Origin of the sequence: Nocardia sp. NPDC005746, from assembly GCF_040630785.1 — a bacterium.
In the GTDB taxonomy this organism is placed as follows: Bacteria; Actinomycetota; Actinomycetes; order Mycobacteriales; family Mycobacteriaceae; genus Nocardia.
On the sequence record NZ_JBEXYE010000004.1, the window covers coordinates 287,527 to 343,423 of the forward strand.

57 protein-coding genes (2 of these 57 running past the window's edge) are annotated in these 55,897 nt (G+C 68.8%); 26 read left to right on the plus strand and 31 right to left on the minus strand.

Annotation, left to right across the window (positions count from 1 at the left end):
• Positions 1-576: the 5' end (the start) of an acyl-CoA dehydrogenase family protein gene (locus ABZ412_RS10110; RefSeq protein WP_357278670.1), read on the minus strand. 591 nt of this gene lie to the left of the window's left edge; the window shows 576 of its 1,167 coding nt (coding positions 1-576); the start codon lies at positions 574-576; its stop codon lies off the left edge, out of view.
• A gap of 120 nt (positions 577-696) precedes the next feature.
• Here ABZ412_RS10110 and ABZ412_RS10115 point away from each other — a divergent pair, with 120 nt between their 5' ends.
• Entirely contained in the window at positions 697-1,644 is a 948-nt protein-coding gene (locus ABZ412_RS10115; RefSeq protein WP_357278672.1) for a patatin family protein, read from the plus strand.
• Positions 1,641-2,225: a QsdR family transcriptional regulator gene (locus ABZ412_RS10120; RefSeq protein WP_357278673.1), complete on the plus strand. Its 585-nt coding sequence runs from the start codon at positions 1,641-1,643 to the stop codon at positions 2,223-2,225. Before ABZ412_RS10115 ends, ABZ412_RS10120 begins: the two co-directional genes overlap by 4 nt.
• Before the next feature lies 1 nt (position 2,226).
• Here ABZ412_RS10120 and ABZ412_RS10125 read toward each other — a convergent pair whose 3' ends face one another.
• From ABZ412_RS10125 to ABZ412_RS10140, 4 genes are all read right to left on the minus strand, one after another.
• The gene (locus ABZ412_RS10125) at positions 2,227-3,381 is read right to left on the minus strand and encodes a nucleotide pyrophosphatase/phosphodiesterase family protein (RefSeq protein WP_357278675.1); all 1,155 of its coding nucleotides are present in this window, start codon (positions 3,379-3,381) and stop codon (positions 2,227-2,229) included.
• Between the two features lie 68 nt (positions 3,382-3,449).
• Entirely contained in the window at positions 3,450-3,911 is a 462-nt protein-coding gene (locus tag ABZ412_RS10130) for a hypothetical protein (RefSeq protein WP_357278677.1), read from the minus strand.
• Between the two features lie 82 nt (positions 3,912-3,993).
• A complete protein-coding gene (locus tag ABZ412_RS10135; RefSeq protein ID WP_357086311.1) occupies positions 3,994-4,305 on the minus strand; it encodes a hypothetical protein in 312 nt (103 codons plus the stop codon).
• A gap of 89 nt (positions 4,306-4,394) precedes the next feature.
• Positions 4,395-5,036 (minus strand): helix-turn-helix domain-containing protein, encoded by a 642-nt coding sequence (locus tag ABZ412_RS10140; RefSeq protein ID WP_357278679.1) that lies wholly within the window; start codon positions 5,034-5,036, stop codon positions 4,395-4,397.
• A gap of 109 nt (positions 5,037-5,145) precedes the next feature.
• On the opposite strand from ABZ412_RS10140, the gene ABZ412_RS10145 reads away from it, so the two are divergent.
• Positions 5,146-5,862, plus strand: coding sequence for an SDR family oxidoreductase (locus tag ABZ412_RS10145; protein WP_357278681.1), 717 nt, complete (start codon positions 5,146-5,148; stop codon positions 5,860-5,862).
• Between the two features lie 18 nt (positions 5,863-5,880).
• Here the strand turns inward: ABZ412_RS10145 and ABZ412_RS10150 are convergent, their stop codons facing one another.
• The 5 genes from ABZ412_RS10150 to ABZ412_RS10170 all read right to left on the minus strand — a co-directional run bounded on the left by ABZ412_RS10150 (position 5,881) and on the right by ABZ412_RS10170 (position 12,849).
• On the minus strand, positions 5,881-7,167 hold the full coding sequence (locus ABZ412_RS10150) for a serine hydrolase (RefSeq protein WP_357278683.1): 1,287 nt from the start codon (positions 7,165-7,167) through the stop codon (positions 5,881-5,883).
• Between the two features lie 147 nt (positions 7,168-7,314).
• A complete protein-coding gene (locus ABZ412_RS10155) occupies positions 7,315-8,814 on the minus strand; it encodes a hypothetical protein (protein WP_357278685.1) in 1,500 nt (499 codons plus the stop codon).
• The gene (locus tag ABZ412_RS10160; protein WP_357278687.1) at positions 8,811-10,325 is read right to left on the minus strand and encodes a tetratricopeptide repeat protein; all 1,515 of its coding nucleotides are present in this window, start codon (positions 10,323-10,325) and stop codon (positions 8,811-8,813) included. Before ABZ412_RS10160 ends, ABZ412_RS10155 begins: the two co-directional genes overlap by 4 nt.
• 2 nt (positions 10,326-10,327) lie before the next feature.
• The gene (locus tag ABZ412_RS10165; RefSeq protein ID WP_357278689.1) at positions 10,328-11,425 is read right to left on the minus strand and encodes a hypothetical protein; all 1,098 of its coding nucleotides are present in this window, start codon (positions 11,423-11,425) and stop codon (positions 10,328-10,330) included.
• Positions 11,422-12,849 (minus strand): hypothetical protein, encoded by a 1,428-nt coding sequence (locus ABZ412_RS10170; RefSeq protein ID WP_357279032.1) that lies wholly within the window; start codon positions 12,847-12,849, stop codon positions 11,422-11,424. The genes ABZ412_RS10165 and ABZ412_RS10170 overlap by 4 nt, the downstream gene beginning before the upstream one ends.
• Positions 12,850-12,997: 148 nt before the next feature.
• Between ABZ412_RS10170 and ABZ412_RS10175 the strand changes: the two genes are divergently transcribed.
• Positions 12,998-13,540, plus strand: coding sequence for a lipoprotein LpqH (locus ABZ412_RS10175; RefSeq protein ID WP_357278691.1), 543 nt, complete (start codon positions 12,998-13,000; stop codon positions 13,538-13,540).
• A 92-nt stretch (positions 13,541-13,632) separates the two neighbouring features.
• A complete protein-coding gene (locus ABZ412_RS10180) occupies positions 13,633-14,421 on the plus strand; it encodes a hypothetical protein (RefSeq protein WP_357278693.1) in 789 nt (262 codons plus the stop codon).
• Positions 14,422-14,483: 62 nt separating this feature from the next.
• On the opposite strand, the gene ABZ412_RS10185 is transcribed toward ABZ412_RS10180, so the two are convergent.
• The 3 genes from ABZ412_RS10185 to ABZ412_RS10195 all read right to left on the minus strand — a co-directional run bounded on the left by ABZ412_RS10185 (position 14,484) and on the right by ABZ412_RS10195 (position 17,219).
• Positions 14,484-15,050, minus strand: coding sequence for a YbhB/YbcL family Raf kinase inhibitor-like protein (locus tag ABZ412_RS10185; RefSeq protein WP_357278695.1), 567 nt, complete (start codon positions 15,048-15,050; stop codon positions 14,484-14,486).
• A 309-nt stretch (positions 15,051-15,359) separates the two neighbouring features.
• On the minus strand, positions 15,360-16,205 hold the full coding sequence (locus ABZ412_RS10190; protein ID WP_357278697.1) for an AraC family transcriptional regulator: 846 nt from the start codon (positions 16,203-16,205) through the stop codon (positions 15,360-15,362).
• A 30-nt stretch (positions 16,206-16,235) separates the two neighbouring features.
• On the minus strand, positions 16,236-17,219 hold the full coding sequence (locus ABZ412_RS10195; RefSeq protein WP_357278699.1) for a cyclase family protein: 984 nt from the start codon (positions 17,217-17,219) through the stop codon (positions 16,236-16,238).
• 94 nt (positions 17,220-17,313) lie between these two features.
• Here ABZ412_RS10195 and ABZ412_RS10200 point away from each other — a divergent pair, with 94 nt between their 5' ends.
• Positions 17,314-17,751, plus strand: coding sequence for a T6SS immunity protein Tdi1 domain-containing protein (locus ABZ412_RS10200; RefSeq protein ID WP_357278701.1), 438 nt, complete (start codon positions 17,314-17,316; stop codon positions 17,749-17,751).
• Between the two features lie 13 nt (positions 17,752-17,764).
• On the opposite strand, the gene hutI is transcribed toward ABZ412_RS10200, so the two are convergent.
• The 4 genes from hutI to hutH are packed head-to-tail and all read right to left on the minus strand — an operon-like array spanning position 17,765 to position 23,424.
• Positions 17,765-18,946 (minus strand): imidazolonepropionase, encoded by a 1,182-nt coding sequence (hutI, locus tag ABZ412_RS10205; protein WP_357278703.1) that lies wholly within the window; start codon positions 18,944-18,946, stop codon positions 17,765-17,767.
• Complete coding sequence (locus tag ABZ412_RS10210) at positions 18,937-20,232, minus strand: formimidoylglutamate deiminase (RefSeq protein WP_357278705.1); 1,296 nt, start codon at positions 20,230-20,232, stop codon at positions 18,937-18,939. The genes hutI and ABZ412_RS10210 overlap by 10 nt, the downstream gene beginning before the upstream one ends.
• Before the next feature lies 1 nt (position 20,233).
• The gene (gene hutU, locus ABZ412_RS10215) at positions 20,234-21,883 is read right to left on the minus strand and encodes a urocanate hydratase (RefSeq protein WP_357278707.1); all 1,650 of its coding nucleotides are present in this window, start codon (positions 21,881-21,883) and stop codon (positions 20,234-20,236) included.
• A complete protein-coding gene (hutH, locus tag ABZ412_RS10220; RefSeq protein ID WP_357278709.1) occupies positions 21,880-23,424 on the minus strand; it encodes a histidine ammonia-lyase in 1,545 nt (514 codons plus the stop codon). The genes hutU and hutH overlap by 4 nt, the downstream gene beginning before the upstream one ends.
• Positions 23,425-23,519: 95 nt before the next feature.
• Between hutH and ABZ412_RS10225 the strand changes: the two genes are divergently transcribed.
• Together ABZ412_RS10225 and ABZ412_RS10230 are read left to right on the plus strand one after the other, a co-directional pair.
• Entirely contained in the window at positions 23,520-24,311 is a 792-nt protein-coding gene (locus tag ABZ412_RS10225; protein WP_357278711.1) for an SAM-dependent methyltransferase, read from the plus strand.
• 39 nt (positions 24,312-24,350) lie between these two features.
• Entirely contained in the window at positions 24,351-25,364 is a 1,014-nt protein-coding gene (locus ABZ412_RS10230) for an alpha/beta hydrolase (RefSeq protein WP_357278713.1), read from the plus strand.
• A 28-nt stretch (positions 25,365-25,392) separates the two neighbouring features.
• Here the strand turns inward: ABZ412_RS10230 and ABZ412_RS10235 are convergent, their stop codons facing one another.
• Positions 25,393-26,433 carry a hypothetical protein gene (locus ABZ412_RS10235; RefSeq protein ID WP_357278715.1) on the minus strand — a complete coding sequence of 347 codons (1,041 nt, stop codon included), beginning with the start codon at positions 26,431-26,433 and terminating at the stop codon, positions 25,393-25,395.
• A gap of 57 nt (positions 26,434-26,490) precedes the next feature.
• Here ABZ412_RS10235 and ABZ412_RS10240 point away from each other — a divergent pair, with 57 nt between their 5' ends.
• The 4 genes from ABZ412_RS10240 to ABZ412_RS10255 all read left to right on the plus strand — a co-directional run bounded on the left by ABZ412_RS10240 (position 26,491) and on the right by ABZ412_RS10255 (position 31,982).
• Positions 26,491-26,658 (plus strand): hypothetical protein, encoded by a 168-nt coding sequence (locus tag ABZ412_RS10240; RefSeq protein WP_357278717.1) that lies wholly within the window; start codon positions 26,491-26,493, stop codon positions 26,656-26,658.
• 60 nt (positions 26,659-26,718) lie between these two features.
• Entirely contained in the window at positions 26,719-30,411 is a 3,693-nt protein-coding gene (locus tag ABZ412_RS10245; RefSeq protein WP_357278719.1) for an arabinosyltransferase domain-containing protein, read from the plus strand.
• 33 nt (positions 30,412-30,444) lie between these two features.
• On the plus strand, positions 30,445-31,302 hold the full coding sequence (locus ABZ412_RS10250; protein ID WP_357278721.1) for an aldo/keto reductase: 858 nt from the start codon (positions 30,445-30,447) through the stop codon (positions 31,300-31,302).
• Between the two features lie 278 nt (positions 31,303-31,580).
• Positions 31,581-31,982, plus strand: coding sequence for an esterase-like activity of phytase family protein (locus ABZ412_RS10255; RefSeq protein ID WP_357279033.1), 402 nt, complete (start codon positions 31,581-31,583; stop codon positions 31,980-31,982).
• 55 nt (positions 31,983-32,037) lie between these two features.
• Here ABZ412_RS10255 and ABZ412_RS10260 read toward each other — a convergent pair whose 3' ends face one another.
• The 5 genes from ABZ412_RS10260 to ABZ412_RS10280 form a co-directional block, all read right to left on the minus strand.
• Positions 32,038-33,162 (minus strand): alpha/beta hydrolase family protein, encoded by a 1,125-nt coding sequence (locus ABZ412_RS10260; protein WP_357278723.1) that lies wholly within the window; start codon positions 33,160-33,162, stop codon positions 32,038-32,040.
• 124 nt (positions 33,163-33,286) lie between these two features.
• On the minus strand, positions 33,287-34,066 hold the full coding sequence (locus ABZ412_RS10265; RefSeq protein WP_357278725.1) for an MBL fold metallo-hydrolase: 780 nt from the start codon (positions 34,064-34,066) through the stop codon (positions 33,287-33,289).
• 159 nt (positions 34,067-34,225) lie between these two features.
• Positions 34,226-34,582 carry a hypothetical protein gene (locus tag ABZ412_RS10270; protein WP_357278727.1) on the minus strand — a complete coding sequence of 119 codons (357 nt, stop codon included), beginning with the start codon at positions 34,580-34,582 and terminating at the stop codon, positions 34,226-34,228.
• 9 nt (positions 34,583-34,591) lie between these two features.
• Positions 34,592-34,939, minus strand: coding sequence for a hypothetical protein (locus tag ABZ412_RS10275; protein ID WP_357278729.1), 348 nt, complete (start codon positions 34,937-34,939; stop codon positions 34,592-34,594).
• Between the two features lie 83 nt (positions 34,940-35,022).
• The gene (locus ABZ412_RS10280) at positions 35,023-35,637 is read right to left on the minus strand and encodes a TetR/AcrR family transcriptional regulator (protein ID WP_357278731.1); all 615 of its coding nucleotides are present in this window, start codon (positions 35,635-35,637) and stop codon (positions 35,023-35,025) included.
• Between the two features lie 173 nt (positions 35,638-35,810).
• On the opposite strand from ABZ412_RS10280, the gene ABZ412_RS10285 reads away from it, so the two are divergent.
• The 5 genes from ABZ412_RS10285 (at position 35,811) to ABZ412_RS10305 (ending at position 41,512) form a co-directional block, all read left to right on the plus strand.
• Positions 35,811-36,746 carry a metal-dependent hydrolase gene (locus ABZ412_RS10285; RefSeq protein WP_357278733.1) on the plus strand — a complete coding sequence of 312 codons (936 nt, stop codon included), beginning with the start codon at positions 35,811-35,813 and terminating at the stop codon, positions 36,744-36,746.
• On the plus strand, positions 36,746-37,888 hold the full coding sequence (locus ABZ412_RS10290; protein ID WP_357278735.1) for a hypothetical protein: 1,143 nt from the start codon (positions 36,746-36,748) through the stop codon (positions 37,886-37,888). The genes ABZ412_RS10285 and ABZ412_RS10290 overlap by 1 nt, the downstream gene beginning before the upstream one ends.
• Before the next feature lie 55 nt (positions 37,889-37,943).
• Positions 37,944-38,786 (plus strand): acyl-CoA thioesterase domain-containing protein, encoded by an 843-nt coding sequence (locus tag ABZ412_RS10295; RefSeq protein ID WP_357278737.1) that lies wholly within the window; start codon positions 37,944-37,946, stop codon positions 38,784-38,786.
• Positions 38,787-38,966: 180 nt separating this feature from the next.
• Positions 38,967-40,379 (plus strand): serine hydrolase domain-containing protein, encoded by a 1,413-nt coding sequence (locus ABZ412_RS10300; protein ID WP_357278739.1) that lies wholly within the window; start codon positions 38,967-38,969, stop codon positions 40,377-40,379.
• A gap of 113 nt (positions 40,380-40,492) precedes the next feature.
• Positions 40,493-41,512 (plus strand): AraC family transcriptional regulator, encoded by a 1,020-nt coding sequence (locus tag ABZ412_RS10305; RefSeq protein WP_357278741.1) that lies wholly within the window; start codon positions 40,493-40,495, stop codon positions 41,510-41,512.
• Positions 41,513-41,668: 156 nt separating this feature from the next.
• Here ABZ412_RS10305 and ABZ412_RS10310 read toward each other — a convergent pair whose 3' ends face one another.
• Entirely contained in the window at positions 41,669-43,039 is a 1,371-nt protein-coding gene (locus ABZ412_RS10310) for an NAD(P)/FAD-dependent oxidoreductase (protein ID WP_357278743.1), read from the minus strand.
• 187 nt (positions 43,040-43,226) lie between these two features.
• On the opposite strand from ABZ412_RS10310, the gene ABZ412_RS10315 reads away from it, so the two are divergent.
• A complete protein-coding gene (locus tag ABZ412_RS10315; protein WP_357278745.1) occupies positions 43,227-43,715 on the plus strand; it encodes a DUF420 domain-containing protein in 489 nt (162 codons plus the stop codon).
• An 11-nt stretch (positions 43,716-43,726) separates the two neighbouring features.
• On the opposite strand, the gene ABZ412_RS10320 is transcribed toward ABZ412_RS10315, so the two are convergent.
• Entirely contained in the window at positions 43,727-44,536 is an 810-nt protein-coding gene (locus ABZ412_RS10320; RefSeq protein WP_357278747.1) for an SAM-dependent methyltransferase, read from the minus strand.
• 274 nt (positions 44,537-44,810) lie between these two features.
• Between ABZ412_RS10320 and ABZ412_RS10325 the strand changes: the two genes are divergently transcribed.
• Both ABZ412_RS10325 and ABZ412_RS10330 read left to right on the plus strand, forming a co-directional pair.
• A complete protein-coding gene (locus tag ABZ412_RS10325) occupies positions 44,811-45,617 on the plus strand; it encodes an LLM class flavin-dependent oxidoreductase (RefSeq protein WP_357278749.1) in 807 nt (268 codons plus the stop codon).
• Positions 45,618-45,775: 158 nt separating this feature from the next.
• Positions 45,776-46,258, plus strand: a complete 483-nt coding sequence (locus ABZ412_RS10330; protein ID WP_357278750.1) for a hypothetical protein — start codon at positions 45,776-45,778, stop codon at positions 46,256-46,258.
• A gap of 137 nt (positions 46,259-46,395) precedes the next feature.
• On the opposite strand, the gene ABZ412_RS10335 is transcribed toward ABZ412_RS10330, so the two are convergent.
• A complete protein-coding gene (locus ABZ412_RS10335) occupies positions 46,396-46,932 on the minus strand; it encodes a pyridoxamine 5'-phosphate oxidase family protein (protein WP_357278752.1) in 537 nt (178 codons plus the stop codon).
• Positions 46,933-47,185: 253 nt separating this feature from the next.
• Here ABZ412_RS10335 and ABZ412_RS10340 point away from each other — a divergent pair, with 253 nt between their 5' ends.
• The gene (locus tag ABZ412_RS10340) at positions 47,186-48,433 is read left to right on the plus strand and encodes an FAD-dependent monooxygenase (protein WP_357278754.1); all 1,248 of its coding nucleotides are present in this window, start codon (positions 47,186-47,188) and stop codon (positions 48,431-48,433) included.
• Positions 48,434-48,499: 66 nt separating this feature from the next.
• On the opposite strand, the gene ABZ412_RS10345 is transcribed toward ABZ412_RS10340, so the two are convergent.
• Together ABZ412_RS10345 and ABZ412_RS10350 are read right to left on the minus strand one after the other, a co-directional pair.
• The gene (locus tag ABZ412_RS10345; protein ID WP_357278756.1) at positions 48,500-49,885 is read right to left on the minus strand and encodes a cytochrome P450; all 1,386 of its coding nucleotides are present in this window, start codon (positions 49,883-49,885) and stop codon (positions 48,500-48,502) included.
• Between the two features lie 100 nt (positions 49,886-49,985).
• On the minus strand, positions 49,986-50,624 hold the full coding sequence (locus tag ABZ412_RS10350) for a hypothetical protein (RefSeq protein WP_357278758.1): 639 nt from the start codon (positions 50,622-50,624) through the stop codon (positions 49,986-49,988).
• Positions 50,625-50,800: 176 nt separating this feature from the next.
• On the opposite strand from ABZ412_RS10350, the gene ABZ412_RS10355 reads away from it, so the two are divergent.
• On the plus strand, positions 50,801-51,082 hold the full coding sequence (locus ABZ412_RS10355) for a hypothetical protein (protein ID WP_357278760.1): 282 nt from the start codon (positions 50,801-50,803) through the stop codon (positions 51,080-51,082).
• A gap of 1 nt (position 51,083) precedes the next feature.
• Here ABZ412_RS10355 and ABZ412_RS10360 read toward each other — a convergent pair whose 3' ends face one another.
• The 3 genes from ABZ412_RS10360 to ABZ412_RS10370 form a co-directional block, all read right to left on the minus strand.
• On the minus strand, positions 51,084-52,340 hold the full coding sequence (locus ABZ412_RS10360) for a haloacid dehalogenase-like hydrolase (protein WP_357278762.1): 1,257 nt from the start codon (positions 52,338-52,340) through the stop codon (positions 51,084-51,086).
• 269 nt (positions 52,341-52,609) lie between these two features.
• Complete coding sequence (locus ABZ412_RS10365; RefSeq protein WP_357278764.1) at positions 52,610-53,053, minus strand: PIN domain-containing protein; 444 nt, start codon at positions 53,051-53,053, stop codon at positions 52,610-52,612.
• Positions 53,050-53,280, minus strand: a complete 231-nt coding sequence (locus tag ABZ412_RS10370; RefSeq protein ID WP_357278766.1) for a ribbon-helix-helix domain-containing protein — start codon at positions 53,278-53,280, stop codon at positions 53,050-53,052. The genes ABZ412_RS10365 and ABZ412_RS10370 overlap by 4 nt, the downstream gene beginning before the upstream one ends.
• A gap of 422 nt (positions 53,281-53,702) precedes the next feature.
• On the opposite strand from ABZ412_RS10370, the gene ABZ412_RS10375 reads away from it, so the two are divergent.
• The 4 genes from ABZ412_RS10375 to ABZ412_RS10390 form a co-directional block, all read left to right on the plus strand.
• On the plus strand, positions 53,703-54,374 hold the full coding sequence (locus ABZ412_RS10375; RefSeq protein WP_357278768.1) for a hypothetical protein: 672 nt from the start codon (positions 53,703-53,705) through the stop codon (positions 54,372-54,374).
• A gap of 130 nt (positions 54,375-54,504) precedes the next feature.
• Complete coding sequence (locus ABZ412_RS10380) at positions 54,505-54,918, plus strand: hypothetical protein (protein ID WP_357278770.1); 414 nt, start codon at positions 54,505-54,507, stop codon at positions 54,916-54,918.
• 433 nt (positions 54,919-55,351) lie between these two features.
• Entirely contained in the window at positions 55,352-55,792 is a 441-nt protein-coding gene (locus tag ABZ412_RS10385; RefSeq protein ID WP_357278772.1) for a prevent-host-death protein, read from the plus strand.
• A gap of 59 nt (positions 55,793-55,851) precedes the next feature.
• Positions 55,852-55,897, plus strand: partial view of a cytotoxic translational repressor of toxin-antitoxin stability system gene (locus ABZ412_RS10390; RefSeq protein WP_357278774.1) — the start only. It continues 326 nt past the right edge of the window; 46 of the gene's 372 nt are visible here — the first part of the coding sequence; the start codon lies at positions 55,852-55,854; its stop codon lies off the right edge, out of view.

Sequence of the window (55,897 nt, forward strand, 5' to 3'; positions counted from 1 at the left end):
CGGGAACAGGAACATGGAGATGCCCGCCTGCTTCTTGGGGGCGTCGGGATCGGTGCGGGCCAGGCAGAAGATCCAGTCGGCGAACTGCGCGCTGGTGGTCCAGGTCTTCTGGCCGTTGATCACATAGCTGTCGCCGTCGCGGACGGCGACGGTGCGCAGGGAGGCGAGGTCGGAACCGGCTTCGGGTTCGGAAAAGCCCTGGCACCACCAGATATCGAGGTTGGCGGTGGCGGGCAGGAATCGCGCCTTGAGTTCCTCGGAGCCGAAGTGCGCGATGACCGGCCCGATCATATTGGTGTTGAAGGTGAGCGGTTCCGGCACCGAGGCGAGCTGCATCTCCTCATGCCACAGGTGCCGCTGGATCGGGGTCCAGTCCTTGCCGCCCCAGGCCACCGGCCAGTTCGGGGTGGCGAGCCCGTGCGCGTTGAGGATGCGCTGGGTGGTGACCAGGTCGTCCTTGGACAGTTCCTGTCCGTGCCGATGCCGGTTGCGGATGTCGGCCGGGATTTCGCTCCGAAAGAACGCGCGCAGCTCGTCGCGGAAGGCGAGCTCGTCGTCGGTGAGCGCTAATTGCATGCGTTGACCTCCAGTTTCGTGGTTACCCACGCCATCGGCAGAAATGATACACAGACTTATCTGTGTCTCAAATAGGGTCGTATACTCGACGGTCGACCGGCCCCCTCGAAAGGAGCACCCTTGTCCGACCACGACCTCGGTGTCGGCGAACTCATCGCGCGCCGGCACCGCGAGGACAGCGCCCCCGGTCGCCGCACGGATCGCCATCGTCTCGCCCTCGTCATCGAGGGCGGCTCCTCGCGTGGGGCCTACTCGCACGGAATGGCCATGGCCATCGAGGAATTGGGTGTGCTGTCCTGCTTCGACGCGGTGTACGGGGCTTCGGCGGGCGCGTTGAACGCGGCCTGGCTCCTGTGCGGGCGGGCGGTGGATTCGCGGCGGGCCTGGAATCCCGAGGTGATCAACCGCGTCATCAGTCCGGCGCGAGCGCTGCGCGGCGGCAAGGTGGTGGACACCGACTACCTGGTGCACACCGTGTACGAGCGGATCGTGCCCATGGATTTCCCGGCGATCCTGGCCAATGCCATCACCTTCCACCCGATCGCCACCGACGCCGATACCGGCGCGGCCGTCGACCTGCACCCGGAGCTGAGCGATGTGCGCTCGGTCCAGACGGCGCTGCGGGCCTCGACCTGCCTGCCGATCCTGGCGGGGCGGCCGGTGCGGATCGGGGCGCGGCGGTTCGTGGACGCGGGGCTGTCGGAATCCGTGCCGGTGCGAACGGCGTTGGCGCAGGGCGCTACCCGGGTGCTGGTGCTGCGCACGCGCCGGGACGACGAGGCCGTGCGGCCCCCGTCGACGGTGGAGTCTCGGGTGGTGGCGCGCTTCCTGTCACGGCACGCGCCCGGGACCGTCGGGCCCTGGCTCACGCGGGTCGAGCGACATCACAGCGACGAGCGCGATTTCGCCTCCGACCCGGCCGTGCTGCAGATCCGCCCGCCGCGCGACGCACCCGACATCGGCCGCATCGATCGTGACCCCGAGGTGCTGCGGACGGCCCTCATCCTGGGACGCGCGGCGACCGCGCGCACGCTGTCGGAGTTCCTGGCTCCTAAGCTGTCCGCGTGACACGAGCGGAGGGAACGAGAGCGCCGGGCCGACCGGCGTCGGCGAGTCGGGACGATGTGCTCGAGGCGTCCATCGCCGTGTTCCTGGAGGGAAAGCGGCTGGACGTCAATGCCATTGCCGCGCAGCTCGGGGTGGGGCGGGCGAGCATCTACCGCTGGTTCGGCTCCCGCGACGGCCTGCTCGGCGCGGCCGTGGCGCGGCAGCTGGAGAAGGTGGTGGCCCTGGCCGACCGCCGCACCCGCGGCACCGGCGGGAAGCGGCTCGCGGCGGTGCTGGACCGGACCATCGATCTGCTGGTCGCCAATGACGCGCTGCGCGCCTACTTCGACAACGAGTCCACCGCCGCCCTGCGCCTGATCACGCGCGGTGACGGGACCGTGCACCAGACGGCGGTGAGCATCGTCGAGCGGCACATCGAACGCGCGCAATCGGAGGGCTACCAGCCGCCGATCGAACCGGACACCCTCGCCTACGCCCTGGTCCGGCTGTGGGAGGCGTTCCTCTACAACGATGCCGTGGCCGGTTTTCGCGGTGACGTGGACCGCCTGCGCAAGGTCCAGAACGCGCTGCTGCGAACCTGATTCAGCGGTTCGTGATCAGCGGGACGAGCTGTTCGGCCGAGGTGCGGGCACCGTGGTGGCCCAGCAGTGCGGATTCCAGGGGTTCGAGAGCGGGGCGGATCAGTGCGGTCCGGTTCTCGGCCACCGCGATGAGATCGCCGATGCGGTGGGCGATCACGGGGGTCGGCGGGGTCGGCCCGAACCAGTGCTCGTCGAGGGCTTGTTCGCGGGAGACGACGGTGGCGTGCGGCGCTAGTTCCCCGGTCCAGGCCGCGCGGACATCGGCGAGGGCGGCGGGGTGTTCGAGATAGACGTGACGCACCCGCGCCTCGCCGCCGATCAGGCGGACGCCCCGGTGCAGGACGGGTAGCGCGTCGAGGTCGATGGCATTGTCCACGTGGATCATTCCGTGGTCGCCGGTGATCAGCAGTGTGCAGCTGGACGGCAGGTCCGCGAGCAGGTCGGCCACCGCGGCGTCGATCTCGGCGAGCACCGCCAGCCATTGCGGAGACTCGGGGCCGTACAGGTGCCCGTTGGCGTCGAGGTCGGCGAAATAGGCGTACGCGAACCGCGACGCCGTCCCGGAATGCTGTGCGACAGCGAGGATTCCGGCACGCAGATCGTCGAGGTTCGAGGCCGGATGCAGGGTGCCCGGGGCGCGGAAGGCGGCGCGGGTCAGCCCCGAGGCGCGCTGGTAGCCAGGGATCACGTAGTGCGGTTCGATCCCGTGGGCGGCCAGGTCCTCGAGGCGACTGGCCTGCGGCTGCACCGATTCCGGCGGGTAGGCCTCGACGGCGGTGTCGCCGGTGGCGCTGTCGAGGGTCCAGCGCAGCGAGTTCAGCAGCCGCACCCCGTCGCCGTCTGGCAGTGCGAAGCTGTAGCCGATGATGCCGTGGGTGGCGCAGGGCGCGCCGAGCGCGAGGCTGGTCAGGCTGGTCGATGTGGTGGCCGGAAAGCCCGCGGTGAGCGTGGTGCGGACGTGGGCGGCGAGGGTGGGCGCGAGGTCGCGGTGGCGGCCCAGCAGTTCCGCGCCGAGGCCGTCGATGAGCAGGACCACGACGTCCCGATTGGGCGCGATGGCCAGGGGATTGGGCTGACCGAGTCCGAAGGAGGCGGCGACGGAGGGCAGGATGTCGGCGAGCGTGTGCGGACTGGACCCCGCGGGTGTACCGGGCATGGACCGACTCTATTGATTGGGCGGCCACCGTTCGGGTCGCTCGCCCGGAAAGCACGAAAGCCGCGTGTTCAGAATCCCGGCGGCGGGGGCAGGCGGCGTTCGCGCGGGACGAGCAGGAGCAGCAGCGACAGCAGCAGTCCCCCGGCGACGAGGTAGAGCCCCCAGGTGCCGGAGAGCAGGTGCCGGTAGTCGGTGCGGAGTTCGTGGTCGAAGCGCTGATCGAGCCGCCAGCCCAGGACGCCGAGTCCGGCCAGTCCGGCCAGCACGCCGAGCCAGCCCACGATGCGGGACCCGGTCAGCGCGGCCACCAGCACGACCGCCGCGGCCCCGAGTAGCCCGATGGCCAGTGAGGTGACGAAGCTCCCCGACTGCGCCCCGATCTGACCCATGGTCCGACCCTGCTCGAAGCCGTTACGCAGGTCGGTGAACTGAACATTCCGCGCGTCGACCGTGCCGACCAGCGGACCGAAGACCCCGACCGCCACCGCGATGGCGGCGGCGAACAGCAGTAAGTGAACGAAAGTGCGCATACTCCACGGTATTGCGCGGACGGTCCCCCGGCACGCGATCGAACCTTACGGTCCGAAACACACCGGAGGACCGGCGGATGAATCAGGCGCGACGATCCACCGCGGCCCACGCGGCCACGGCGACCACACTCGACACCACCGCCACCGACGGCCACGCGCCGATCTTCTTGGCCAGCGGGTGCGAGGCGCCCATCGCGCCGATGGCGAGCCCGGTCAGCGCGGCCGCGCCGCCGGTGCCGACGGTCTTACGCCACCGCGGGAACGCGGCCGCCGTGCCCGCCGCGAACACCGCACCGCCGAGCTGCCGCTTCTTGGTGGCCTGGGCGAGCGCGAAGCCGCCGGTGAGTCCACCGGCCGCGAGCAGCGACGTCGGTACCGCGGGAATCCCAGCCATTTCACTACCTCCAACACATGCGAACGAACGATCATCCTCGACGGTAACCGGAGCCGATTCCACCGTTTCTTCGGGTCGGCGTTCGCCCCTCAGTCGCGCTCCGGGTCGGCGAGCAGCGAGCGGTTCAACTGGTCCTCACTGATCGGCGGAACCGGCAGCGGGTGAGCGGCTTCCGCCCGCAGACCGTCCAGGATCAGCGCCAGATTGCGACGCCACGCGTCGGGGGCGATGCCCGCGGTCTGCTCCACCACCCGCGTGTGCGACCAGGTGATGAACGCGATGTCCTCGAGCACCCAGTCCGCCCGCAGCACCCCGGCATCCTGTGCGCGCGTGATGATCTCACGCATGACGGCGTGGCCCCGATCGCGCTGGGCGGCGATCTCCGGACTGGGCGCGGCGCGCAATGCGAGCTCGTTGAGCAGGCGGTCGTGAGCCTGCAGCTCACAGATCTTCTCGACCAGGTACACGAACGAATCCCACGGATCATCCATGGCCAGAGCGGATTCCGCGATGCGGCCGCCCGCCTCGATGCGGTCCTCGACCGCGGCCGCGATCAGATCGTCGCGTGCCGGGAAGCGGTTGTAGAGGGTTCCGATGGCCACGCCGGCGCGGGCGGCGATCTCCTTGAGGGGCGCGTCGAGCCCACGTTCGGCGAAAACCTCACGCGCCGCGGTCACCAGCGCGTCGCGATTGCGGCGGGCGTCGAGGCGGAGCGGTTTCTGGGCGGGCATCCGCCGATCCTACAAATCCGGGTCACGATTTATGTTGAGCATATGTTCAACTTAATGCTAGCGTCGGCGAGGTAACTTGAACCATTGCTCAACTTATTTGGGAGCGAGCATGAGCAAGACCATCGCGATCTTCGGTTTCGGCCCCGGCCTCGGCATGGGCGTCGCGCGGCGTTTCGGGCGGGAGGGGTTCCGTGTGGCCGTGATCGGCCGCAATCCCGACAAGGCCGATCGGCATGTGGCCGACCTGAAAGCCGAGGGCATCGAGGCCCAGGCCTTCCCCGCCGACGTCACCGCCGCGGACCAGCTCGACGAGGCCATCGCGACCATTCGGCGGACCTTCGGCGACATCGATGTCGCACTGCACGGCGCGGCCGCCGGGATGACCGACCGCGCACCCTCCACCCGCGCCGTGGACCTCGCGGCCCTGCGCGTTCCGATGACCCTGAAGCTGCACTCCCCCATCCTGATGACCTGCGCCCTGCTGCCCGCGATGCTCGAGCGGAGCTCCGGCACCCTGCTGTTCTCCTCGGGCGCACCCGCGCAGGGCGTGCTGCCCTATCTGGCCAATTTCGGCGTGGCCCTGGCTGCGCAGCGCGCCTACGTGCTGCAGCTGGCGGAGGAATTGCACGGCACCGGTGTGCACGTCGGGCTGATGAACATCGGCGTGCTGATCGGCGGCAGCGAGGCGGAGCGCATGGTCGACGAGCACCCCGAGGTGGTGCCGCCGGGAGTCAGCATCCCGCGCATGACCAACAGCGAACTGGGCGACCACTATTGGGACCTGTATACGAGCCGGGATCGAACCGAGGTGGAGATCGGCTTCTGATCCGACGCCCCCGACCGGTCAGCGGATGCCCGGGGTCGCGGGGTCGGCCCCGGTGCAGCCGAGGATGAAGCAGCCGGGCGGCCAGTCACCGAACGGCGGATACAGCGGTTTACCCAGGCATTCCAGCAGGCCGCAGCCCGGGTAGGCCATCGGGCCGAGGCCCAGGGCGGCCAGGGTGGCGTCCGGGTTCATGAACATGGGGTCGGTGATGCTGGCGTCCGGGCGCGGCACGTAGGGCCCCGGATCGGGCAGGACGGGGGTGCGGAAGGCCTGGGTGAGACCGCGCAGGACGTCGTGCGGAAAGCTCACCGCCCCACCGGGAACCGTGACACCGGTCCAGCTGACCAGTAATCCGAGGCTGGGCACGATGAAGTTGTCCTGGCGCATCATCCCCGCCATCTGGAGAGCGTCCTTCGGCAGGCCGGGAAACAGGTCCTCGCAGTCCGGGCCGTTGACGGTGATAAGGAACCCGTAGCACGGGTTGACGCCGGCGGGCGTGGTCGCCTCGGCCAGATAGGCGGTCGAGATCACCTGCCGGCCATGCCAATTACCGCGATTCACCAGCAGCAGGCCGAGTTTGGCGTAATCGTCGGGCGGGAGCACCAAGTGGGCGTGGCCGTAGGTGTTGCCACTGCGGTCACGCGCCCACAGATAGTCCGATTGCCGGATGCCCAATGGGTCGAACAGGTTTCGCTGCGCATAGGCCTGGAAGTCCTCGTCCACCGCGCGCTGGATCACGTACACGAGCAGGTCGACGGCGCGCTGACTGTACTGCCAGGTCTCCCCCTGCGGATGCAGGATCGGCATGGCGAGCGCCTGTGCGACCACGTTCGGATCCAGCCGGGCCACGCCGGTGATGCCCTCGGAGGCGATGGCGATCTCCATGCCGGAGGTCTCGGTCAGCAGGCTGCGCACGGTGATCGCGCGATGCTCGGCGTCACCGAGCCCGGCGGGCAGGTAGTCGCCGATCGGATCGTCCACGCGCAGGGCGCCCGCGTCGACCGCGATCCCCGCCACCATGGACACCACGCTCTTGGTGCCGCTCCACAGGTTCCACGGGATACCGCCCGCCCGTTGATTGGTGGGTCCGGCCACGATCAGGCAGTTGTTTCGGAAGACCTGCACGGTGAAGCGCGTCGGGTCTGAGGCGAAGTCCACCGCGCGCCGCAGCGCCTCCGAATCCAGGCCCACCTCTTCGGCGGTAGCGGTTTCGGGCTGCCTGCCGTCGCTGACTGCGCAGTGCCGCAAGCCGTCCGGCTCCGCCGCGGCGACAGGCGCCGCGAACGACGTCAGGGCAGCGGCCATCGCTACAGCCAGGATGCCTGTCAGAAACCGCGCCACTCGATCCTCCGCACTCCGATGAATCCGTATGGCTCATCGGAGAATCGGCGGACGCGATTAGCTCTGCGCGGCCCATGACTTTCGGGGACGCAGGTTTTCGGGGCAACGGATTCAGCGGGTATCGACGGTGGCGAACGCGGCCCAGATCAGCGGGGAATGCTCGATCGCGCCGGTCTCGCGCCACGCGGCCAGGTGCGTGCGTTGCCAGGCGTTGAGGGCGGCCACCGGGTCGGGAGACTCGTGCGCGGAGTCGATGGCGCACACGGCTTCCTGGAACGGGTGCACGGTTGCGGTGATGCCCGCGAACCGGTGGAAGGCCAGATCGGTGGGCAACGGCCAGCGGCCGGCGGTAACCAGTTCCGCGCCGCCGGTGAGCATGGCAGCCACCAGGCCGAGAGGTTCGGCGAAACGCAGGTCGCCGCCGCTCTCACAAGCGATCAGCGCGACCCGGCTCGGAATCGGCCAGATCTCGGGTCCCGTCCGGGGAACACGTGCGCCGCCAACATCATTGCCCATCTCGTCACGGCCCACGTTCCGAGCGCCATCGCCCGCGTTCACGGCGCCATCGCCAACGCTCCCAGAGTCATCGCCCACGCTCTCGGCGCCATCGCCAGTAGTCCCAGCACCGTCGCCAAGGGTCCCAGCGCCTTCGCCATCGCTCCCGGCACGATTGCCCACGATGCCGGGGCCGTAGCCCAGATCATCGCCGATGTTGCCGGAACTCGGGTCCGCCGCGAGTGCGTGCGTGCCCAGCAGCAGGTCGCGGGCCGAGAGCGGGCGGTGGTCGCGGTAGGCGGGCGCGCAGCCCGGGCTGGCGGCGGTACAGGACAGGTGCAGGGTGGCCGATTCGCTGCGGCCGGATTCGGGGGCGGCGGCGGTGACGTGACCGACGTAGAGCAGGCGGGCGGCGCCCGCGTGCAGGGCGCGGCTGAGCCAGGCGCGATCGAGATCGGTACGGCGGAACGCCTCCACCGGATCGGTTACGGCCGGGGCGAGCCGGCCGTCAGCGGCGTGACCGGCGACCAGCGCGGCCAAAGGCGCTGCTGCGGAGTCCATCCGGCCGAGCACCGATCCGAGCGCGGAGTCGGCGCGGAAACCGGGCACCCGGGGATCCAGCACCGCGACCACCGGCAGGCCGCGGGTTTCCGTCCATGACCGCGCGATCCGGGCGGGCGCGTGCACGATGCCGGTCGGCGCGAGCACACTGACGTCGGCGATATCCAGCAGGCGGACATCCTGGTCGGGGGCGATCAGCTCCCACGGCAATTGCGCGGTGCGCGGCGAAGGCTGGATCCGGATATGCGCGCGAATGCCCTGGACGTAGAGCTCGTGCAGCCGCACGGCCAGATTGTAGGGCAGGAAGACCGATGAGAGGTATTGCGCGAGCGCATCTTCCGACTCCCGCGTCGCGAGTTCACCCGTGGTGAGCGCGGATTCGAGACCACCCGCCACCCCGGGCGCGGGCAGTGCGGCGGCGAACCTGCTCATGGCCGCCTCCACCTGCTCCTCCGGCACCACCCCGACACCGGCGGGCGCGCTGTCATCGGTCCATCGCCAGGTGAGGAAGAGATCTCCCGCGTCCGCCATGCGGACCAGCACGGTGGGCGTCATGCGGGGATCACGCGGTCGGTGCGGACGCGGCGGCCGTAGCGTTGTTCGGCGGCATCGAGCCAGGCGGACAGGGCGATGTGGCCGTCCGGTCGCACCGCGATACGGGGCGGTGGCGTGACGGGCAGTCCCGCGCCCGCGGCCACCGCGGCGAGGGCGGTGCCGAGTTGCAGTGCGTCCTGGACCGCGGCCGCCGAGTCCGAGGGCGGATCGAAGGGTTCGAACAGGTCCAGCGGTGCGGGCGGGTCCACGGCGAGCCGGTCGATGTCCAGGATTGTTCCCGCGCACTGATTTTCGATGAGGTCGGCTACCAGCCGGGCGTCCCCGGCCAGGTAGGCGTACCGGAAGGCGAGCCGCAGGGCGGGATTCACGATGCGGCGGTTCCAGGAGTCGCGTTGGGTGCCGTCGGGGAGCTCGTAACGGATGGCGTCCAAGGCCAGCGCCGCCGGGACCGCTAGATCCACCGCTCGCGCCAGCAGGCCGGGCACGTGCGCGACGAGCGGTTCCAGGAGTCCGGCGTGCCAGTAGTCGAGCTGGGCGCAGTGCAGCCCGAGGCCGCGAGCGGCGTAGGTTCCGCGCGCCGCCGCCAGCTCGGACTCACCGTCCTCGTACCTTCCTGCCGCGAAAGCGTTGGTGGCCAATCGAAGTCGTACGTCTGCTGCGTCGACCACGGCCTGAGACTCCTCGAACCGGTGCAGCGCCGCTCGGTACTGTTCGTCCGCCGCCCCCGTCCGCCCGCGCCGCTCGGCGATGAACCCCATGACCTTGAGACCGATACCCGCGCGATGCGCCATACCAGCCGCCTCGAAATACTCCTGGGAGGCGGCCAGCAGCGGTTCCGATTCATCGAAAGCGCCTGTGCGCGTGTGCATCAAAGCCAGGTTCTGCTGCGTCTCGGCGACGCCGCCGGGGTCGGCGACGGCTTCGAAGGCGGCCAGCGCCTGCCCCGCGAAATCCTGGGCCAGTTCCCAGCGCCCGGTCTCGAAGTGCGCGGCGGCCAGGTTCATCAGCGGATGCCCGGCCTGCTCCGGCCCGAACCGCCGTGCCGCGTCCAGCGATTCACCGGCCAGCTCCAACGCGCGCCACCACTGCTGCCGATGCAGGGCGATCGCCGTGGCGGACACCAGGCACGCCAGCCGCAGATCGCCCGGCGCGCCCTCGTACCCGAGCACCTCCCGAGCCTGTTCGAGGGCCGCCTGCGCCCCGTCCAGATCCCCGAGGTTCTGCAAGGCCTGTGACAAGCCGATCAGCGCGCCGGGGTACATCCTGGGCGCGTCCTTCCGCATCTGCGCCAGCGCTTCCCGGAACCGTGCTGCCGCCCCGGCGTGATCCCCCAGCCGATCGGTCACCACCGCCACGTCCACCAGTGTGCACAACCGCAGATCCCCGTGCTCGACCTCGACGGCCCGCTCGAATATCCGCAGCCCCTCCAGCAATTCACCGCGCGCCACGGCCTCCGCCCCGGCGCGCAGCAGTGGACTCTCACCCGCGCTCTCGTCGATACCCGTGCTCATGCTCAGAAGTCCGAATCACCTGCGGCGGCGTCTATTTCGGCGAGCAATGGCGCGAATGGACCGTCGTCAGCGACCTGGGTCGACGCCGTCCGGAGCCGTTCGGCAGCGAAGTCGCGAATTCGCTGACGCATCGCACCCTGCGCCGCCGCCTGCGGATCGGCCTCGAGGTCGGGCCCGAAGCCCGGGACTCCGATGGCGATATCCACCGTGGAAGCCGGTGCGGGCAACACGAATTCGCCGATCCAGCTGTCGCGACCCGGACGTAATGCGGTGCGCAGCTCACCACGCCCGGTGTCGATGCGGGCCCACGGCCGCAGATGCTCGGGCACCGCCGCGGGCAGCTCGGGGTGAGCGGCTACGGCAATGGCGACAGTGGTGGCCCCGGCCGCCCGCAGGACCTGCCAGGACACTGCGGATTCGGAGGCGTCGACCAGGCCGGGCGGGCAGAGCCGCCAGTCCCAGCCGCCGGTGCCGCGGGCGAGCACCATGGCGGCGCCGATCCGGTCACCGTCACCGGCCGCGAGCGCGTAATCCGAAGCCCGCAGCAAGGATTCGACAGAATTCCGAACCAGTGGCGGAACCGCGTCGTCCCCATCGAGGAGCGACTCACACTCCTCGGTCAGCAGCGCGATGTCGCGGTCGAGCAGTACCGGGTCGAGGGTGGCGATCCCGTCGAGGGTCGATGCGGGCCACCAGCGGGCCGCCCAGTGCGCATACGCGAGTCTGCGAGCACTCGCCGCGAGCGCCGGAAGCCCGGGGGCCGCCACGGCCTCGGTCAGGCGGTGTCCGTGCGGACCCGCGGAGCCAGGTGAGTCCTCGTGGCCGGCGCCGAGTTCGCGGGCGTGCGGCCGCACCGCGTCCAGCGCCACGGCGACCGGCTCGCCGTACACGGCCCACACCCACTCCTGGGCGGCATCGACATCGTCGATGTTCGCGATAGGGAAGTCTTGTGCGGCAAGGACATTCCAGGTCAGGAGACCGCCGGTCACCTCGAGCACCATGGTTTCCGGGCCGGCGGCGGAGGTGGCCGCCGCGCCGTCGGGGACGACGACACGTACCGCGGCGGGACCGCGGCGGATGGCGACGGTCGAGTTCGTCATCCCGCCCTCGATTCCAGACCCTCTGGCTCGGCGGTGGCGGTGGCGGCCAGGGCCTTCTTCACCCGCATGCGGTGGTCCAGGATGACCGAGCGGGCGACACCGTCGAGAAGGTCCCACAGTTCGTCGGCGGCGTACACCGAGAACTCGCGCACATCGCGTCCGTGCAGCCGCGGCCACAACCTGCGCAGGTAGGGACGCCACGGCACCCGCAGATCGGCGGCGATGGCGCCCAGTGGCCCGTCGACGGCGTCCAGGTGTACCGCCATCCGCCGGGCCTGCAAGACGTAGGCCTCGCGTTGCCAGCGCCCGTTGATCAGCCGCGCGGCCGCGCCACCGGCGGCGGGGTCCCCCGAATCGGTTGCGGCCCCGGGGGCTCCGGGGGTGATGCTGGGCGAGCTGGTCGCCGCACCCCGCGCACCGGCTCGGGCCTGGGGCGGAACCACGCTCCCGCCATTGCTGTTCGGCCCGTGTCCACGGTGGTCGCCGAGGGGCCGCAACGTGACCGCGAGCCTGGCTCCCGCGGCCGCCGCCACCCGCAGCGACTCGTCCAGCAGCGCCCAGGGCGAGCAGGCGCGCGCGATCTCGGCGTCGACGAGGTCCGGAATCGGGGGCAGGTCGGCGCGTTCGCTGGAGGCCTGAAGGACGGTGAAGACCCGCTCGTGAATGGTGCGGTCGAGCGGTAGGCCGAGGGTGGCGGTAGCGGCCGACGCTCCCACCCCGGGCGGTTGCGGCAGCGGGTACAGGGTGAGTCCGAGTTCCTGTGCGGTACTGCCGGTCTCACCGTTCCAGAGCCGAATCCCGGTGTGCGTGCCCACGGACGCCGCGACGGCGTCGTCGAGGTCCGGCTGATCATCGGCATCGTCGAATCGGGTTGCGGCGCAGGCGTCGACGAGTTCACCGAGCAGATCCGCGTGATCGGGGACCTCGGTCAGCGGGCGCCGCCGCCACGCGGTGTCGATCAGCTCGGCCACTTCCCCGGACCGCTCCGGTTCGGACAGGTACTCCCGCAGCGCCTGGGTGGTGCGCCCCGCGGTGACCCCGTGGATCTCGCGCAGCGCCGCTTCGGCGGCGGGCCGGTCCCGCACGGGATCCGGCCGACCCGAGACGGTGGCCAGTTCGAAGCAGCGCTGGAAGTACAGATCCTGCGCATTGCCCTCGGTGATGCGCAGCGCGCGCCGGGTCTGCTTGAGCAGTGTGAACCAGGCGGCGGTGGCGGCGAGGACGTCGGCGGCGGCGTGGACGCGGGCGGCGAGCAGCACCGCGCCGTCGGCGGTCAGCATGGCTCCGGCGCAGGACGGGTGCTGGACGGGCCGGATCACCAGGGGATCCAGGATCAGCTTCACGGTGCGCCGGAGGGGCCCGCCGTGGGGTCCGCTCAGGGGTTCGACACCGGCGAGGCGGTGCCAGACCTCATCCAGCACCATGGCCCGCGGTCGTCGCATTCGCCCACGTTATCGCAGTTTCCCCGGCCCGCGCGCCTCGGAAGTTGGGATCGGTAGGCCGGGTGCCGATTCCTACTGTTCTGGCATCGGTTCCACCCCGGAGCCACCATCACGAGAACGAGGAATGACCATGAACACCAAGCCGATCCGCCTCACCACCGCCGTCCTCGCCGCCACCGCCGCGGCCGCGCTGCTGGTGACCGGTTGCAGCTCCGGCGATTCCAAGTCGGGTTCCCCGACCACCGCCGTGACTTCCGCCGCGCCGGGTTCCGCGACTCCGGCCGACGGCGCGTCGTCCGCGTCGGTGGACGGCAAGGCGATCAGCGGCAAGTTCGACACCACCTGCGTGAAGCAGGCGGGCACCCTGGCCCTGGCGCTGGCCGACCAGAGCAACGCCACCTACGGCACCCTCGCCGCCAGCGCCACCATCACCGGCGACAACACCGTGCAGGCGGTCGGCATCACCGGCACCAAGGGCGGCGCGAACGGCCAGCCGTACGCGGTGGGTTTCGGCAACGGCATGCCGGGCGGTTCGGCGAAGGTCACCAAGAGCGGCAACACCTACACGGTGTCCGGTGAGGGCGTCGGCGGCGTGGACCTGTCGAACCCGATGGCGGGCCCGAAGACCGAGAAGTTCGAGATCGTCTTCGCCTGCTCCACCATCGTCGGCTGACCCGGCCCGCCCCGGCCCCACGTTGTCCCCGCTCGTGCCGCCTGGCACGAGCGGGGCCGGCAACCACCACGACTTCGAATCAGGAGAAACACATGAAGAACCAAATCCGTTACAGCGTCCTCGCTCTCGGCGTCCTGGCCATCGGCTACTACCTGTGGCACGGCCTCACCGCCGACGACGTCTTCGGCTGGGTGGGCCCGCAGATGGCCCTGCCGATCATCGCCCTGACCATCATCCCGATCGTCTTCGCCTTCACCGGTGACGGCATCATGTCGGCCTTCACCGGCACCAACAGCTCCCAGTTCCGCGACGGCCTGGTCGGGCTGGGCACCGTCGAGAGCGTCCGCCAGACCGGCGTGTACCTCAACGAGCAGCCGCAGGTGCGCATCGACTTCCGGGTCGAGGGCGCCGACGGCAAGGTGTTCGCCTCGCACGCCAAGCTGATCGTGCCGCTCACCCAGCTGGCCCTGCTGCGGCCGGGCGTGGTGCTGCCGGTCCGCTACCTGCCCGACAACCTGGACAAGGTCGAGGTGGACCTGTCCGGCGACACCTCGGCGGCCCAGGACGCCATGAACGCGGCCATGATTCGCAAGGGTTTCACCACGCCCGCCAAGCTCGATATCGCCCGGCGCGGCACCGCGGCGCAGGCGGTGGTCCGGTCGCTGTCGGTGCCCGGCGAGATCCGTGACGGCTACACCCGCCTGGACCTGGTCCTGGTGGTCACCCGCCCGGACGGCACCACCTTCGAGACCCGCACCGAGAAGTTCCTGCCCCCGACGGCGGTCTCGCTGGTCCAGGTCGGCCGCATCGTGGGCGTCCACTACCTGCCGGAGAACGAACAGGAGGTGGTGCTGTCGCTGCCCGTCAACGCCGCCGGATGATGAACGACCCGATCGAATTCCCCAGAGCCGCAGGCCTTGCCGCCCGCGGCTCTCGTGCTGTGTCAGGAACGTTCGTAGAACCCATCGATCCGTCCGCGCCCGCAGGCCCGCGCGGCGTCGAGCACCCGGTGCGGTGTGGCGGCGTCGAGCGCCCGGCCGCCGGGCAGGGTGATCGGCTCGGCCAGCGCGAACACCTGGAAGACGTAGCGGTGCGGCCCGTGCCCGGGAATCGGCGCGGGCCCCAGGTATCCCCTGCCCCAGCTCGACCGCAGCAGCCGGACACCCTCGGTGTCGGAGCCGGAACCCAGTGCACCCGTGGCCAATTCGTCGATTCCCGGTTCGATCAGCGCGAGCGCGTGCACGAACGGCCCGCCGAACGGCGCGTCCTGGTCCTCGACGACCACCAGCAGCCCGGCATGTCCGGCCGGTAGTCCCGACCAGGCCAGCGCGGGCGAAAGATCCTGCCCTCCGACTCTTCTCATGGTGTGCCGGATGTCCAGCCGCGCCTCGTGCGCGAAGTCCGTGCTCGTCACCTCGAAGACGTCGCCCGCGGCCAGATTCGCCCGGCCCCAGGCCAGCTCCGCGGCCGTCGCGCGCCGATTCCGGAGTATCCTCCCGAGGACCGCCATCGTCTTCTCCTAGCTCGGCCCGTCACGCCCCATTGCCCGGCGATCACAATAGTCCGGAAACGAACTGACGGGTCTTATCTTCTGGTACCTATGAGTCAACGACCAGGTTGCCTAATTGAATTCGAAATGCACTTCTACCAGCGCGGAAGAAGGAGCGATGAGAATCAGGCGATTTACCGCAACCGCCGTGCTCGCAGTCGGAGCAGCGGTGTTGACGGTCGGCACCGCGGTGGCCGACCCGCCCGGACCGCGTTGGGCTGCTGGCAGCCCGCGCCTCCGGCCTGACGGCCGCGGCGGTTCACCCCGGCGTCACCCAGGGGACGCCGGGGTCGCGCCCTGCTCACCGAGTTCGAGCCGGAACCCGGTGGGGGTGGTCGCGGTGTGGGCACGGAAGAACTTGGTGAAGTTGGCCGGGTCGTCGAAGCCGAGGTGACGGGCGCAGTCGGCAGTGGTGGCGGAACTCCGCGCGAGCAAGCGTTTCGCCTCCAGGGTGACGCGCGCGTTCACGTACTGCTTGGCGGTGACCCCGGTGGCGGCTTGCACGGCGCGTGAGAGGGTGCGCGGCGAGTAGCCGAGTTGCGCCGCGTACCAGGACACTTCGCGGGTGTCGGCGTGACAGCGTTCGACCAGGCGCGCGAACCGGCCGAAGAGGTCGGTGGATTCCGGCGGCGCCGGCAGAGCCGCCGACAGCCGCAGGGTGACCGCGCCGAGCAGGTGCCCGAGGATGGCGGCGTCGGGCGGATCGGCGGCGTATTCCCCGGCCAGGTGATCGAAGGCGCTGTCGGTCAGGGCATTCGCGGCCACGATCGGAGGTGTGGACGGCAGCCGTCCGAGCACCGCGGCCGGAACCAGGTCGGAGCGCACCAGCACGAGATCGCCCTTCAGGTCGGCGATGTCGTCCCAGCGGTGCGTCCAGCCGGGATGAATCCAGGCGATGGTGTCGGCGGTGAGCTCGTGTGCCGCGAAGTCGACGGTGAGCCGCCCGCTGCCCGCGGTGCACCGGGCCAGCACGTGGAAATCGCCGCGAATGGTCTCCCGGCCCAGGGCGACGGACATGCCGCGGAGCCGGTCGAAGTCCAGCAGTTCGAGGCCGGTGGGGGCACCGGCCCTCGGCGCGTACCGCGGTGTTCGGCTGGGTTTTCCGCTTTCGACCATGAGCGTTGCCGAATCTACCGGCCGCCGATCCTATTTGATGGCGATCGGGCTGATCGGGGTCCCCACCGCGCCGGGAATTCGCAATGCGGGCGCGCAGAGCAGAAAGTCGTAGACGCCGTCCTCGGCGCAATCATGGGACAGCGCTTCGAGATCCCAGATCTCGCCGAGCGGCATGCCCATGTCCCGCAGCGCGATCATGTGCAGCGGCATCATGACCCCGTCCTCGGGCCGGATCACCTCGACGGCCGGGTTGTCGGCGGCGACGGCCGCGATGTCGTGTTCGTGGAACCACTCCGCGCACCGCCAGCTCAGGCCGGGGCTGCCCGCGAACCATTCGCCGTGCCTGCGGGTTTCGAGGAAGCGGGTCCACCAGCCGGTGCGCACCACCAGGATATCGCCGGGCCGCAGCTCGACATCCTGGGCCTCGGCGACCGCGGCCAGCTCCTGCGGGCTGATGACGGCGGCCGGTTCGAGCCGGTCCACGTTCCGGTGCCGGGCCACGTCCAGCAGGACGCCGCGGCCGACCACGCCGCCGCCCTCGGCGATCCGCTCGATGCCCAGTTTCGTCGCACCGAAGCTGGTGACCGAACCGGCCGGGTACCCGTTGTAGAGCAGTCCGTCGTAGTACACGTGCGAGATGGCGTCCCATTGCGTGGACGATTGCAGCGGCATCATCAGGTAGTCGTCGTTGAAGCGCATCGGGCCGTGCCCGTACAGTCCGGCGACCTGGGCTTCGGTGGGTCCGCCCCAGCCTTCGAGGTAGCCCGCGAGCTCGGCGTCGCCGCCGTCGAGGGACATCAGGTGGATGGGGTTGCGCCGGTAGCCGCTGGAACCCTGCGGGCCGTAGGCGTCGATGGGGATGCCGAGCTGGATGGTGCGCCCTCGCAGCGCCCGGGTGGCGGCGTAGGCGATGCGGTCCGGCGTGAGGTGATTCAGCGCCCCGAGCTGGTCGTCGTCGCCCCAACGGCCCCAGTTCCGCACGCGGTCAGCGGCTTTGCGCCATTCCTCGGTCACCGGGCACCTCCATGTCGATCGGTCGCTCGATATCTACCCGGTGCGGCGGAACCTGTCGAGTGAGAGTCCCGGCCGGTCTGGTTGGATGGGCGCGGTGACCAGTGTTCCCTTCCGCCTCATCGGCGACCTGCGTATGGACCGGGTGATGCCGGCGTGGGCCGAGCAGTATCCGCCGTACGACACGGTGGTCGGCTACTCGGATCTGGGGCACGCGTTCCTGATGAGCACCCGCACCGGCGAGTACGGCATCTTCGATCCGTACAGTCCCGGCGTGAAGGATTACGGCGTCTTCACCGAGGTCACCGATTTCGTCAGCCGGGTCCTGTTCGATCCGAGCGTCGTCACCTATGTGCTGCAGCCGGGTCACGTCGCCGAGATCCGCCGACGCCTCGGCCCGCTCGACGACGGCGAGGTCTACATCGCCACCCCGTACCCGTTCCTCGGCGGTTCCGAGACGCCGGACGCCTATCAGAAGGGCGGCGTCTGGGTGTTCTTCGATCTGGTGGCGCAGGCGCACGAACAGGATTCGTGAGCGAACTCTCCGGCTAGCCGGGCCACACCTGTTCGCCGCGCTGCCAGACCGACCGGGTCAGCGGGACACCGGGGCGGTACGCGAGGTGGATGGCGGACGGGGCGTCGAGCATGTGGAGGTCGGCCGCGGAGTCCGGGCGCAGCACTCCCACCGCGCCGGGCGCCGACAGATCGTGGGCGAGCGCCTCGGCACCGCCCACGGTCGCGGCCCGGATCGCCTCGGCGACAGTCAGATTCATCTGCAGGACGGCGGTGGCCACGCAGTAGGCCATGGAGGTCGTATAGGAACTGCCGGGGTTGGCGTTCGTGGCGAGCGCGATGCGGGCGCCGGCGTCCAGCAGGCGGCGAGCGGGGGCGAGCGGCTGGCGAGTGGAGAGGTCGCAGGCCGGCAGCAGGGTGGCGACGGTGGTGGAATCGGCCAGCGCGTCGATATCGGCGTCGGTCAGGTGGGTGCAGTGGTCGACACTGGCCGCGCCGTGCTCGACGGCCAGCCGGACACCCGGCCCGGGGCCCAGTTGATTGCCGTGGACGCGAAGACCGAGGCCGCGTGCGCGGCCCGCGGTCAGCACCCGGGCCGACTGATCGGCGTCGAAAGCGCCTGTCTCACAGAAGACGTCGGTCCAGCGGACATACGGCGCGACCGCGTCGAGCATGGGTCCGCAGACCAGGTCGAGGTACTCGTCGGCGGACAGTTCGGGCGGGACCACGTGCGCGCCCAGGAACGTGACCTCGTCCGCGATGTCGGCGGCCACCATGGCGCAGCGCTGTTCGTCGGCGACGGTCAGCCCGTAACCGGTCTTGGTCTCCAGGTAGGTGGTGCCCTGCCGCAGGGCTTCGGCCCGCAACCGGCGCAGGTTCGCGGCCAGGGCGGTATCGCTCACCGCTCGGGTGGCGTCGACCGTGGTGCGAATACCGCCCGCGGAGTAAGGAATTCCGCTCATCCGGGCCCCGAATTCGGCCGTGCGATCCCCCGCGAACACCAGGTGGGTGTGGCTGTCCACCCAGCCGGGCAGTACGGCCCGGCCTCCGGCGTCCACGTGACGATCGGCAGCCGGAGCCGACGCGGTGGGGCCGATCCAGCGCACGAGGTCGTACTCCATCACCAGGGCCGCGTCGCGCAGGACGCCGTACTCCGCCGTATTGGTGGTGAGTTCGCCGATGCCGGTGATGACCGTGGTCGCCGGGTTCATCGCCATAGTGCTCCGATCTCGGTGTCGAGGGCCGCGGCGACATCGCCGAGGGTGCCATGGACGCGATCGCGGACCACCCAGCGGCCCGCGACCATGACATCGGTGACGTCGGATGCCGTGGCCGCGAACAGGATTCCGTCCCCGGTCACGCCCGCGGTGCGCGGCGACGCCGTGTCCACGCACACCAGGTCGGCATCGCGGCCGGGGGCGATCACGCCCGGGCCGGTCCACCCCGAGGCCGCGTGTGCGGTGGCGGCGGACAGCAGTTCGCCCGCCCCGAATCGTCCCCGCACGCCGCTGCGGAGCCGTTCGTGCATTTCCAGGGCCCGCGCCTCGAACCAGGGGTCGATGACCGACTGCCCGTCACTGCCGAGTGCCAGCCGCGCCCCGGCGTCGGCCAGCGCCCGGGCGGGCCCGATGCCGTCGCCGAGATCGGCTTCCGTACCGGGGCACAGGCACGCCCAGCACTCCCCGAGGGCGGTGATATCCCCGGGCGTCAGGTGGGTGGCGTGCACGGCGACAGTGCGCGGGCCGAGCGCCCCGGCGGCCGCCAGCAGTTCGGTGGGCGTGCAGCCGTGGACCGCGAGGCATTCCTCGTTCTCCCGCGGCTGCTCGGACAGGTGGACGTGCAGGGGCCGGTCCCCCGAGCCGTGTACCACGGTGGGCAGCTGATCCGCGGGAACGGCCCGCACCGAGTGGATCGCCGCCCCGACCTGAACCAATCCCCGTGCCGGGGAGAAGGATTCGAGCCGCTGCGCCCACGCCTCCGCATCGCCGTCGTCGAACCGCTGCTGCGCTCCGGTCGTCGGCTGACCGAAACCCCCCGCCAGATAACACACGTCGAGCAGCGTCAGCCGGATCCCGGCATCGGTGGCCGCCGCGACCAGCGCGTGCGAGAACTCGTTGGAGTCGGCGTACCGCTGCCCGTGGGCCGCGTGATGCAGGTAGTGGAACTCCGCGACGCTGGTGTAACCCGCGAGCACCATCTCGGCGTACACCGCGCGCGCCAGCCGGTAATACGAGTCCGGTTCCAGGCGTGCGGCGACCGCGTACATGCGGTCCCGCCAGGTCCAGAAGGTGCCCCGACCGGACTGCGCCCGTCCGCGCAGCGCCCGATGGAAGGCGTGTGAGTGCGCGTTGGCGAACCCTGGCACCACCATGCCGGGCAGCCGGGTCCCGCAGGGCTGTTCACCGCTGGCCACCGCCACGATGACGCCCTCGGCGACATCGATGCGCACCCGCTCCGCCACCCCCGACGGCAGCCACGCGTGTTCACACCAGTAGGTGGTCAATTCACTCCTCCCCCATCGGAATTCGGAGGCCCTTCGCCCGCGCGACGGCATCGGCCTCCGGGTATCCGGCGTCGACGTGCCGGAACACCCCCGTGGCCGGGTCATTGGTGAGCACCCGGTCGAGCTTCCGCGCGGCCAGCGGCGTCCCGTCCGCGACGGTCACCTGTCCGGCGTGGATGGAGCGCCCCATGCCGACCCCGCCGCCGTGGTGGATGGACACCCAGCTCGCCCCGGAGGCCGTATTGACGAGGGCGTTGAGCAGCGGCCAGTCGGCGATGGCGTCGGAACCGTCGGCCATGCCCTCGGTTTCGCGGTACGGCGAGGCGACCGACCCGCAGTCGAGGTGGTCGCGCCCGATCACCAGCGGCGCGCTGACCGTCCCGTCCGCGACCAGTTCGTTGAAGCGCAGTCCGGCGGCCTGCCGTTCGCCGTAGCCGAGCCAGCAGATGCGGGCGGGCAGGCCCTGGAAGGCGACCCGGTCGCGGGCCAGCCGGATCCAGCGGGCCAGGGATTCCTGTTCCGGGAACAGGTCGAGGACGGCCCGATCGGTGGCGGCGATATCGGCCGGGTCGCCGGAGAGCGCGACCCACCGGAACGGTCCCTTGCCCTCGCAGAACAGCGGGCGGATATAGGCGGGCACGAAGCCGGGGAAGTCGAAGGCCCGCTCGTACCCGGCCAGTTTCGCCTCGCCGCGAATCGAGTTGCCGTAGTCGAAGACCTCCGCGGCCCGGTCCAGGAACCCGACCATCGCCCCCACATGGATGGCCATGGATTCCCGTGCGCGGCGGGTGAATTCGTCGGGTTTGCGGCGCGCGTAGTCGTCCCAGTCCTCGACGGCGACGCCGATCGGCAGGTAGGTCAGCGGATCGTGGGCGGAGGTCTGGTCGGTGACGATGTCCACCGGGACCTGCCGGCGCAGCAGTTCCGGCAGTACGTCGGCGGCATTGCCGATGAGCCCCACCGACAGTGGCCGCCGTGCGGCCTTGGCGGCGAGCACCCGGGTCAGGGCGTCGTCGATGTCGTCGGCGATCTCGTCGAGGTAGCGGGTCTCGACCCGCCGCCGGGCATGGCGCGGATCGCATTCGACGCACAGCGCCACGCCGCCGTTCATGGTGACGGCCAGCGGTTGCGCCCCGCCCATGCCGCCCAGACCGGCGGTCAGGGTGAGGGTTCCGGCGAGGGTGCCGCCGAAGCGCTTGGCCGCCACCGCCGCGAAGGTCTCGTAGGTGCCCTGCAGGATGCCCTGGGTGCCGATGTAGATCCAGGATCCTGCGGTCATCTGCCCGTACATGGTCAGCCCGGCCGCCTCCAGCCGCCGGAATTCCGGCCAGTTCGCCCAGTCCGGCACCAGATTCGAGTTGGCGATCAGGACCCGGGGCGCCCAGTCATGGGTGCGCAGCACGCCGACCGGCTTGCCGGACTGCACCAGCAGCGTCTCGTCGGCGCGCAGGTCGACGAGGGTACGGGCGATGGCGTCGAAGCAGCGCCAGTCGCGGGCGGCTTTGCCGGTCCCGCCGTAGACGACCAGGTCGCCGGGCCGTTCGGCCACGTCGGGATCGAGGTTGTTGTGCAGCATCCGCCAGGCCGCCTCGGTCTGCCAGGTGCGGGCGGTGAGGGCGCTGCCGCGTGCGGCGCGAACCGTTCTGGTCATGACGAAACCCCTTGCCCGAGGAAGTGGTCCATCGCCCCTGAATGCAGGAGGTCGGTGACGGCGGCGATATCGGGTGCGAGATGGCGATCGGGTCCGGGTCCGGGGACCCGCGTGCGGACGAGGTCCCGCAGGGCACCGGTCACCGGGGCGGGCCGCAGCGGCGTGCGGAAGTCCAAGGCCCGTGCGGCGGTGAGCAGTTCGATGGTCAGCACGGTCGTCAGTCCGTCCACGGCACGGCGCAGTTTGCGGGCCGCCGACCACCCCATGGACACGTGGTCCTCCTGCATGGCGCTGGAGGGTATGGAGTCCACGGACGCCGGGACCGCGCATCGCTTCAGCTCCGACACCACCCCGGCCTGCGTGTACTGCGCGATCATGTACCCGGAGTCGACACCCGGGTCGGCCGCCAGGAACGCGGGCAGCCCGTGCGAGCGGTGTACGTCGAGCATCCGGTCGGTGCGCCGTTCGGCGATCCCGGCCACGTCGGCGACGGCGATGGCCAGGAAGTCGAGCACATAGCCCACCGGCGCCCCGTGGAAGTTGCCGTTGGACTCCACCCGGCCGTCGGCCAGCACCACGGGATTGTCGATGGCGGAGGCCAATTCGCGTTCGGCGACGGTCTCGGCGTGGGTGAGGGTGTCGCGGGCCGCGCCGTGCACCTGCGGTGCGCACCGCAGCGAATAGGCGTCCTGGACGCGCGGGCAGTCCTCGCCGCGATGGCTGGCCACGATCTCCGATCCGGCCAGCGCCGTCCGCATGCGCTCGGCCGAGACCGCCTGCCCCGGATGCGGGCGCAGCGCCTGGAGGTCGGCGGCGAAGACGCGGTCGGTGCCGAGCAGCGCCTCCACGCTCATGGCGGCGGTGAGGTCGGCCAGGTCGAAGAGCCGGTGCAGGTCCTCGATGGCCAGCACCAGCATGCCGAGCATGCCTTCGGTGCCGTTGGTGAGGGCCAGACCTTCCTTCTCCGCCAATATGATCGGGGTCAGTCCGTGCTCGGCCAGCGCGGGCGCGATGGGTCGCGCGCCGTCGGGGCCGAGCACCGAGCCCTCCCCCATGAGCGCCAGCGCGACCGCGGCCAGCGGGGCCAGATCGCCCGAGCAGCCCAGCGAACCGTATTCCGGCACCACCGGAATCAGTCCGCTGTCCAGGAGCGCGGCCAGGGCGCGGGCGGTCTCGGGCCGGACGCCGGTGTGCCCGGACAACAAGGTGCGCAGCCGCAGCAGCATCATGGCGCGCACCACCTCGGGTTCGACGGGCGCTCCGGCCCCCGCGGCGTGCGAGCGAATCAGTGAGCGCTGCAAGTCGGTTCGCCGATCCGCCGGAATGTGCCGCAGGGCCAGCGCCCCGAATCCGGTGGACACCCCGTAGACGGGCCGGTCGCTGTGCGCCAGCTCGTCGATGTCGCGGCGCCGGCGTTCCAGGTCCGCCAGTGCCCGCGCGTCGACGTCCACCCACGCGTGGCGGCGGGCTACCGCCACCACCGCCGCCCGCGTCAGGGGCCCCGCTCCCACCGGTACCCGCTCGGTTCCGATTCGCGTCATGGGCACCATTCTGGCGGCTTGCGGGTAAGCTGCGCGTTTCCCTCTGGCGCGCGCCGCCGATTGTTACCATCGGCGTGGATGTCGAGGGAGGTGCGGTGTCTGAGAACAATCGAGCACCGGTTGGCGTGGACCCGTTCCGGCCCAACCCTGCTCGGGTGTACAACTACATGCTCGGCGGCAAGGACAATTACGACGCCGATCGCGAATACGGCGATCGGATGCTCGAAGTCGCGCCCGATACCCGGGTGACCGCCTGGCACAGCCGGCGTTTCCTGCTGCATGCCGTCGAGCTGGCCGCCGACGCGGGTATCCGCCAGTTCGTGGATATCGGCGCGGGCATTCCGATCTCGCCGAATGTGCACGAGGTGGCGCAGGAGGTCGAGCCGACCTCGATCGTGGCGTCCATCGACTTCGATCCCGTGGTCTTCGCCCACAGCAATGCCTTGCTGACCGGTGCGCCGGGCGTGACGCCGATCCTCGCCGATATTCGCGAACCGGACAAAATTCTCGAATTAGCGCGTATCGAGGGCGGAATCGACTTCTCGCAGCCGGTCGCCTTCCTCATCGTCGGCGTCCTGCATTTCGTCATGGACGACGAGAAGCCGTTCGAAGCGGTGGCCCGCCTGCGCGAGGCCATGGCCCCGGGCAGCCTGCTCGCCATCCAGCACGCCTCCACCAATACCCATCCGTTCTTCAAGAACACCGCCGCCACCAATGCCGCGAACAGCCCCGCCCAGCCCGACTTCCGCCCGCCGGAACGGGTGCGGGAGTTCTTCGACGGCTTGGAGATGCTGCCCCCGGGTCTGGTCCCCGCCAACGAGTGGCTCGCGGTCGACCCGGGCCCGACCAGTCTCGTCGTCCTCTGCGGTATCGGCCGGAAGAACTGAGCCGCAGCCCATCCCGATCGCCCGAAGGGAATTACCCACGTGCACACCAAGTTCCGGGCGCTGGCCGTGAGCGCCGCCGCGACGCTGTTGTGCTTCACCCCGGGCGTCGCCCAGGCCGACGACTCGACAGCCGGCCGGTGCCAGGACGTCAGCTTCCCGGTGTCGCAGGGCACGCTGGCGGGGACGCTGTGCCTGCCCGACGGTCCCGCCGACGCGGTCATGGTCTTGATGTCTGGCTCCAACTACAACCACGTCTACTGGGACTTCCCGTACCAGTCGGAGACCTACAACTTCCGCCAGGCCATGAACAAGGCCGGATACGCGACACTGGTGGCCGACCGGCTCGGCAACGGCGCGAGCACCCGACCGCCCAGCCTCTCGCTGACGGCCACCGCCACCGCCGACGCCCTGCACGTCATGGTGCAGTCCCTGCGGGCCGGACTCGCGGGCAATGCCCCCTTCGCCAAGGTGGTCACGGTCGGGCACTCGCTCACCTCCAGTACCTCGGTCATGGAGGCCATCGGCTATCACGACGTGGACGGCGTCGTGCTCACCGGCTACTCGCACACGCTCAGCGTCCCCGACGTGCTGGGGGTGATCAGCAGCTACTATCCGGCCGTGGAGGATCCCGGATTCGCCGGGCACGGTTACGATTCCACGTATCTGGTCACCCGCCCCGGGGCCCGCGCCGCCGACTTCCACGGTCTGAACCCCGATCCGCAGGTGGTCGCCCTCGACGAGGCCACCAAGGAGACCTTCTCCCTCACCGAGTATCCCGACGGCCTGCTCGCCACCCTGCCCGGCGAGTCCAGTCTGATGACCGCCCCGGTGCTGTTGGTGGACGGGAGCCGCGACCGCATGGTGTGCGGTCCGGGCTTCAGTGTCTGCGCCGACAGCGCCACCCTCCAGGCCGCCGAGAGTCCCTACTTCGCACCCGCCGCGAAGTTGCGCGCCTACGTGCTGCCCGACAGTGGTCACGCCATCAACCTGGCCCCGAACACCCGCGACTATCACGCGGTCGTCGTCGATTGGATGAAGTCGGTCGTCGGCTGAGGCCGAATCAGCGTGGGCTGAGGCCGAATCAGCCTGCGGCGGTGAGGAAGTCGGCGCGGGCGACCAGAGCATCGGCGATCGGGCGCGGTCGGCGGCCCAGGCCACACGCACTGGCCACCCCGTCGACCGGACGACCCAGCGCGTTCTCGACAATGCGCAGCGTCTCGATTTGCTCTGCCTCGGTCGGGCTTTCGTGGACCAGCCCGGCGTAGAAGCGGGTGCCGGCAGGCAGGTCCAGGCCCGCGAGAGGCGCGTAGAAGGCGGGATCCACGGACGGCGGGATGTCTCCGGCCGCCAGCGGGCCGTGGATGAATTCCAGTGTTCTTCCCGACGGCCACTGCCGGGCAATGGAATTCGCCAATGCCACCAGCGGTCTGGTGTCCCGCAAGGTGGTCCGCGCTTTGTTGTTCATGCTGCCCAGGCACAAATGGACGCCGATGCGGGTCCCCGGCGGTGTCGCCGCGGCCATCTCGGCGATGCCGCGGCCCAGGCCGACCGCCGCGTCCACCTGCCGGTGCAGGGGTTGGGTCGTGGCCATCAGCACCATCTCGGCGGTCGCCTCGAACTGCACGACCACGTCGCCATCAGCCAGCGCGCGAATGGCCTCGATGTCGCGAATACTGGCATCCTGGAATGCTTTCCGATGCTTGCGCACCCCGCACCGGCCCACGGCGATGAACGCCAGGGTGAAGGCGGTGGGCATCCCGATCTGCAGCGACAGTTCGGGCAGGTCCCGTTCCGCGCGCAGGGCACGGAAGATCGGCAGCGCCTCCTCGGCCTCGGCCAGGTACCCCAGTTCCATCGTGTCGCCGGTCAGCTCGACGTCCCGGGCCGCACGGTGGATGGTGCGTTCGTGACTGGACAGCCAGGTGCCGCTCTTCTTCACCTCCAGCGCACCCTGGGCGACCAGGTCGTCGATGATGGGCTGGATGTACCACTCGTAGCGGCGGGTCTCCCCGGTGGGCAGGGTGCGTAGCCGCGAGCCCGCACCGTCCAGCATCGCCCGCATCGCATCGCCGGTGCTCTCGGCCGGAAAGCTCCCGACGAAGTGCACATTTCGCGCGCCCATACCGTGCATCGTAGATCTTCGATCGCGTTTCTCGATGGGAAGGTCGCGGATCTTGGTGTGGAGTATCGGCATTCGCCCGAGGCCACCACAGAGACCTTCTCGCCCGCCGCGCGACTGCGCACCCACGTGGTGCCCGACAGCGGCCACGCCGTCAATCTGGCCCCGAATACCGGCGGCTACGACGCCGTGGTCCTGGACTGGATGCAGTCGATCGCCGGCCGCTGAAACGGCGGCCGCGGAAATCAGCGATGAGATTCGCGGAGGCGATGGCTAGCATCGGCGTTCGTGCGTTCAGTTTCCGGGGGAAGTTTTCACATTCGACTGATCGCCCTCGTGGCGGGGGTGCTCGGTGTTCTGCTGGCGGTGCTGGTGCCGCTGCTGCCGGTCCGGCAGGATCGGGCGAGTATCGATTGGCAACCGGCGCAGGCGGTTCAGCTGACCGCGCCACTGGTGGACTATGTGCCGCTCACGCTCGATCTCCGGGTGCCGTGCGCGGCGCTGCGGGAGCTGCCCAGCGGCACGGTGCTGTCGACGGTGCCGGCCCAGGCCCCGGGCGGGTCCGCCACGGGATTGATCGCGCGGATCGAGGAACTGCCGGGCAGCGGGCGCACCCTGTCGGTGACGCTGCGCAACAAGCCGCTGATCACGGCGTCGGTGTTCCAGATGACGGGCGTAGGAACAGCTTCCGAGACCGCGATCACCACGCCTTCGGGCGTCACGCCGCAAGCCGTGCCGCCCGCACCGGGTTCGACCCCGGCAGCGGTCCCGCCATCCACGACCAGCGCTCCGCCCGCCGGCGCCAAACTGCCCCAGGGCGGGACGACGCCCGCCGGCCCCATTCCATCCGACGGTCCGACGCCGCCCGCGGGCGCCACGCCGCCTGCCGGATCGACGCCGCCGCCGGGCCCCACGCCACCGGCGGGTCAGACGCCACCGGGAGGCGCGACTCCGCCTGCCGGGCCCACACCCCCAACCGGGCCGACGCCGCCCGCGGGCACCACTCCCCCGGCCGGATCCACACCGGCCGCTGACGCACCGCTGCCGCCCGCCGGTTCCGGAAGCAGCACCGCGCCCGGACCCGGCATCGGCGCCGGCTCGACTCCGAATGTCGTGCCGCACAATGGTTGCGACGCTCTGGTCGTGCACTCCACCGCGAGCGGGACGACCGCCGAGCTGACCGGACTCGGGACCCCGGAAGGTAAGCCGTTCCGGTCCATGGTGGCCGAGGATGTACGGCCGCAGATCGTGGGCGTGTACACCGATCTGGATCAGGCTCGGCTGGGCGATGCGACGCTGCACGCCGAGGTGGACGCGCGGTTCTCGTCACGGCCGAGCCTGTGGAAACTGGCGGCCATGGCGGGCGCGGGACTGTGCACGCTGGTGGCGCTAGTCTGCCTGTACTTCCTCGATGCCGCCGACGGGCGGCGCGGACGACGGTTCCTGCCCGCGCGCTGGTGGCGGTTCACCGGCACCGACGCGGTGGTGCTCGCGACGCTGGGCGTCTGGCATGTGATCGGGGCCAATACCTCCGATGACGGCTACATCCTCACCATGGCCCGGGTGTCGAAGCACGCGGGCTACACCGCGAACTACTACCGCTGGTACGGGGTGGCCGAGGCACCGTTCGGGTGGCCGTACGAATTGCTGGCCCAGATGACCCGGATCAGTGACGCGAGCGTCTGGCTGCGATTGCCCGCGCTGCTGGCCGGGGTGCTGTGCTGGTGGGTGATCAGCCGGGAAGTGCTGCCGCGCTCGGGTTCCCGGGTGCGGTCGGCGGGACCGCGATGGACGGCGGCACTGGTGTTCCTCGCCGTGTGGTTGCCGTACGACAACGGCCTGCGTCCCGAACCGTTCATCGCCCTGGGCGCACTCCTGACCTGGTGTTCCATCGAGCGCGCCATCGCGACGCGGCGCCTGCTGCCCGCCGCGGTGGCGGTCCTGATCGCGGCGTTCTCCCTGGCGGCCGGTCCGTCCGGATTGATCTGCCTGGCAGCGCTGTTCGCCGGTTCGCGGCGGGTGCTGTTCGTGCTGGCCGCCCAGGTTCGGGCCGCCTCCGGCGGGGTGCTCGAACATCTCGCGCGCATCGCCCCGGTGCTCACGGCGGGCACCCTGGTGCTGACGGTCGTCTTCGCCGATCAGACCCTGGCGTCGGTCGCCGAGGCCACCCGGGTGCGGAAGCTCGTGGGCCCCGACTTCTCCTGGCCCGATGAGCCGACCCGCTGGATCTCACTGCTCTCGCTGACCCCGGACGGTTCCCTGGCCCGCCGCTTCGGTGTGCTCGCCATGCTGCTGTGCCTGGCCGTCTGCCTGGCGGTGGCGCTGCGCAAGGGCGGACGGATTCCGGACACCGCGCGTGGCCCGGTGGCCCGGGTGCTCGGCATCGCCGTGATGTCGCCGCTGCTCATGGCCTTCACGCCGACCAAATGGACCCACCACTTCGGCGTCTATGCCGGTCTGGCGGGGGCGCTGGCCGCGGTGACCGCGGTCGCGGTGGGCGGCAACGGCATTCGACTACCGTACTTGCGCACCGCGTTCGCGGCGGCGGTCCTGTTCCTGGTGGCGTTCAGCTTCACCGGCTCCAACGGCTGGTGGTACGTCTCCGGCTACGGCGTGCGCTGGCCCGATCGCGCACCGCTGGCGGGTGGCGTCGGCGTCGCGTCGCTGATCTTCGGGCTGGGTGCGTTGTGCCTGGCCGTGGCCGCCTGGCAGTACTGGCGCGAACCCTATCGATCGGCCGGAAACAGCAGGGCTGCGGCGCCTTTCGACAGAATCGCCGTTCGACCGCTGACCATCGCCGCCGCCGCGCTCGTGGCCTTCGAAGTGGCGACCATGGCTTCCGCCGCCTGGTCGCAATACCCGGCGTACTCCGTGGCGCTGTCGAATATCCGTGCACTGAAGGGCAAACCGTGCGCGATGGCCGACGACGTCCTGGTGGAGACCGCGACGGCGGACTCGGTCCTACAGCCTTACACGGGCGCACCGGCGGATGGACTCGCCGCCGAAAACAGCGGATTCACCGCCAACGGGGTCGGCGACCTCGCTCCCGAAAGCGGTCCGGGCGGTGGCACCGGGAACGGCGGGAAGCAGTCCACTCCCCCGCCCGGCGGCGGCCGGGCCGACAAACCCAAGTCCGATCCCGGCATCAATGGCAGCACCGTCGCCCTGCCCTACGGCCTGGATCCCGAACGCACACCGGTGCTGGGCAACTACACCGCCGATCACCCTCGGCCCAGTCGCCTGACGACCCAGTGGTATCGCCTGGATCCGGATGCGGCGCAACCGGACTCGGGTTTCAAGGCCCTGATCCTGACCGTCGCCGGTCACATCGCGGGCGAGCAGCAGGGCCACCGGGTCGACGGAGCCGCCCTGCGTGTGGAGTTCGCGTATCGCGCCGACGACGGCGCCCTCCAGCCCCGCGGCGAGCTGACCCCGCCCACGGTCGGCGGCGCACCGGGATGGCGCAACCTGCCCATCCCCTTGGACCGAATCCCTGTCGGCGCCAATGCCATTCGCCTGATCGCCACCGCGGACGACCCCACCGGTAAGCAGTGGCTGGCCGTCACACCGCCACGCCTGCCGCGCCTGGCCACCCTGGACGCGGTGGTCGGCCACGACGCCCCGGTGCTGACGGACTTCCATGTCGGCCTGGCCTTCCCGTGCCAGCGTCCCTTCGACCACCGCGACGGCGTCGCCCAGCTCCCGGCCTGGCGAATCCTGCCCGACAAGCTCAATGCCCAGGTCGCCACCACCTGGCAGGGCGATTCGGGCGGAGGCCCACTCGGCTGGTCGGATCTGCTGGTGCGTTCCGAGCCCGTCCCCGCCTACCTGGACCACGACTGGACCCGTGACTGGGGCGAACTGCGGCGTCTCACCCCGTACGTCGACGCCCCCGCCGCCCCGGTCACCGTGCGGGTGGAGAGCCGCTGGGGCTGGGCCGGGGACGACCCCATCCGCGCCGACCCGGCCCGGACCCCGTAGCCGGGCGGCGCGGGAAGCCTATAGTCGGTCGATATGACCTTTCGCAGCGAGAGCAGCACGGTGCCGTCGGTCGTCCTGAACGACGGACATGTGATTCCGACGCTCGGTTTCGGGGTGTTCCAGGTCGCCGACGCGGAGGCGTTCGACGTCGTGAGCGCCGCGCTCGGCGCGGGATACCGCAGTATCGACACGGCCGCGATCTACGGCAACGAGGTCGAGGTGGGCCGCGCGATCCGCGAGTCCGGCGTGCCGCGCGACGAGGTCTATGTGACCACGAAGTTGTGGAACTCCGAGCAGGGCTACGACTCGACCCTGCGCGCCTTCGACGAGAGCGTGTCCCGGCTCGGCCTGGACTACCTGGACCTGTACCTCATCCACTGGCCGGTGGCCCAGGCGGACCGGTTCGTCGACACCTTCCGAGCCTTCCAGACGCTGAAGTCGCAGGGCCGGGTCGGTTCGATCGGCGTCTCGAACTTCACCCGCGACCATCTGTCCCGGGTGATGGCCGAGACCGGCGAGATCCCCGCGGTGAACCAGATCGAACTGCATCCGCATCTGGGGCAGGCGGACCTGCGCGCCTTCCACGCCGAGAACGGCATCACGACCGAGGCGTGGAGTCCGCTCGGGCGGGGCGCGGATCTGAAGGATCCGGTCGTGGTGGAGATCGCGGAGGAGACCGGCCGCACCCCGGCGCAGGTGATCATCCGCTGGCATCTGCAGCTGGGCAATGTCGTGATCCCGAAATCGGTGACGCCGTCCCGCATCCGGGAGAACTTCGACGTCTTCGGTTTCGAGCTGACGGCCGACCAGATGCATCGCATCACCGCCCTGGATCAGGGCACCCGGATCGGCCCCGACCCGGACGTCCTCACCTACGGATTGGACGTTTAGACGAAATTCCCGGCCGGAATCCGCTGAGCGGGACGATCTCTGGCCGACCGGCGTGACGGTTCGGACGCTTACCGGGAAGCAGCGCTTCCCCGTAACGAAAGGGCCTTCACGCCAATGAAGTTCGCACGCCTGAGCACTGTCGCCTGCGCCGTGACCGTGGGCCTCACCGCACCGCTGCTACCACTGGATTCGACGGCGGCGGGCCGGGCGGACATCGCGATCGGCATTCGCTAGGTCAACTCGGTGACGCTGTCGGACGACACCCAATCGGCGCGGACCTGGGCGAGTACATCTACCCGGTCGACAAGGTCGCCCCCGGCGCGCTGCCGGTGGCCACCGGTGTCGCCGAGATCCTCTCGATCGACGGTGACCGCTACCTGACCCTGGAACGCAGCCTCGTCCCGAATCGGGGCTTCACCGCCCGCATCTACGAAACCTCCACCGCCGGTGCGGATCCGGTGACCGGTGCGGCCTCGGCTCCGGCGTCGGCCAAGCCGATGTCCAAGCGACTGCTGTTCGATTTCACCGCCAACGGCATCGACCCCCAGTGCGCCGAGGGCATGACCTGGGGCCCGGAGCTGCCCGGCGGTGGCCGCTCGTTGATCCTGGTCTCGGACAACAACTTCGGCCAGGCCGGGAAGACGGCATTCCACCTGCTGGCCGTCGACAACGCCCGCTGACCCGCGCAAAAAGATCCGCTGCCGGTCGGCAGCGGATCTTCGGTGTCACGACCCGCTAATTCTGCGGCGGCGGGCCGGCGGGACCGTTCGGCGGCTGCGCACCGCCCGGACCGTCCCCGGGCGGCGGGCCCGGCTGCGCCCCCGGGGGCAGCGGCTTGCCGATGTGCTGGGCCAGGTCCGGCAGCATGCGCGTCGCGACCTGCTCCCAGTTGCCCCAGTTGTGGACGCCGATGCTCGGGAAGTCGTAGCTGACATTGTCGTAGCCGAGCGCCTGCAGGCGGGACTGGAACGCCTTGGTGTTGGCCAGGGCGATGCCTTCCAGGGGCATGCCCTGGATGATCGCGTCCGCCGAGGACAGGTCCTGTTGGGCCGGGGTCCCGCTGCCCGCGGCGATGTAGAGCCGCGTGTTGTTCTCGATCAGCTTGGGCGCGAAGCCGTACGGGTCCATGCGCTGCCATTTGGCGCTGCCCGCGGCCGCCATGGAATCGATGTTGTAGCCGCCCGCGGCGAGCAGCGCCAGGCGCAGCGCCTCCCGCATGCCGGGCGCCGCCAGGGACAGATAGCCCGACATCGAACCGGCGTAGACGAACTGGTCCGGATGGTAGGCGGCCATCAGCAGCGCCGCGCTGCCGCCGCTGGACAGTCCGAAGATGCCGTTGCGAGAGTCGCTGAATCCCAGGCGATCCCGTAACGCGTCCCGCAGATCGTGGGTGAGGAAGGTCTCCCACTGATAGGTGTAGGACTTGCCGGAGCTCTCGTCCCAGCCCGCGATGGCAGACCCGGAGTCGCGGCTCGGGAACAGCCCGGCGTCCGGATTCACGCCGCCGAAGCTGCTCGGGGCGTCCCAGTCCTGATAGAAGCTGGACTCGCCGCCGACCGGCAGCACCACATTGATATTGAATTTGGCCAGTGCGGCCGGGATTTCGGTGTGCAGCTCCCAGCCGTTGTAGTCGTTCTGGGCGCGTTCACCGTCGAGCAGGTACACCACCCGATCGGTATTGCCGTCCGCCGCCCGCACGATCCGGGTCTTGATCGACCCCATGCCCGAGTCGACGAAGAAGTCGAATGCCGTGGGATTCGGCTCCGCCGCTACCGGTCCGGCCGTCACCACCGCCGCCCACGGCACCACGGTCGCCAGCGCGGCTCCCACCAGGCCCCGTTTGGCCCATCCACCCCGCATATCCTGTTGTCTCCCCTCGATCCTCCCCGCTGCCCTGTTCCCGGCGCGGCGGTCCGCCAGGCAGCATATCCGGTGCGCTCGGGCGGGTCGCCCCGAATACCGTTGCCGCCCAGCCGGGATCGGCTCAGGCGGTGGCGATCGCGTCCCGCAGCATGCCGGGGTCGTGCGCGCACACCATCAGCAGATCCGGGCCGCTCGACCGGTACAGCTCGGCCAGACGCGCCTGATTGGCGTGCATCACCGCGCGGTCGTGGGCGAGGAGGTTCTCGGCGAGCGCGTGCATGCGCGGCACCGGCGACCCGTCCAGGCGGCCCGGGTGCAGGAAGGCGTCGCCGCAGTGCAGCACCCAGCGGTGACCGGCGTCGACCGCGACCGCCGCGTGGCCTCGGGTGTGACCGGGCATGGGGATCAACACGATTCCGGGGCTGATCTCGGTCAGCTCCTGCGCGGTCAACCCCCGCCAGCTCTCCCCCTCCGGCGCGTACTCGACGATCTTCGGCCCGTGCGCCCAGAGCCCCGGGCGAAAGCGGTTGCGCTCCTGCCAGTTCGGCTCGTGCATCGCACCCAGCGCCTCCGCGGCGGTGACATGCAATGTGGCGTGCGGAAAGTCGGCTATCCCGCCGATGTGGTCCCCGTCGAGGTGGGTGGCGACGATGTGGCGGACATCCTCGGGCGCGTACCCCAGGCCCGCGAGCTGACGCACCGCGGTCTCCGCCGGATCCAGGATCGGACGATTCATGAACCGAGCCGGCCCCAGTCGCCCCGCCGGATCGGCGATATCCGCCATGCCGAAGCCGCAATCCACCAGCACCAGACCGCCCGCGGTCTCGATCAGCAGCACATGACAGACGTACGTCGCGAACGGCAACCGCATGGTGCCGCAGTTCAGGTGGTGAACCTTCATCGCCCGATCGTGCCCCAAAGTTCTTGTTGAGCAACCCGGAAGATCACTCGCGAGATCTAACCTCCGAAGAAGAGAAGGGGGTCCTCGATGACATCGGATATGGCGTGGAGCATCGCCGGGTGGGTCGCTACGGCTGTTTCTCTCGGCGGTCCGGTGCTGCTATTGATCGTGGAGCGGATCAAGGCGTCGAAGGCCGGTGGAGGATCGGGCCCCATCGAGGGTGAATTCCGGGCTGCGCCCGCGCGCGTCCAGCCGCCCGTCACCCCAGCTCGCGCTGCCGTAGGCGTCGACCTCGATCGCATACGTGCCCGCGGGCAGGGCGTCGGGCAGCTGGACCGAAGTGCGATCCAGCCGATCGACCAGACTCAGATAGGTTCGGGGCGAGGGGGATTCGACCGCGACCAGGAATACCCGCGCGGACTCGAAGCGCGGTGAGTCCGTGTCCGAGGACCAGCACACGCGCAGTGACCGATGCGCCCCATCGGCGAATTCCACGGTCACGCGCAGCACCGGCACCCCTCCAGGCTAGACCGCGTCGTCGAGCGTCACCCGCACGCTGACCCGCCCGTTGTCGCGCTCGGTCACCGCGTGCCCGCTGCGATCCACGCCGTTCAGGTGCAGCGAGATCGGCCCGCCCTCCCCCAGGAAGTTCCGCCACCAGGTCTTCTTCTCCGGCATGGCGACCCCGATGACGATGTCCTTGCCCGACCGCATGTACCCGACCGGAATGGAGAACGTCTTCCCCGACCGCCGCCCGGTGTAGGTGATGACCACCAGCCCGCGCCCCACGAACGGCCCGATGACCGGAAGCTTGGTCAGCGCCACCATGCCCGCGTTGAACCCGCCCGCCAGCTGTGCCAGAACATTTTTCATAGCCCTGCCCTCCTTTGGGGGCACGGTAACACTCCCGAGCAGCGCTGACGATCACCCGCCGGCGATCATCGCCGAGCGGACGCCTAATTCATGACCGTGGACTGGGCGATGATGGCCGACCCCATCCAGCGGCGCAGGTAGCGGCGCAGTTCGGCATCGGAGCGGGGTGGGTTGCCCGGGGAGATGAAGAAGGACTGCATGGTGCGGAGCAGGAATTCGACGAGTTCGGGCAGGGATTCGTCGTCGTAGCCGTAGTGCCGCCAGTCGACGTCGAAGCGCTTGATCATGGTGAGGCCGAACGCCTGCGCCTCCTCGGAGGTGATCCCGGCGGGGTCGGCGTTGGAGGAGGTGGCGGCCAGCAGCAGGCCCAGGTGCGGGGTGCGGCGGACCTCGGCGAGGGTGTAGGCGATGCCGTGGGTCATCGCCTCGACGGGATCGGTCATGCCGCTGACCTGCGCTTCGAGGCGATCCAGGAAGCCGGCGACCGAGGCGATGGCGGAGGCCCGCATGAGGGCGTCGGCGCTGGGGAAGTAGCGGTACACGGTCTGACGGATCACGCCGAGGGATTCCGCGACGTCGGCGATGCTGATCTCCGCGCCCGTGCGCGCGATCAATTCGACTGCGGCGGCGACGATTCGAGCCGCCGCCTCCTCGTCGTTCTCCGGCGGACTCCCGCCCCACCCGCGCCTGCGTGCCATGGCCAGACCGTAACACCCGGCCGGGTCGCATCCGGCGCGTGATCCCGCTGAGCAGGGATTTCATATCATACACTTGTACGTGGCTGTGTATGTTTGTATGTTCACAGCGGCATCGGAGCGCGCGACCGGGCCACCGGACCCCAGCCCTTCCGGAAGACGAGGAATCGCCCGATATGACTGACCTGATTGTGCGGAAGCTGACTTTCGCGTTCGAACAACACGACGTGCCGTTCCTCTGGAATCCGGAGAACCCGGCCTTCTCCAGCATGGCCAACGCGGTGTCGTTCCTGGCCATCGGTTTCGAGAAGATGATCGTGCAGATGATCACCCAGGCGAAGCCGCAGTTCACCGACCCCGAGGTGGCCGAGGAAGCCGACGCCTTCATGCGGCAGGAGGGCCAGCATTCGACCGCGCACCGCCAGCACGTGCGTGGCCTGATCCGCGCCTACCCGGGCCTGCAGGAGACCCTCGACGAGGTGGTCGGCGAATTCGACAAGCTCACCGCCGAGAAGCCGCTGAAGTATCGCCTGGCCTACACCGCCGACCTGGAGGCCACCTTCACCTCGGTGTTCAAGCTGATGCTCGACAACGAGTCCTCGCTCTTCCGGCCCGGCGACGACCGCGTCGCGTCGCTGTTCATCTGGCATTTCGTCGAGGAGGTCGAGCACCGCAGTTCCGCGCTGATCATCTTCGATTCGCTGGTGGGCAGCGACCTGTACCGGATGCGGGTGGCGCCGTCGATCTTCCGGCACGTGCTGCGCATGGTGCGGATCGCGTGCGCCGGATTCAACAAGCATGTGCCGCTGGAGGAGCGGAAGATCGACGCCATGTCGATGTTCGCGACCTACCGCTATCAGCAGCTGCTGGGCAAGGTGGTGCCCAGCCTCGCGCTGCCCTACGCGGGTCCGGGCCCGCGCGCCTTCGACGATCTGCCGCTGGGTGAGCAGCTCTCCGCGCTGCGCGGCGTCATCCGCAGCCAGCTGCCCAGGCACAATCCAGCGCACGAGAAGACGCCCGCTCTGGCCGATGTGTGGTTCAAGCGCTACCAGGAGGGCTACGACGTGACCCGCTGGTACACCGCCGAGACGTCCGGTGCGGGAGCGAACTGATGGCCGAGCATTGCGCACCCACCTTCGCCGGGCTGGCGAAGTCGCTCGGTTTCTCCTGCGAGGAGGCCGGCGGCTTGTTCGAGCTGAGAAGCCCACTGGCACTGGAGAACTGGACCTTGCCGGTGCTGGAGGCGACGATCATCCTGGGCTCGATCCTGGCGCTGGTGTGGGCCGTCATCCGGTTGCGCCGCCACGGCGACCCGACCAATCTGGTGCTGTGGTTCGGCGCGACCGCGTACCTGTTCGTCATCGAGCCGCCGTTGTACTTCCCTGCCGCGTTCGGCATTTCGGGACACGTGGACACGATGTTCGCGCACAACGTGTTCACGGTGGACTTCCTGTGGGGCCGCCTGCCGCTCTACATCGTGGCGATCTACCCGTTCATGGCCACGATCGCCTACGAGATCGTGCGCATGCTGGGCGTTTTCCGCTACGGCGCGCTCGCGGGCGCGACCTGCGTCGGTTTCGTGCACCACGCGTTCTACGAGATCTTCGATCAGATCGGCCCGCAGCTGCGCTGGTGGGAGTGGACCACCGACAACCCGCTCAATCAGCCCATGTTCGATTCGGTGCCGCTGCCGAGCGTGGTGGTCTTCGCCGCCCTGTGGCCGATGTCGCTGGCGTTCTGCGTGTACCGGTTCGTGGGTCGCCGCGTGGACGCCGGCGAGCGTTTCACCGGTCTCCAATTGGTGTGGCGCACACTGGTGATCGGCCTCGCCGCATCCGCGGGCACCTTCATCCTCCCGCTTCCGGCCACGGTCCTCGGCGCGGGCAGCACCACCGTGCGCGGCGTCATCTACGCGCTCGAACTGATCGTGCTCTCGGTGGCGGCCGTCTGGCTGATGTATCGCCAGTGGTCGCGCCTGCGGCAGCCGGGCAACACCGAACCGCGCTACGACAATGCCTTCGTCCGCGTTTACGCCGCGCTGTACCTCGTCGTCTTCGCGGTCCTGTGGGCGACGGCCCTCCCGGACTTCTTCGACGCGAAGAACGGCGTCACCGAGAACGGCGACCCCATCGGCAACCTCTGGTACACCCTCGCCTGCTTCGCGGTCGGGATCCTGTCCGTCGCGGCGGTTTCCTTCCGCGGCGCGGCACGAACCGGGGGCGAGACTCCCGCGCTGATCGCCGAGCGGAGCTGATCCGGCGAGCGGGACCCGTGCGGATTTCCATCGCCGGGTGTGCAAACATTCGGCCATGGCTGGTGGTACCCACATGTGGCCGGTCGTCGACCTGACGGACCTGCTCGATGTTCTCGATCTGACCGAGGCCGGGCCCGGGAAGTTCCGGGCCCGCAACGTCACCTCGACGCTGCCGACGACCCTGGGCAGTCAGACGCTCGCCCAGGCCGTCATCGCGGCCGAGCGCACGGTCCCGCACATGGCCGTCCAGTCGCTGCACGGGGTGTTTCCGCGCGGCGGGTACGCGGATCGCGATGTCGAGGTGGAGGTCGAGACCGTTCAGTCCGGCCGGGCGCTGGCGACCGTCCAGGTGTCGTTCCGGCAGGAAGGCCGCGAACACGCGCGCGTGCTGGCCATGCTGAGCGTCGAGGAGCCCGACTTCCTCGCCCACGGTGCCCGCCTGTCCGACGACGTGCCCGGTCCCGACGAGTGCGACGAACTGCCCTGCGCGCTGCTGCCCTGGGAGGTTCGCACGCTCGGCGGGGCCGACGCGCTCGCTCTGGAACTGGCCGGGCCGCCGACCCTGGACGTGTGGATGCGCTGCGACAAGGCTCCGGACGAGCCCGGTCTCGCCCGCGCCCTGCTGGCCCACGGCAGCGAGGGCTTCCTGGGCCCGGTCGCCATGCGGCCCTATCCGCAGTCCGAGATCGCTCGTCTCGGTGGTCGCGGGGCCGCCGCGATGCTCGCCCAGACGGTCACCTTCCACCGCCCGTTCAGCCTGCACGACTGGCTGCTCATGCGGTGCGAGAGCAACTTCGCGGGCAGTGGGCGGATGCACGGCCGGATCCAGATCTTCACGCGGGCAGGCGATCTGGTGGCCTCGGTGGACACCCAGGGCCTGATGCGCAGCGCCGCCTGAGAGCGGCCGTTCCGACCGAGGGGGGCAAACCGGTCACGCACGGGTGTCCGGTCGGTCAAGGCGGCAAGTCCCGAGTCCACCGCCTCTACCTCCGGGTACGTTCTTGCGAAACCGGCCGGACACCCGCCGTGCAGTGTTCCCCCGAGGGGACGGCGGGACTCAGAGGAGCTCCCCATCCGCATGCGCAGATCAGTTCGCCGCCACCGCGATCACGGTCGTTGGATTCGGTTCGGCGCGATCACGGCCACGACCACCGTGCTCGCCCTGGGCGGGCCGTTCCCGGCCGCGACGGCCGAGGATCCGGCCGGGCCGCAGTCGATCGCCGACGCGACGGATCTGCTGGCGGCGATCCAGGGTGGCCGGTTGCTCGGGGTGCCGCCCCTGCCGGACGTGATCGCGGGCAGTGCCGCGAGCCTGTCGTCACCCGAATTCTGGTCGAATTACGTGCGCGAGATCGTCGTCGACAACAAGGTGCTGCTGCCGATCCCGATCGATGTGGTGAAACCCGATGTGGCCCTGCCGCACGCGCCGATCGCGGCCGGGACCGCCGCCGCACTGCCGCCGGCACCCGTCGATCTGCTCGGCGTGACCTACGAGTGGGCGGGCGGCACCAAGACGGTCGCCGATTTCCTCAACGACTCCGGCACCGACGTCATCGTATTCGCGCACAACGGGTCCCTGGTCGCCCAGTACTTCGCCAACGGCTGGTCCGGCGACACCGCGCATCAGGCGTGGTCGACCACCAAGTCCTTCGTCTCGACCCTGGTCGGCATCGCCGTCGACCAGCACCTGATCGCCTCGTTGGACGATCCGATCGAGCGCTACATCCCCGAGCTGACCGGCACCGCCTGGCAGGGCGCGACCGTCCGGAATCTGCTGGAGATGCGATCGGGCATCCGGTGGGACGAGCACACCGAGGACCTGTCGCAGAACACCCAGGTGACGCAGTGGATCGACATGTCCCTGGACTACTACACCGAGGGCGGGTCGGGGAAGACCCGAGACGAGTTCCTGAAGTCGCTTCCGGCGGATCGGGCGCCCGGCGTCGCCTTCAACTACAGCAGCGCCGATACCCAGGTGCTGGCGTGGATGCTGGAGAGCGTCTACCACCAGCCGTTCAACCAGGTTCTCTCCGAACAGTTGTGGCGGCCCGTAGGCATGGAAGCGCCGGCCGACATCATGACCGACCGGACCGGCGCGGCCATCGCCTCCGAAGCCCTGTTCGCCCGGCCCCGCGACTTCGTGCGGCTCGGTGAACTCATGCGCAATGGCGGCCGCACGCCCGAGGGCCGTCAGGTGGTGTCCCCGCAGTGGGTCACCGCCGCCACCACCGGTATGAAACCGGCCAGCGACGCCGGGGACGCCGCCGTCGGCGGCTACGGCTTCCAGTGGTGGAGCGGCGCGACGCCGGATGGCTTCCAAGCCAACGGTTTCCAGGGCCAGTACGTCACGGTCGCCCCGTCGGACTGCGTGACCGGTGTCCGGCTGGCGCACACTCTGCAGCTGAGTACGGATGGGGAGTTCGCGGGCCAGGGCAATGACGAATGGCACGCGCTGTATCGGGCGGTGCTGGCCCGGCTCGGCGGCTGTTGAACCCCGCCGTTTTCGAAGGGTAGCGGCCGGTGTCCGCTGGTGTAAACGATCTCGCGATCTTAGATTGGACGTGTGACCGAGTTTGGCGTCCGTCGGTGCGAGGCCCGGACGGAGTGAGTACGAGGCTGGATCTGCCCACGATCCCCCCGTCGATCCTGAGCGGATTGGTCGAGATCGGTGCGCGGGAGGCGCGCGACGTCGGGCAGTGGTTCACGGGGACCGGTCTGACCGCGCCGGATGTGCTGACCGCGGACTCGATCAAGGTGTCCTTCCGCCAGGCCGTCACCGTCCTGCGGCGCGCCATCGCGGATATGCCCGGGCGGCCGCTCGGTATGCAGGTGGGTGGGCGCGACATCCTGCTGTCGATGGGGATGCTCGGGGTGGCCATGCGCTCGGCCGCCACCGTGGGCGAGGCGATGTCGATCGGGCTGGAACTGCACCAGGCGTCGGGCACCCTGATGGACATCGAACTGGAGCGCGACCAGCACCACGCGGCGCTGCGCCTGCACGAACGCTGGCCCGAACCACAGCTGCTCAGCTTCCTGTGCGAGGAAATATTGTGCAGCACCATGATTTTCGTGCGGTCCGTGGTCGGCTCGGACTGGTCGCCCACCCGGGTGGAGCTGAGCTATGCCCCGCCGCCGTACGCCGGTCACTACGAGCGGTTCTTCCGCTGCCCGGTCGAGTTCTCCGCCGAGACCAACCGGGCGGTCTTCCCCGCCGCCGACCTGGCCCTGCCCTTCGCCACGCACAGCGAGCCGACCCGGGTGATCGCGGTCGACGCGTGCCGCCGCCTGCTCGATATCGGGCGTCGGGAACCGGACGTGGTGCTGATCGTCGAAACCCTGCTCGAGCAGAATCTGCGGCGTCCCCTGACGATGGCCGAGGTCGCCGCGCGGCTGCACGTCACCGAACGCACGCTACGCCGCCAACTCGCCACCGCCGGTGAGAGTTTCAGCTCGGTCCGGGATCGGGTGCGGGAACGGCGCGCCACCTATCTGCTCCAGGATTCGGGGCTGCCGATCTCGGCGATCGCGCACCAGATCGGATACAGCGACATCCGTGAGTTCCGCCGCGCCTACATTCGCTGGACCGGGTCCGCGCCCAGCGTGGCGCGCCGCACGCTCGCATAGCCGGTCCTTGTCCCGGACAAGGGGATCCGGACCGGCCGGGCGGTCACAGCGGCAGGTATTGCTCGTATCTGGGGGCGGCATCGAGGATCGCGGTGTCGATATCGCCCGGGTGGTAGCCGAGTTCGGCGGTGGAGCGGGCGCCGGTGACCAGGCACCTCATGGGCGGGCATCCGACGCCGAACGGTCGGCCCGGATCGGTTCGAACAGGCCCGCGGTGAGGTTGCTCCAGCCGAATCGTTTGCGCAACACCGCGAGATAGCCGTGATAGGCGCGGGCGTCGACATAGGCGCGGTGACGGGCCGAGGCCAGGAATTTGATGCCGCCGTTCAGTTTCGGGCGATCGCCGGCGATGAGTCCGTCGAATGCCGCCGCCCGCGCGGGATTGTGCCGCTGATCGTGCAGGTACTGGGCGACGACATTGCTGATGTGGTCGAACAGCGTGTACGCGCTGGAATTGATCTCGAGATAGCCGAGACCGAACAGGTTGCGGTGTTCGCGGTTGAACACCGACAGGTACAGGTCGGGCCGGCCCTCGGTCCAGTCGAAGTACTTCTCCGCGTATGGAATCGACCAGTCGTAGCCGGTCGCGTGGAGGATCAGGTCGACCTCTTCACTGCTGCCGTTGGTGAACCGGACTCGGGAGCCTTCCAGCGCCGCGACATCGGGGCGAATGGCGACGTCACCGTGCTGCAGGTAATGGATCAGCTGACTGTTGAGCAGCGGATGCGACTCGAACAGTTTGTGATCCGGTTTCGGCAGACCGTATTTCGTCAGGTTCCCTTGGAGCAGCCGCAGCAGCGCCTGGAAGAACGGGCGCTCCAGCCACAGCGGCAATTGCGGTCCGCTATTGGCGATTTCGTCGCTGGGGATACCGAAGATGTGTTTCGGGATGACGTGATAGCCGCGCCGGATGCTGACGAAGGCGGCCTCGGCGTTCGCGGCGGCGTCGCAGGCGATATCGGCGCCGGAGTTGCCCAGTCCGACGATCAGGACCCGCCGGCCGCGGAATTCGAGGGGACTGCGGTAGGTCGAGGAGTGCCGGATCTCGCCGTCGAACGAGCCCTGATGTTCGGGCGAGCGCGGCTGCCAGGTCACGCCGGTCGCGCAGATGACCGCGGCGTATCGGCGCTCGGCGCCGTCGTCCAGTGTGACCAGCCAGCCGAGGTCGTCCTCGAGCACATCGACGACGGCGCAATCGAATCGGATCGCCTCGCGCAGGCCGTAGGCCGCGGCGAAGGAGCGCGTGTACTCCAGGATCTGCCGGTTACCCGGATAGTCCGGGTAGTGCTCCGGCATCGGAAAGTCGAAGAATCCCGACGTCTTTCGCGACGAGATGAAATGCGCTGACTCGTACATCGGGGTGCCCGGGTTGTCGAGGTCCCAGATGCCGCCGACATCGGAATGCCGCTCGAACTGGTCGTACGGGATCCCGAGGCGTTTCAACGCCCGCGCCGCGGACAGTCCCGCCGGCCCGGCGCCGATGATACAAACCCGACCCGGCCCCTCGGCCGCGTGCGTTCCAGACATGAACCCTCCCGTTCGACGGTGACGATAACGGCATCAAACAGCCGCCGGGCCCTGCTGACGAGGGGTGATGCGGCTGGAAAGGGGGGATAAGCGGACACGCCGCGCACGCTGCTACGCTCGCGGTCCGCGGATCTTCCCGACACACCGTCGGTAAGTTTGTCTCCGCAGAGAGGTGAAGGCACCGACGATGAACAACTTCCCCGGAGTCGACGGTTTCCTCGGCACGAGAGCGTCGTGGGCGATGGACACCATGGTGCTGGTCATGGCGATCGTGGTCGCCGTGCTGGCGTGGAGCGTCCACCAGGCCCGGGTCAATCGGAAATTCGGCCTGCACAAGGGAGTTCAGATCCTGCTGGCGGTGGGTCTGCTCGCCGCCGTGGTGCTCTTCGAGATGGATGTCCGCTTCAACGGCTGGCAGGAGCGGGCCGCGGGCGTCGTCGGCGGCACCGCCTCCACCGTGGTGTGGACCGCCCTGGCCGTCCACCTGGCCTGCGCGGTCTTCTCGGTCGTCCTGTGGCCCGTGGTGATCATCCGCGCGGCCCGTAACTTCGATTCACCCCCGCGCCCCGGGGGACACAGCGCCTGGCATCGCCGCTGGGCGCCGATCGCCGCCATCGGCATGACGCTGACCGCCGTGACCAGCTGGATCTTCTACGGTCTGGCCTTCGTCGCGTAACCCGGTGCGGCTCAGACCTTCTTGCCGACAGCCCCGTACAGCGACACGTTCTTGTCGTGACCGGGCGGGAATTCCTCGTCGGGGTTGCGCCACCGGTGGATCATCTCCACCCCCGGCTCCACCAGTTCCAACCCGTCGAACAGCCGCTCGACCGCGTCCCGGGTGCGCGGCTGCACCGGTATTCCGCGATCGATGTAGACCTGCAACAGCCGGGCCATGCCCTCGGGATCGTCGGGCCCGGCGTCGAAATCGGTCGTGACATGTGAGATCGCCAGATACGACCCCTTCGCCAGCGGCTCCATCAGGGTCCGCACGATCTCGTGCACATCCCCGGGCACGAAATGCAGCACCGCCATCAGCGACACCGCGACAGGCTGCGAAAGGTCCAGCGTCTCCATCAGTTCCGGAGCGTGGAGAATCTCCTCCGGCTTCCCCGCATCGGCCAGGACGAACGCCGTCCGCCCTTCCTCCGCACTCACCAGCAATGCCCGCGCGTGCGAGAACACCAACGGATCATTATCGACGTAAACCACTCTCGACTCAGGGGCCAACCCCTGCGCCACCTGATGCAGATTCGGCTCGGTGGGTATCCCCGTCCCGATATCCAGGAACTGCCGAACCCCCTCCCCCGCCAGATACCGGGTAGCGGTCCGCATGAACTCCCGATTGGTCTGCGCGGTCACCCGAACAGCGGGAAACTCCGCCAGCGCCTTGTCCCCCGCCTCCCGATCCGCCTCGTAATTGTCCTTCCCCCCGAGGAAGTAGTCATACATCCGAGCCGAATGCGGCACATCAGTACGTAGCTCACGCGAACTCGCCACAACGGCCCCCTACGACCCGTATCCGAAAACCCGTCCCTCGCCTGTATACCGCAGCGCCATGAGTCCCACCCCCGGATCGGGCAAGACCTCGAACCTCACAACCCACTCGAAACGCTGCGCCGGCAAGGACATCCCGCTTCCCCGGCATTCTCCACCGCGTGCCGGGAGTTGCGCGCTTCGGATATAGATCTGAGTAAATCACGCATTGGAACGCTCGCGGCAAGGCCATACCGTTGAGCCTCGTATCAACCGCACAGGAAAGTGGAGGCCTCCGGTGGCTATTCAGATCGGCGTATTCCTGCCCACGTCGGGACCGCACAGCACGGGGTCGGGGCCACGCGAGGTCCGGGAGAGTGCGCGGGTGGCGGAGGCCGCGGGGCTCGAATCCCTGTGGGCCACAGATCACCTCGTCGCCAGTCAGCCGATGCTCGACAGTACTGTCGCGCTGAGTACTGCGGCGGCGGTGACCGATCGCATCCGGGTCGGGTTCGGGGCCATGTTGCTGGCGATGCGGCCGGTTGCGTGGGCGGCCAAGGAGATCGCCACGTTGCAGCAGGTGTCGGAGGGCAGGCTGCTGGTGGGAGTCGGGACCGGCAACCCGGCGCACGGAGATGTCGGGTGGCGGGCGGCGGGTGTGCCGTTCGCGGAACGGGGGGTTCGCACCGATCGGGCCCTGGCGGTGCTCCCGCGGCTGATCGGCGGCGAGCAGACCGCGCTGGACGGCGGGCTCGATGTCGCACTGTCGCCGGGTGCGCCGGTACCGCCGATCCTGATCGCGGGCAATAGCGCTCGTGCCCGGCGCCGGGCCGCCGCGCACGGGGATTCCTGGATGCCGATCAACCCGGGCCTCGACGATCTGCCCGGCTTGCTGACCGACCTGAAGCAGCTCGCTCAGCAGCATGGGCGGCAGACCCCCGCGGTGACCGTGGTCGCCCCGGCGCTCTCCGCGGAGCCTCGTGAGGCCGCGGACGAGCTGGTCGCCTACGAAGCCGCCGGTGTCGAGCGGGTCGTACTGGCTCCCACCGGCCCGGATTGGCGAAGCGACTACGCCTTCGCCGCCGGTGTGCGCGCCGCGCAGTAGCCGAGGGTGCCCGAGCGGCGCGCCGCGTCGAATACACAGATGCCGCTGCGCTCGCGGCCGTCGGCTGCGCCGATCCCATGATCATGCGGTCACGCCGCCGATGTCTCTGGACGCAGGAATCACTCGATGCACGCACGAATCAACCAAGAGGAGGTTCAGTGACGAATGACGTGACTCGCCGGGCTGCCGGTGTCGTCGGCAGGCTGGGTTTCGCGGGTGTGATGGCAGGCGCGCTGCTGCTGGAGCAGCAGGCCGTCGCGTACGCCGCGGAGACGACCACGTTTCAGCTCCCATTGATGGAGGTTTCCCAATCATGGGGCGTCCCGGCATATTTCACGATCTTCATGACGGCCACCGTCGGCGACGAGCCGGGAGTCACCAGCTTCGGTGTCGCCAACCCGCCGGCGTACGACGGTGACCATGTTCTCGACTCTGCCGTCCGAATCCGGTGGGTGAACCTGTCCACCGGCGCCACCGGCATGATCGACATGCCGGTCCGGGAGACCGCGGAGCAGCCCTGCACCTGCGCCCCGGCGTCGATACCGGTGCGCACCGGAGCCGGCCGGATCGTCGCCCTGGCGACCGCCGACGGCGTTGCGGCCAACGTGTCCTCGGGGCTCGGCACCTTCACGGCTCCCTGATCCCCTCGGGCCCAGGAGCGCCACGCAGGCGATACCGAACTCCGGCTGAGCGCGAAATAGCCACGGAAGCTGTCGGTTTGGGCATACATGAGTCCCTCGATGCCCAAACCGGCGGCTGCCGCCAGTTGATTGCCGCCTCAGCTCGTCGTCCCCGCCGCCCGCAGGGCCGCGTTCTCCCGCTCCAGATCGGCGATCTGCTCCCGCAGGTCGGCCACCGCCTCCAGCACCTCCTCCCGTGGATACAGCTCCGGAATATGCTGACTGCAATTCCAGTCGAACGCCTCGATCTCGATCAGCACCGCCCGCTCGACCTGCGCCCGATACTCCGGAACCGTCAGCGAGGCAACAAGTTCCGGCTGCTCCGCGGCCTCCACCACCCGCGCCCGCCCGAAGATCTTCAACCGGGTCCGGGCCGCGTAGTCCATCAGGAACAACGCCACCCGACCGTCATGGTCGAGATTCCCCCGACTGATGTACTGCTTGTTCCCCCGAAAGTCCGCGAACCCCACCGTCCGCGAGTCGATCACCTTCAAGAACCCCCGAGCCCCACCCCGATGCTGAATGTACGGCCACCCCGTCTCACTCACCGTCGACAGATAGAAACTGTCCCGCTCCCCGATGAACCACGCCTCGTCCTCCCCCAGCCGATCCGCCACCTCAGGCACCGCCGCCATCCGCTCATACCCCCGCAAACTCCCATGCGCCGCCTGATGAGCCCGAACCGCATCGGTGAACGCAACCTGCGCATAATGCCCGGTCATCCCCCAACCTCCCTCTCGATCGGCCCATGCGAGACGCGGCCTTCTAACTGTTAACTATGAGTTGAACAGTTAGAAGCGATGGGTTCATTCCCGAGCGGGAACATTTGTCCTATATCCGGGAGGGGTGGGCGGCGGATGGTGGGGGCTCGTTCACAAGGAGGGCTACATGCGGATTCTTGTTTCGGGGGCCGGTATCGCGGGGCCGGTGTTGGCGTATTGGCTGAACTGGCATGGGTTTTCGGTCACCGTGGTGGAGCGGGCGGTGACGTTGCGCAAGACCGGGGGGCATGCGGTGGATCTGTTTCGGCCCGCGGTGGATATCTCGGAGAGGATGGGGGTGCTGGATCGGATCGAGGAGTGCGCTACCGGGACCGCGCGGTTGACGTTGCGGCCGGAAGGGTCGTCGCGGGCGGTTCGGGTGGACCTCGGCAAGATCTTCAGCGCCGCCTCCGACCGGCATGTCGAGATCATGCGGGACGACCTGAGCGAGATCTATTACGACGCAGCGTGTGACGATGTCGAGTACCTGTTCGGGGACTCGATCACCGAGCTCTCACCCGACGGCGAGGTTCGATTCGAGCACGCGTCTCCGCGCCGATTCGACCTCGTCATCGGCGCGGACGGTCTGCACTCCACGGTCCGGCGGCTCGCCTTCGGCGACCGACCCGGTGACAGCACCTTCATCGGGGCCTACCTCGGCGTTCTGACCCTGCACGAGGCCGCCGCGCTGGACCGTGAGCTGCTCATTCACGTCGGCGTCGGCCGGACCGTGGGCATGTACGGCACCCGGCATTCCGGCGAGGCACGGGCGTTGTTCCTGTTCCACAGTGAGCAGGAGCTCGACTACCACCACCGCGATGTGCCCCGGCAGAAGGAACTGCTGCGCAACGCCTTCCAGGACATGCATCCGGACGTGGACCATTGGCTGGCCGAACTCGACACCACACCGGCCTTCTACTTCGACTCGATCACCCAACTCCACCTGCACACCTGGTCCCGCGGAAGGGTGACGCTGGTCGGCGACGCGGGCTACTGCCCCGGCCCGGCGGTGGGCGGCAGCACCACCCTGGCAGTCGTCGGCGCCTACGTCCTCGCGGGCGAACTGGCTCGAGCGCGCGGCGACCACGAACGCGCTTTCGCCGCTTACGAACGCGTGATGACACCCCACATCCAGGGCGGCCGAGCAGCCGCGCTCAGCGCCGCGAAGACTCTCATCCCCGCCTCCCGCCTCGGCGTCACCGGACTGACCCAGGGCGCCCGCCTGATCTCGGCCCTGCCCACCCGCCCCCGCCGAGCCCTCCTACGCCTCGCCGGCAAGACCGGCCGCCTCTACAACTCGATGACCATCGCCGACTACGAGCGCCCGACCCGGAGTGGGCGGGCGACGACGAGAACCGAAGTCCATGAGGGGTGACGCCTGACCCCGGTCCGGTCGAGCAGCGACAGTTCCATTTCCACCCCGCGGGTGCAGTCGGGGCCGTTACCCCGTAGCTCCGGACGCGTCCGCCCGTCGTCGAAGAGTCACGGGGAGTGAGTCTTCCGGCAGCGGGGTGGCGCTCATGTCGAGGGGCATGATGTAGTCCTGTGGGACTTCCCATTCGAAGCTGCGGAGGAGCTGGTGGAGGACCATTTTGATCTCGAGGCCGGCGAAGTGCTGGCCTAGGCATTTGTGGGGGCCGCCGCCGAAGGGGGCCCAGGCCATGCGGTGGCGTTTGTGTTCGGCGCGGTCGTCGCTGAAGCGTTCCGGGTCGAACTCCTCTGGGTGGGACCAGATTTCGGGGCGGTGGTGGTTGGCCAGGGCGGGGACGATCACCATCGACCCTTCCGGGACGAAGTAGCCGCAGATCTCGGTGTCCTGCACGGCTACGCGCGGCTCGATCTGGATCGGCGTGCACAGGCGCGTCGTTTCCTTGAAGATCCAGTCCAGTTCGGTGAGGTCGGCGAGTTCGTCGTAGCCGAGTTCGTGGGGCATGTCGAGGGAGCGGGCGCGGGCGCGTTTCTGCCAGTCGGGGTACTTGGCCAGATTGTAGACGATGTTGGCGAGGGTGCCGGTGGTGGTGTCGTGGGCGGCGGCCAGGAGGAAGACCATGTGGTTCACGACGTCCTCGTCGGTGAAGCGTTCACCGTCCTCGCCGGTGGCGTGGCACAGCACCGACAGCAGGTCGGTGCCCTGCTGGTCGCGGGCGGCCGTGATCCGTTCGGCGAGGAACACTTCGAGGGTGCGGCGGGCGCGCAGGCCCTTGCGCCAGCGGCTGCCGGGCAGCGATATCCGCACCATCGCGCCGCCGGCGTGCAGGAGCGCCATGATGGCGCCGCTGATCCGGTCGGCCTCCGCGCGGGGCAGGCGCGCACCCATGAAGACCTCGAGGGCCACATCCAGGGTCAACTGCTCCAAACGCTTGTGCATGAGCACCGGGTTGCCCTCGGCCACGCTGCCTTCCGGCAGCTCCGCGATGTGGCGTTCCGCGATGGTGTGCAGGGCTTCCAGATAGGAATTGAGCGCCGATCGCCCGAAAGCCTGCTGCATGATCGCGCGGTGCGCCTTGTGCTCCTCGAAATCGAGCATCAGCAGGCCGCGGTCGAAGAACGGCCCGTTGAGCGGCTTCCACGCGGGGCCATTGGCGAACACCCCGTCCCGGTTCATCAGGACCTGCTGTGCCGCATCGGGACCGGCGGCGATGATCCACCGGCTGCCGAACATGTTCAGCACATGCACCGGACCGTAGGTGTTCTCGTCCTGCTGCGCCGCGCCGTGCGGGTCGCGGCGCTGGCGCCGCAGCTGCGAGATCCAGTTGGTGGCCGGCCCGCTGATCTGCCGGAGCTCGCTGCCCGTCGGTGGTGCCGCGACGAATTGTGTTCTGGGCAAGGCAAACCCCTCCTGCGTAACTGACGACAAGGCCGAAAGTTACCCGCAGGGAAGGGGTCACACCAGGGTTCGGACAGATTTTGCCGAACCCTCCTGCGGTTTAATGCAGATTGGCCACGACGTCCGCCGCGATCGCCTTCGCCGCGGCTTCCGAGGCGGCCGCGCCGTTCCAGTCGTTGACGACGACATCCACCACGGCATTACCCGAACGCAAGATGAGTCGCGCGTCGGAACGACCCGGAATCGCCTTCGGGCTACCGCTGACCATGACGGCCGACTGCACCTCCGACCCGAGTTCGGCGGGAGTGATCTCGGTGGACTTCGACTCGTTGAGCTGCGGCTGATACACATCGGAGAGCGAGCTCTGCGCACGGCTGTACATCGCGGGCGAGCCGGCGGCCATGCGCAGGACCACCTGGATGCTGACCGGGTGCGTCACGGAATCGGCCGTCGTCCAGCTCGGTGTGTGGGTGACCTCGTCGGGGTTGAGCGTCATCGTCGGGGTGCGTTTGCACTGCGCCCCAGGGGTGTAGCGGCTCAGCAGTGCGGCGGAGACCAGCGTGCACTCGTCGCTCGTGTCGTGGTAGGTCGGCCCCGCGGCCGCGTCGTCGGAAGAGCCGGACTTGATCAGGAAGACCGCACCGGCCGCGATCGCGACTCCCAGCACCACCGCCCCGACGATCCACACCCGCTTGGACCGAGGCTGTCCCTGCCGCACCGGGGACATCACCGCACTCACCAACCCGCTCCGATCTAGAGAACTCAGCTGGTCAGAGACATTACCGCACCGCAAGCCATCCGCTACACCCGGCAACCCGCACCTCCGGTGTGAAACCGATTGACGGCCAGGACAATTGATCGGCGGTTCGGCAACCCCGCCGCGACGGCGAACGCGATGCCGTCCCGTGATCCTCCATGCCGGATTCGGGCATTCGCGGTGCGGTGCGGGTCATGGACGCCGATGTCGAGGGGCCGCTGCCGTGGAGTGCGAGCGAATACATCCCGGCGCCCGCGCTGGACGAGGTGGTCACGAATTACGGTCCGCTGCCGGTCGATTCGGTGTGGGAGCCGGCGCGCGGTATGGCCGAGGCGTTGCAGGCACCGTGCCCGTATCGGCGTGCCGCCGTCGCGGTACCCGGATACGAAAAGAGCCGGGCTCGGCGATCTCGCCGAGCCCGGCCGGTGGTGGCGTCCTAGCTCAGTAGACCTTGTCGGCCTGGTCAGGGATGACCGCGCCGGTGGTGTCGTCCTTCGCGGGGGCGCCGGATCCGTCGGGGTTGGTGTAGCCCTTGGTGGAGCACGGGTACAGCGAGGTCTTCTGCGCCTTGGGCTCGATGAACATGGGGTTGATCAGCCACTTGCCGTCGCCGTTGAAATACGCGGGGCACATCAGCTCGGTCTTGTTGCGGTTGATCACCAAGCGCAGCGCGGTCGCGTCGCGGACGAAGGTGGCGTCGGTGGTGGAGTCGCCCGCCGCGAAGACCTGGCGGTTGTCCTGGCGCTCCCACGCGGCCGCGCCGGTGACGCCGAAGACCCGCTCGTTGATGAAGCAGCGCTTGCCATCGAGGTAGGTGATCGCCTGATCGTCACCGGAACCACCGCAGCCGACGGTGTGGTAGCTGCGCACACCGTGATCCATGACGTTCCGGATTCCCACGATGTGATTGCGCTGCACACCCAGATGCGGCGCCCAGGCCTCGATCACGGCCTGCGGCGAGGCGGTGATCACCCAGACGTCGAAGCCTTCCTTCTGCAAGGTGCGGTAGAGGTCGGCCATCTGGTCGTAGTAGCGGACCCAGGCCACGACCTTCTTGGTGCCCACCATCTGCGTGGCGCCGACCGGGTTGGCGAGGTTCTCCGCGCGGGCGGCCTCGGCGAATTTGGTCACGGTCTCGTCGTTGTAGCCGGAGAGCAGGTTGTTCACCCACGCATAGGAGGCTTCCGTGCGGCGCTGATTCCAACCGGCGAACGCGGGCTTGCCGGTGGTCGTCGTGGTGTCGTTGTAGACCGTGTACAGCTCATCCGCGCACGCGGTGTTCGTGCTGGTCGGCAGGGGCTGACCGGCGGCGACGGTGGTGCCGCACGCCTGGGACAGCGCCGCGGCGGCATCCTGGGTCAGGTACGGGCTGGTCTGCGTCCAGTCCTTGTTCGGAGGCTGCAATACCTTGTCATTGCGCAGGATCCAGAACGTGGTGGCATCGCCCGCGTCGTTCTTGATCGTCGTGTTGTCCCAGTCGAAGGTGGCGACCGGGTGCTTGTTGCCGTGAACCGCCTTGTTGCACTTGCCGTACTCGTCGACCAGCTGCTGCAGCTTCGAGGCGTTGTCGCCGTACCACTGCAGTGAACGGTCGAGCTGCGCGCAGTTGTTGCTCGACGGGGCCGCGCTCGCCTGTGGCATCGCCAAGGAGGCGAGGCCCAGCATGACCGCCAGCGCGAGTAGATATCTCTTTGTCATGCGCGGCACGCTAGGCATCGCACCCCACCACAAGCCGTCACCTACGTAAATAAAGGACTGGTGTCCGGCAAATTATTGGCATCGACTCCGCCGCACGAGATCGGATGCGCGGCAGCCTGTTCCGAAAACGCAACAGAGCCGCAGACCATTGATCTGCGGCTATGCCGTTCGGTGGAGCTGACGGACCAGCATGCGAACCGTGCTGCTGATCGACGGGCCGGACATCACTGGATCCGCGCGGCCGGCACCCGACCGCGGTTGTCAGCGGTTCAATCGCCCTGGAGCAAGAGCCGGAACGACGAATGAGCCGGGGTCAGCGGCCGCACGGCACGAAAGCCCTTCTCATCCAACGTCAGTACGTCGTTGGTGAGGTAACGCTCGGCGAGCACGACAGTCACCGCATCGGCCAGATCGAGCCGCAGGCCGCGATACTGCTCGATGATCTTCTGAGCAACCCGGAGGTCATCGCGGTCCACCGGAGGCACAAGCACCGCACCCTCCTCGGCGGAGGTGAGCAGATCGTCGAGGACGAGATCGGCTACACGGCGGTCCTTTCCGAATCGCGCGACCAGCAGATGATCGACCTCGTCCAGCACGAGCGGCGAGACAACCGCGACGGAGGTGGCGAGGAATTCACGGGCTCGCTCGTGCAGGTCCGCAGCGCGATCGTAGGCAGCGATGATGGCCGAAGTGTCAGCGACGAAGAAGCTCACTCGCCGTATGCCTCGCCGAGCAAATCCTTACTGTCAGAGGCAAACCCAGGATCGCCGGAATCGAACGACGGCCACGGACGGGTGCGCCGGACCCGGTGCGCCCGCATCAATACCAGGTCTATCCCCTCGCGGATCAAATCGGCTTCCGATCGCCCCGCTGCTTCGGCAGCCTCTTTGAGACGGGCAGCCTGCTCGGGATCCAGGTACACGCTCGTTTTGGCCTTCATAAAGGTAGGGTACGGGCACCTGCCGGGTTCGTGCATTACCGAAAAGCAGCAGAGCCCCAGGTCGATGACCTGCGGCTCTGCTGTGAAGTGGGGCTGGCGGACCAGCGTACGAACCGGGCGGTGTTGATGGACGGGCCGGACATCCTGATCCGGGCGGTGGGCGCCCGTTCGAACTCGTTGGGCGGTGTCCGGTGATCGCGATCGCTCCACTCGCCCGACCGGTACGAATCAACTGCGAATCAGGCCGACTCATCGACTACACGATGGCGAAGCAACTGTTCCAACCTCGGCCAATAAGCGCACGTTCGTAGCGGCAGAACGCGCACAAATCGTGCGGCAGAACGCGCATGTATAGCGTGGCAGGGATGGTCGACCAGCCGGCAGTTTTTACAGAATAGGTCCGAAATGGGACATTATCTGTCATGACCGAGAGGCACTTCATCAGCCTGGACGAAACAGCAGCAGCACTTGAAGTGTCCACTCGGCATGTGCGTCGCCTCGTGAATTCAGGAAGCTTGACCCAGGTCACCCGTGGGGTGCTCGAGCGAGATTCGGTGGATCGCTACCTGATGTCGCAGCGCCAAGGTCGAACTCGCTCGTGGGCCGAGCACACGGCGTGGGGAGCGATCGCGATCCTCTCCGACGGAGAGGCCGACTGGCTCGGCCCAACCCAGACCTCGCGGGTCCGACGCACGCTCCGGGACCTAGTCGATCCGAGTGAACTGATTTCACGGGTCCGCGACCGCGCTCATGTGCGTACATTCGCGGCACACCGTGCCGCCATACCCCGGCTTCGCGCAATTGTCTTGCACCCCAATATGAATGCTCTCGGCATCGTTGACAGCGGAGAGGGCCGGATCGACGGTTACATCGCCGCACAAGAACTCGACGGCGCGATTCGGACCCTTGGCCTCCGGGCCGAGTCCTCTGGTGACATCACCCTGCGTGTCACCGAATTCGACTTCGACCAAGTCGGCAAGCTCGTCTCCACCAGCGCCGTCGTCGCGGCGCTCGATGCCGCGACCGCTCTCGATCCACGCATCCGGGGGGTCGGACAACGCGCTCTCGCCGGGACACTGGAGGCATACCGATGAGCGATCAGGCGCAGCGACCAACGATCGACATCGCATCCCCTGCCAGGCGGCTGGCCACCGCCGTGGCCCAACGTCGCCGAACTGGCCGAGGTTCTCCCACGCGACAAACTGGACTCTGGTCGGCGGGCTCATGACCCAGCAGCACACAATCCATCACGGCATCGGCATCGTTCGCCCGACCAACGACGTCGACATTGTGCTGCGCATCGAGACCGAGCGTGGCATTCCGAATACCTCGGCGACCGCATTCGAAAGCCTCGGTTATCAACTGCAGCCATCTATCGACCCACGCAATAACACCGCGCACTGGTTCGTTCGCGGAACGACAACCGTCGATCTCGTCGCAGGTTTGCCGACAGAGGACCACGCCGACGTCCTGATCTCCGACCATCCAACACCTAGGGTTGTCGAACGACTCCGCGGCCGTGAAATGGTTCGCCTCGAGGCAGGTACCCAAGCCCTGCGCCGAACCATCAACGCACGCATCGAGATAGCAGCAGGGCTGGTCGCCGACACTCCGTGCCGCGCCCGTTCGGGGCCGTGATTCTCGAGGCAGCGGCTTACACGGGCCTCACGACGGATCGCTTGGGCCAGTTTGGGCTGCTCCCGGACCAGGCGCTCGGAATTTCCAGTCGAGCCATCACTTCCGCGATCGCTCGCTGCCTTTCGAGATCTGGTAGGACGTGCGCAGCACTGCTGCGCAAAAGAGCGTTGCATCGACGTTGCTGGTCGCGCTTGTGGGCAGTACTCGACAGGTGGGCCATCGGGCGGTCAAGACCATGACGCAGATCACGTGATGGCGCCCGTCGGATGAAGCGAGGGGAACCCTCTGTGGGTTCGCGATCCACGCGCGGTACACGCCCGACTGGTAGATCACGATCACGCCACGTGGCATGTCGCACCTGGCGCATCGACGGCCAGATGTACATCATGTACATGATGTACATCTGGCCGCAGCGGAAGAGATCGAGGGACCGATGACGACCACAGAGCGAATCACGTCTGTCGAGCGATACAGCTCCATGAACAGCGCTAGAGAACACTTCGCCCAAATGCTGACGGCCGCCGAAGAGGGCAACGTCGCCGTGGTGTCTCGTAAGGGTAAGGATTCCGCGCTCGTGGAGGTTGGGCGGCTCCGGTGGCTGCTTTCCCACATCATCCGTGTCCACGAACCGCAAGTAGTGCGGGAAAACAACAACTGGGTCGCATACCTGCCAGGTCTTCCACTGGCCGTGGAGGAGCCCGACCTCGATACGGCGATCACCGCCTTGATCGAAGCTATGCGCGAGTACACCGCTGACTGGCAGGACCATCTCCATGCCGCGCTCAATCATCAGAAGAACGTCGACTTCGTGCAGTTCGTGGAGCTATCCACGGACGAGCAGCTGAGAGAGTGGTTGACGGCGGCCGAACAATGACTCAGCACCCTCCGGGTAACAAGAAGGCTCACGAAACGTTCTGCCACCACGATGAATGGGTGCGCGTCCGCAACGCCACAGGTGGTGTGGTCAGGCACCACAGCA

What these genes read in the sequence shown, in the direction of transcription:
- ABZ412_RS10310 (WP_357278743.1), bottom strand. Translation starts at nt 43,039, where the DNA reads ATGTCTGGAACGCACGCGGCCGAGGGGCCGGGTCGGGTTTGTATCATC.
- ABZ412_RS10275 (WP_357278729.1), bottom strand. Translation starts at nt 34,939, where the DNA reads ATGAAAAATGTTCTGGCACAGCTGGCGGGCGGGTTCAACGCGGGCATG.
- hutI (WP_357278703.1), bottom strand. Translation starts at nt 18,946, where the DNA reads ATGGCGATGAACCCGGCGACCACGGTCATCACCGGCATCGGCGAACTC.
- ABZ412_RS10250 (WP_357278721.1), top strand. Translation starts at nt 30,445, where the DNA reads ATGACCTTTCGCAGCGAGAGCAGCACGGTGCCGTCGGTCGTCCTGAAC.
- ABZ412_RS10140 (WP_357278679.1), bottom strand. Translation starts at nt 5,036, where the DNA reads ATGCCCGCCCAGAAACCGCTCCGCCTCGACGCCCGCCGCAATCGCGAC.
- ABZ412_RS10150 (WP_357278683.1), bottom strand. Translation starts at nt 7,167, where the DNA reads ATGGCCGCTGCCCTGACGTCGTTCGCGGCGCCTGTCGCCGCGGCGGAG.
- ABZ412_RS10355 (WP_357278760.1), top strand. Translation starts at nt 50,801, where the DNA reads ATGCCGGATTCGGGCATTCGCGGTGCGGTGCGGGTCATGGACGCCGAT.
- ABZ412_RS10385 (WP_357278772.1), top strand. Translation starts at nt 55,352, where the DNA reads ATGACGACCACAGAGCGAATCACGTCTGTCGAGCGATACAGCTCCATG.
- ABZ412_RS10125 (WP_357278675.1), bottom strand. Translation starts at nt 3,381, where the DNA reads ATGCCCGGTACACCCGCGGGGTCCAGTCCGCACACGCTCGCCGACATC.
- ABZ412_RS10375 (WP_357278768.1), top strand. Translation starts at nt 53,703, where the DNA reads ATGACCGAGAGGCACTTCATCAGCCTGGACGAAACAGCAGCAGCACTT.
- ABZ412_RS10175 (WP_357278691.1), top strand. Translation starts at nt 12,998, where the DNA reads ATGAACACCAAGCCGATCCGCCTCACCACCGCCGTCCTCGCCGCCACC.
- ABZ412_RS10170 (WP_357279032.1), bottom strand. Translation starts at nt 12,849, where the DNA reads ATGGTGCTGGATGAGGTCTGGCACCGCCTCGCCGGTGTCGAACCCCTG.
- ABZ412_RS10185 (WP_357278695.1), bottom strand. Translation starts at nt 15,050, where the DNA reads ATGGCGGTCCTCGGGAGGATACTCCGGAATCGGCGCGCGACGGCCGCG.
- hutH (WP_357278709.1), bottom strand. Translation starts at nt 23,424, where the DNA reads ATGACGCGAATCGGAACCGAGCGGGTACCGGTGGGAGCGGGGCCCCTG.
- hutU (WP_357278707.1), bottom strand. Translation starts at nt 21,883, where the DNA reads ATGACCAGAACGGTTCGCGCCGCACGCGGCAGCGCCCTCACCGCCCGC.
- ABZ412_RS10315 (WP_357278745.1), top strand. Translation starts at nt 43,227, where the DNA reads ATGAACAACTTCCCCGGAGTCGACGGTTTCCTCGGCACGAGAGCGTCG.
- ABZ412_RS10295 (WP_357278737.1), top strand. Translation starts at nt 37,944, where the DNA reads ATGGCTGGTGGTACCCACATGTGGCCGGTCGTCGACCTGACGGACCTG.
- ABZ412_RS10180 (WP_357278693.1), top strand. Translation starts at nt 13,633, where the DNA reads ATGAAGAACCAAATCCGTTACAGCGTCCTCGCTCTCGGCGTCCTGGCC.
- ABZ412_RS10235 (WP_357278715.1), bottom strand. Translation starts at nt 26,433, where the DNA reads ATGGGCGCGCGAAATGTGCACTTCGTCGGGAGCTTTCCGGCCGAGAGC.
- ABZ412_RS10130 (WP_357278677.1), bottom strand. Translation starts at nt 3,911, where the DNA reads ATGCGCACTTTCGTTCACTTACTGCTGTTCGCCGCCGCCATCGCGGTG.
- ABZ412_RS10290 (WP_357278735.1), top strand. Translation starts at nt 36,746, where the DNA reads ATGGCCGAGCATTGCGCACCCACCTTCGCCGGGCTGGCGAAGTCGCTC.
- ABZ412_RS10340 (WP_357278754.1), top strand. Translation starts at nt 47,186, where the DNA reads ATGCGGATTCTTGTTTCGGGGGCCGGTATCGCGGGGCCGGTGTTGGCG.
- ABZ412_RS10135 (WP_357086311.1), bottom strand. Translation starts at nt 4,305, where the DNA reads ATGGCTGGGATTCCCGCGGTACCGACGTCGCTGCTCGCGGCCGGTGGA.
- ABZ412_RS10370 (WP_357278766.1), bottom strand. Translation starts at nt 53,280, where the DNA reads ATGAAGGCCAAAACGAGCGTGTACCTGGATCCCGAGCAGGCTGCCCGT.
- ABZ412_RS10280 (WP_357278731.1), bottom strand. Translation starts at nt 35,637, where the DNA reads ATGGCACGCAGGCGCGGGTGGGGCGGGAGTCCGCCGGAGAACGACGAG.
- ABZ412_RS10300 (WP_357278739.1), top strand. Translation starts at nt 38,967, where the DNA reads ATGCGCAGATCAGTTCGCCGCCACCGCGATCACGGTCGTTGGATTCGG.
- ABZ412_RS10335 (WP_357278752.1), bottom strand. Translation starts at nt 46,932, where the DNA reads ATGGCGGCGGTGCCTGAGGTGGCGGATCGGCTGGGGGAGGACGAGGCG.
- ABZ412_RS10260 (WP_357278723.1), bottom strand. Translation starts at nt 33,162, where the DNA reads ATGCGGGGTGGATGGGCCAAACGGGGCCTGGTGGGAGCCGCGCTGGCG.
- ABZ412_RS10190 (WP_357278697.1), bottom strand. Translation starts at nt 16,205, where the DNA reads ATGGTCGAAAGCGGAAAACCCAGCCGAACACCGCGGTACGCGCCGAGG.
- ABZ412_RS10360 (WP_357278762.1), bottom strand. Translation starts at nt 52,340, where the DNA reads ATGACAAAGAGATATCTACTCGCGCTGGCGGTCATGCTGGGCCTCGCC.
- ABZ412_RS10285 (WP_357278733.1), top strand. Translation starts at nt 35,811, where the DNA reads ATGACTGACCTGATTGTGCGGAAGCTGACTTTCGCGTTCGAACAACAC.
- ABZ412_RS10145 (WP_357278681.1), top strand. Translation starts at nt 5,146, where the DNA reads ATGAGCAAGACCATCGCGATCTTCGGTTTCGGCCCCGGCCTCGGCATG.
- ABZ412_RS10155 (WP_357278685.1), bottom strand. Translation starts at nt 8,814, where the DNA reads ATGACGCCCACCGTGCTGGTCCGCATGGCGGACGCGGGAGATCTCTTC.
- ABZ412_RS10380 (WP_357278770.1), top strand. Translation starts at nt 54,505, where the DNA reads ATGACCCAGCAGCACACAATCCATCACGGCATCGGCATCGTTCGCCCG.
- ABZ412_RS10265 (WP_357278725.1), bottom strand. Translation starts at nt 34,066, where the DNA reads ATGAAGGTTCACCACCTGAACTGCGGCACCATGCGGTTGCCGTTCGCG.
- ABZ412_RS10160 (WP_357278687.1), bottom strand. Translation starts at nt 10,325, where the DNA reads ATGAGCACGGGTATCGACGAGAGCGCGGGTGAGAGTCCACTGCTGCGC.
- ABZ412_RS10165 (WP_357278689.1), bottom strand. Translation starts at nt 11,425, where the DNA reads ATGACGAACTCGACCGTCGCCATCCGCCGCGGTCCCGCCGCGGTACGT.